Below are 57,671 nucleotides of genomic sequence, written 5' to 3'. Positions count from 1 at the left end.
AAGTGATAGAGGGAACTTACCATACTTTTTACTGTGAGCATATGGAAGGTATGGGAAGCACTTTTTTTAAACGGGCTATAGATGCCGGCATGGAAGGCGTGATAGCAAAAAAAGCAGATTCTACGTATTCTCCGGGTTACCGTAGTGAGAAATGGCTGAAGATAAAGGCTATAGAAAGTACCGAGGCTATTATTTGTGGTTATACAGATTCTGAAAGTGGTAGTTTTGGATCCCTAATCCTGGGCATGTTTAAAGATGAAAAGCTTACCTACATTGGAAACTGTGGCTCGGGTTTTTCAGCTGCAAAGCAGAGAGAGCTGCTTAAAATGTTTAAAGAGCGGGAAACAGACAAAAATCCCTTCGGAAAAAATCCGAATTTAAAAGGACGGAAACCAAACTGGATAAAACCGGAATTAATCTGTGAAGTGCAATTCACCGAATGGACTAAAAGCGGAAACATGCGTCACCCGGTTTTTAAAGGGCTGCGCAGTGATAAAAATGTTCCGGAGATCACCGGCGAAAAAGTGGTGGATAATCCAGCACCAACCGAAAATAATTCGGGTACATCTGCTACTTCCGGGTCTGGCTCTTCCAAAGCGGGACACCTGGAAATTGGCGGGATAGAAGTGCCATTTACCAACCTGGAAAAAATCTACTGGCCGGAATCTGGCTTTACAAAATATGATCTAATCGATTACTATTTAAATATTTCCGAAGTTATTCTTCCGTATTTAATCGACCGTCCGCAAAATCTTCACCGGCATCCCAACGGAATAAAAAAAGAAGGATTCTATCAGAAAGACAACGAAGGTATTTTGCCCGACTGGATCGAGACCACCAAAATCCATTCAAAATCTTCAGAAAAAGATATTGAGTATATGCTTTGCCAAAAAGAAGCGACTTTGCTTTATATGGCGAACCTGGGCTGTATCGAAATTAATCCGTGGAGTTCACGGGTTCAGAATCTCGAAAATCCAGATTTTACGGTGATTGATATAGACCCTTCAGAAAAAAATACTTTTGAAGAAGTTATTGAGGTGGCGCAGGCAGCAAAAGTGGTGCTGGAAAAAGCAGGAATTGAAGGTTATTGTAAAACTTCGGGCTCCAGTGGAATTCATGTGTATATTCCGCTGGGTGCGCTTTATACTTATGAAGAAGGTCGCGATTTCACGAAGTTGCTCTGCTATTTCATCAACGAAATGTTACCGGAAATCACCACAATGGAGCGGAATGTAAGAAAACGGAAGGGTAAAATTTACCTGGATTATCTTCAGAACAGAAGAGGGCAAACGCTGGCCGCTCCTTATTGCGCAAGACCCAAACCCGGTGCAACAGTTTCTGCACCGCTTCTGTGGAAAGAAGTGAAGTCCGGATTGCAGTTAGCTGATTTCAACATAAAAAGTATGCCTGAAAGAATAGAGCGGGAGGGGGATTTATTCGCGGGTGTGCTAAAATCTGGAATAGATATGGGGGAAGCCCTGGAACGCCTGAATACATGAAGCACGAAAATTGGCAATTTTCGGCATCGGCTGTTATTTGTCGTATTATTAATAAAAATAGAATCGCTTAAAAATGTTTAAACGTCTAAAGAAATTTATAGGAAGATATCGTAATCTTGAGCAGGTACTTTTAATACCTTACCGTAGCTATGGTACGTATTCCCGGCTTTATGTTTTTGGACGCGCGCTGGACAATGAGCCGCTAAAAATCGTTCAGGATCAGTCTTTTTGGAAAACCACAAAGAATACCTGGAAACAATTCGACAGTTTTGAAATTCCAGATGCTGAAATAGAACTTGTCATCCCGGGAAAAATAAAACTCAGTCATAAAACCAATGGGGAAGGATATTTTCTTTTCGATAAAACTTTAGAGGAAAACGTAGCTGAAAATGCCGATGAGGAAGGTTGGATCGATTACCAACTGCATTACAAAGGTGAGGTTTCTCCAAAGACAAAGATGCTGGAGGACTATTTTGAAGGTGAATTTCTCGTGCCGCCTGCCGATGCTGAATATGGGGTGATTAGCGACATTGATGATACCATTTTGCACACCGGTGTGACTTCTTTTTTGAAGTGGCGTTTACTTAAAAACTCTTTGCTTACCAATGCCTACAGCCGGATTCCGTTAAAGGGTGCGCCGGAACTTTACCAGAAACTGCATCATGGCAAATCCGGAAAAAATCAGAATCCGATGTTTTACCTGAGTAACAGTCCGTGGAACATGTATGAGTATCTGAAGCTATTTCTCGATCATAACGAATTTCCGAAAGGGCCAATTTTACTCCGGAATTTCCGGACTCCTTTCGATCGCACCACAAAACCTGAAAAACCTCATAAGCAAAAAGAAATAGCAAATATCCTGAAAACTTATCCCGATTTAAAATTTATCCTCATTGGTGACAGCGGGGAACATGACGCTTCAATCTACACCGAAATCGCCGCTCAATATTCCGACAGGATTCTGGCGATTTATTTGCGGAGTGTAAAGCATAAACGGCAAATGGAAAGGGTGCAAAGTGTAATTGATAAATTCGATTCCACACCTTTGTTGATGGTCCATACGTCTGAAGAAGCTGTTGAGCATGCCAGGGAGAACGGGTTTATAAAGTGATTGCCACATCGACAAGCTCAGTGTGACACTCGAAATGTGACAATACCAAATCACAGTCCGGCTGAGCCTGTCGAAGCCCCGTATCTGTTTTTCGTCATCCACACTTCGACAAGCTCAGTGTGACACTCTAAGGATGATACGCAAAATGAAAGTCCGGCTGAGCCTGTCGAAGCCTCATTGTTGAAGCCATCGTTAAATCAGGATCACTCTGTCGAAGCCCTTCCCTGCTTCATTCCTCCACTTCGACAAGCTCAGTGTGACATCAGAGTTACTGTCAGGCTGAGCTTGTCGAAGCCTTATCATTGGAATTATGACTCTTCAGTTGAAGAACCATTTTCAGTATAATTCTTAGAATACTGAACCAGTTTTTCCCAGTTTCCTTCAATCAGCGCAATCTTTTTCCTCCTGCTCCATCCTTTCAATTGCTTTTCAACCTTAAAGGCCTGGTGCGGATCTGTAAATTGCTCGACCCACTTTAGAGCTACTGGTCTTCTTTTATAAGTGAAAGCTTCTGGATAAACCCCTGAATTATGTTCGGTCAATCTCTTTGTGAGGTTTGAAGTCACTCCTATGTAGAAGGACCTGTCTGAACAATCCACAATATAAACCAAGAAAAGCTTCATTTCTGTAAGTTGAATTACTATGCTTCCAATCCCCACTTCGAGAGGCTCAGTGTGACACCCGAGTTACTACAGTCAGGCTGAGCCTGTCGAAGCCCATTCCTGCTAACGTCGTCCACACTTCGACAAGCTCAGTGTGACAAGCGGAGTGTGAGAAGCCCGGGACTGGCATTAAAGTCCGGCTGAGCCTGTCGAAGTCCGTATCTGTTTTTCCTCACCTACACTTCGGCAATCTCCACTTCGACAATCTCAGTGTGACACTCGAGTTGTAGTCCGGCTGAGCCTGTCGAAGCCCACTTTCCACTCTTTCAATTTCTAAAACAACCCATGCAATTCCGCGTCGATCCGGTTGATGATATCACCTAAATCTTCCGGATTCTCCACAAAATTGATGTTGTCCACATCAATAATGAGCAAATTGCTTTTATCATAATCGTGGACCCAGGCTTCGTATCGTTCGTTAAGTCGGCTGAGGTAATCTATGGAAATGGAATTTTCATACTCCCGGCCGCGTTTCTGGATTTGTGCTACCAGGTTTGGGATACTGCTCCTAAGGTAAATAAGTAAGTCCGGACCCTGTACCACACTTTCCATAAGTTCAAAAAGTGATTTGTAGTTTTCGAAATCACGGTTGGGCATGAGGCCCATTGCATGCAGGTTAGGCGCAAAGATATGCGCATCTTCATAAATCGTACGATCCTGAATAATATCTTTTCCGCTTTCTCTAATCTGAAGGATTTGCCGGAACCTGCTGTTCAGGAAGTAAATCTGAAGGTTAAAAGACCATCGCTCCATTTTATTATAAAAATCTTCGAGGTATGGATTTTCCAGAACATCTTCAAAGTGGGCCTCCCATTTATAATGTTTGGCGAGCAATCTGGTAAGTGTGGTTTTTCCCGCTCCAATGTTTCCGGCGATGGCTATGTGCATAAGTGTAGTTTTTCGGGTGATTTGTTGTTGCTATTCAAATTGAAACAGCGGGGGTAAAGATACAAGTTTTAGGTCGAAAATATATTTTTACAGCTATTTTGAAGGCGCTGTTTTACCTTTTTCTGAGAAAAAATAAGCTGAAATTTCGATTAAAAGCGGCAAAGATTTCTTCTGTTTCCTGAGATGCTTTAAATTGAGCTTTTTAAGACGGTTCTATGGAAAAAATTGCTTTTTTGTTTGGTCTTTGCTTGTTGCTAATGGGCTGTGAAAATGATGATCCCGGCGATGTTTTGTTCTCTTCAGATGTTATGAGGGTTACCGGCACCCGCTATTCTGCAAGTAATAATGAATTTGATGAAACCTATACAGGCTTTAAAAATGCAGTAAACCAAAATATCAATATTAATATTCTTACTGAAGTAGATCATGCTGCAAATGCCATTGCTACAGGTCGGGTTTTAAATCCTGTTAGCACAGTCTTTTTCGAATATTCACAGTTTGAAGCACTATTGCTTGTTGAAAATCCGCTGGTGGGTCTGGACTTACCTATTAAAATGATGTTTTATCAGAATGAAAATTCTGAAGTTTTTGCCGTTTATAATTCTGTTCCGTATTTGACTTCCCGATACGGGCTCGAAGGATCAGATCACTATAACGAACTTGCTACAAGTCTCAGGGATCTCGCAAATGCAGCCACTAATGCCGAAGTTAAATTTTCGGCAAATGCGACAGTAGATTTTGAAGAAGGAATTACCTCTTTAGAAAGTGCCCAGAACTTTAGTGAAACTTTTGGGGCCCTTAGAAGTGCGATTTCTGTAAATGAAAATTTAGATATTATCGCACAGGTAAATCATCAGGCTACTGCTGCGGCCGAAAATGTGGAAATTCCCCCTTCAACTTTAATTATATTTTCTTATCCCGAACTGGAAGCGCAACTCATGCAGGAGTCGCAAACTGTAGCATTGGACCTGCCGCAAAAAATATTGGTTTGGCAGGACGAAGAGGAGGTGGTGCATATTTCGTACAACGATCCCGATTATCTTATTCAGCGGCATGTTTTAACAGGAAATTCCGAAGAGCTTCAGCAAATTGTGCAAATCCTGGAAGATCTGGCTTCTGTTGCTTCAGGAAATTAGTTGGTCCAGAATTCCTTCAGCTTATAAATTTCCGAAGAATAATAGCATTCACTGCATTTCGAGAAGGACCAGAGGCAATCGATGAAATCGGTTAGCATATGGAAAAGTAGTCCTATAAAAATCAGTCTTAGAATACGGTGTTTTACGATAATACTTCCGAAGAGATACACGATAATTGCCATTTCTGAATGCAGGGGATGATAACCTATTCCGCAGCGATCGGGATCAAAAATTGGCGTGGCAACAAGATGATCAAGATCCACCAGCATCGTCGCCAGCAGGATAAGGTAAGCCTGTTTCCAGTTCCTGCGATCCACCAGCCATGCGATATACACAATGGCTACAAAATGAAGAAAATAATGTACCAGAGTTTGGAGCATAGGCGCCGGAAGATAATTTAATTCTTATCAGTTTTTTCCTCTTCCTCTGGTTCGTCTGGCTGGAGCAACTTGTTAAGTTTTCTGTTTAATGCTATATATCTCCAGATACCAACCGTTATAAAAAGTACACATATAAAAAGGGATAAATAGCCAAGCCACTTTACGTGGTCATATTCTTTAATCTGCAGGAGTGCCAGTCCACCAATAAGTAAATAAAGGGAAGCTCTTATATAAGAAAGAACGGTACGTTCGTTGGCTAATTTGGTGCGTTCCAGGGCCAGGTGTTCTCGAATGAGTTTTTCGTCAATGATCCTGGTTTTAAACGGGTTATGTAGTTTTACTTTTCTCATTTCAAAAAGGAAAAAAAATGGGTATTATAAAAGACGCAGCGATCCAGATTATAAAATTTAAAGGTGTTCCAAATTTAAGAAAATCATTAAACTTATAATTTCCGGGAGCATAAACCATCGTGTTTACCGGATAACTCACGGGAGTCATAAAAGTTAACGAACAGGCGAACATCACCCCAATTAAAAACGGCTTTTCACTTACCGTCATGGCCGAGGCAAGGCTAATTACAATTGGTGACATTAAAGCCGCCGCAGCTTTGCTGGACAGAACGTTTGTTGAGAGAAAGGTAACAAGAAAAATAAGACTTAGCGTGATCCTGGGATCCAGACCGCCCATATTTTCAAAAACAAAGTCTGAAATAATCTCTGAGCCGCCGGTTTTCTCCAGCGCATTACCCATAGAAAGTACCCCGGCCATCATAAATATCACTTTCCATTCTATGGCCTCATAAGCTTCTGAAGGTTTTAAAACCGCCAGGATCACCAAAAGCAGACTTCCCACCATGGCACTCATAAGAATAGAAGTGAGGTTAAACGCTGCAACCGTAACCACACCAATAATGATAAGTAGCGCCGGGATCGCCTTGCGGTAATTAATGTTCCGGTTTTGATATTCTGAAAGCGTTACCACCAGTTTTCTGGCAGATAAGGTGTTGATATTTTTTTCTGAAGCAAATAGAAGCATCATATCGCCTTCCTTCAGTTCTACGTGGGCCACATCCTGGGTAATCGTTTCTTTTCTATGCCTTATCGCCAGGACAGAAGCATAGTAAGTATTCCGGAAGTTTATTTCTGTAAGGGATTTTCCGGCAAGATCAGATCCATAAGGGATCATCACTTCATAAACTTTCTTCTCTTCTTTAGATTCTTCAGCAGGCTTAATTTCAGAAATATCTTTTTTGTCACCAATTACCGCATAATGCCGGTTTGTTTTGAGTTTGGAGAGACATTCTGGATCTGTAAGCACCTTTATTAAATCACCCTCTCGCAACATTGTATCGGCATTAATTTCATAAACGTGGTGATGTTTGCGCTTAATGGTCAAAATCTGTGCTTTGTAATCACGTACCAGTGCGGATTTTCCTATTGAATGATCTATATCTGGATTGCCTTCAGAAAGTTCAATTTCAGACATATATTTTTCCGCTTGTTTCTTTAAACCGGACTCTTCTGCACTCTCTCTCTGCGGAAGTAAAATTGGAGCTACAATAAAAATATAGGTAAGACCTACGGCGAGCAGGCACAGCGCCGGAAGTGCAAATTCAAACATGTCGAAAGCTTCAAGTCCGCTCTCCTGTGCAATTCCGCTAACCAGGATGTTTGTGGAAGTACCAATTAATGTACAGGTTCCGCCGAAGAGTGCCGAAAAAGATATTGGAATCAGCAATCGCGACGGACTTATTCCTGTCTCGCGGCAAACCAATAAAGCCATCGGGATCATAATCGCGACTACTGCAGAATCGTTTATAAATGCAGAAAAAACTGCCGCTGTGGCACAAAAAGTAATAAGCGCCAGCAGGTAGTTAATTTTGGCAATTCTGATGATTTTACTGCTGAGACCGTCAATTATCCCCGATTTAAAAACCGCTGCGCTAATTACAAACATACAGGCGAGGGTAATCGTGGCGGGATGATTAAAGCCCGAAAATCCCTCCTCCGGACTCAGCACCCCCGAAACTATAAACAGCGCCATAATGAGAATAGAAGTAGTGTCTATCGTAAAGTAATCCTTTACAAATAGAATAATCCCAATGAAAATAATAGCAACCGTTAGGTAAAGTTCCATGGGATGAAAATAAGCTTTTTAGATTGTTACATCTAAAATTATTTTTAATGGAATTTGCACATCTTTTCCAGAATATGAGCGCAGCGAACCACGAGCAAAACTCCACAACCGACAACAGACAACTCACAACTTTTTTCCAACTCCAAACTAAGAGCGCAGCGACTCAAAAAACTACCGTCTACGAACTACCGTTTAAGAACTTAATGCGCCATACACCCGTGTCCCTGTTCATGCCAGTCAAACGCCGGACTGTAACGATTATTTTCCCAATAGAAATTTCCTCTCTCTTTCGGATTATTGCCAATCTCGTTCATCGTTTCGGCGTCATAAAGTCGGCCGTTTATCATCGTATAGATTATTGTGTTGGAATTCTGAATATCTTCTAACGGATTCTCTTCCATTACCAGCAAATCGGCTAGTTTTCCTTCTTTCAGGGAGCCTATTTCACTGTCCATTCCAATGTATTCGGCAGAATTAATAGTAGCAGTTTTTAAAGCTTCCAGATTGCTCATGCCGCCCATCTGGATGAGCCAGAGTTCCCAGTGTGCGCCTAATCCCTGCAATTGTCCGTGAGCACCCATGTTCACTTTTACGCCTTCGTCAGAAAGTTCTTTAGCCGTTTCTGAAACCAGGATCGGTCCGTTTTCGTATTCTTCCTGTGGCACCATCGTGCGGTGGCGCGAGCGGGAATCTACTATCTGACGCGGAGTGAAATTCAGCAGTTTTTCATTTTCCCATACATTCGTCTTTTCATACCAGTAATATTCCCCGTTTATTCCGCCATAATTCACGATAAGCGTAGGAGTGTAGCCGGTTTTGCTTTCGCCCCACAGCGTTTTTACATCCTTGTAAACCGGCGCAATAGGGATGTTGTGTTCAATCCCGGTATGGCCGTCCACGATCATGTTCATATTGTGTAAAAATGTACTTCCACCTTCCGGAACCACGTTCATGTTCAGTTCTTTTGCGGCAAGTAAAATTTGCTGACGTTGCTCCCTTCGCGGCTGATTATAACTTTTTACTGAAGTCGCTCCAAAAGCTTTTGTTCTTCGCAAGGCAGATCTCGCGTCGTCCAGGCTGTTGATCACCGCTTTAAAATCCCCTTCGGCGCCATAAAGGATAATTCCGGTGGAATATAATCTCGGTCCTACCATATCTCCGCTTTTTATTAATTCCGAAATTCCAAAAACCGTCTCACTCAAAGCGGAAGGATCGTGCGCGGTGGTCACACCAAAAGCAAGATTAGCATAACTTGGCCAGTGTTGTTTCGGCGTAAGTCCGTATCGAAAAGCACCAATATGAGCATGTGCATCTACCATTCCCGGCATAATCGTCTTTCCGGATGCATCGTAAATTTTGGCAGTTTTCGGCACATTAATTTCTTCAGAAGGTCCAATCGCAACAATTTTATTGCCTTTTATCACAATCGTGCCGTTTTCGATCACTATATCGCCTTCCATAGTGATAATCCGGGCGTTGGTAAAGGCAATTTGCCCTTCCGGAACGTCTGTTTTTACTTCCAGGCCTATTTTTTGGCCATTTTCGGTAATTGGAGCAATAGAATCGGGCGAATTTTTCAGAAAAGTGAAGCGTTCCGAAACTTTATTGGTGAAATATTCGTCGCCCAAAGTCCAGTGTATATTTTGGCTATTATTGGACCAGTGCAAATTAATGCCCGCGTCTTTAGTAATTTGCGTTACGGGAACAGACTTCGTATTCTCGTTCAATTCGATCGTTTGGCCGGTCATCACCAGCGGCGCGATATAAACCTTGTGCAGGTTCGAAAATGCGATCCATTTATTATCGGGGCTGGGTAAAAGTCGGTTAGCGTATTTGGATTTTACGTGAGTACGCTCGTCTTCGCCGTTAAGGTTTACACTTCTCAGGTTTTTCTCGAGGTCACCAAAAAAGTAGCCGCCGGTCTGAAAGAAAACCCTGCTGTCGTCCACATTAAAAACCGGAAAATCGCCCTCTTTACTAATCTTTCTAATGTTTTCTCTGGAAGCGCTCATCAAGTAGATTCCCGGTTCTTTGCTAAAAACCTGACCCTGGTCGCTGTTCCCGCCTTCCCTCGCAAAAGCGATCATTTTTCCATTATTTGAAAACGACGGATTCCGATAAATACCTTTTTTAGACGTAAGCGTAGTTTCGTTTCCACCGGAAACGGAAATCTTTTTAATGCTTCCCATTCGCTCGTCGTCCCAGGTCACATAGACGATTTCTTTCCCATCAGCAGAAAAATCGGGTTCAAATTCAAAGTCTTCAGAATTAGTAAGACGCTGAGGTTTTCCGTTGGGCAGTTGTTTCTTCCACAGGTAACCCACTGCGTTAAAAACCAAAGTTTTTCCGTCGGGAGAAGTTACCGCATGGCGAATCACCTTCGGATTAAAAGTTTCAGAAAAAACCTCGTGATCTGTATGTAAAGCATCGGCAATCTGGATAGTGGTATTCACCTCAAACGGAATATCTTCCACCTCGTAAGTATCGATATTTGCCTTTTTGATGCCGCCTTCACTCCAAAAAACAAGTTCCTTATTATTTGGCATCCAGCTAAAACCGGGATAAACGCCAAAAATCGCCCAGGCTTCCTGCTGGTCTTTGCTTAGCTGATCGTATACCGGCCATTCCTGGCCAGTTTCCAGATCGTGAATATAAAGCACAGATTTGGTGCGGACTCGTTTTACAAAAGCCAGTTTGGAACCGTCTGGTGAAACCTGTGGCCGCGCAGCACCGCCGGGACCGCCTGTAATCGTGGTATTTTCTCCCGTTTCAAAATCGTATCTTTTGATCACGTAGATCTGTTTATTGGGATCTTTGTTATACTGAAAATTGCCGCCGGGATACATATCTTCGCTGTAATAAAGGTAGCGGCCATCGGGCGAAATGCTCGGCTCGTTTACGTCCTGCTGATCGTTTTTGCGCTCGGTAAGCTGAATTCCGCCTTTGCCTGCCAAATGATATTGCCACATTTCGCCGGCGCCCAGGGAACGTCCCGAGGTAAAGTGTTTACGGGCGATAATGGAATTTCCGTCTGCAGTCCAGACGGCATTATTTAGTAGTCGGAAATCTTCTTCAGTGATTTGTTGGGCATCGCTTCCGTTCTTTTGCATTACCCAGATATTGTCGCCACCGCCGGCATCGCTGGTAAAGGAAATCCTGGAGCCATCAGGGCTAAACCGCGGCTGCACCTCGTAGGCCATTCCGGTTCTTAGCGCTGTGGCTTTCCCGCCGGTAATTGGCATACTGTAAATATCGCCCAGCAGGTCAAAAACTATGGTTTTCCCGTCGGGGCTTACGTCCAGGTTCATCCAGGTACCTTCGCTGGTTTGCAACGGCACTTCCTTAATATTCCAGTCGGCAGGATAAGGATTAGAAACATCCCATTTGGTATCGTCTTTCTTTTCTTCTTCCTGTGCAAATACTGCTGAAGAAGATAGCAACAGTAGTAGCGCAGGCAATAATTTGTTAAGCATTATGAGTGGTTTTTAAGAGGGCTAAATATAGCGAATGTTTTGAAGTTTTGCAGAGCGAAGTGAGGGGAGGAGGAAGCTGAAGAATCTAAAAATTTAAAGTTGTTTAAGATTAGGTTGAAAAGTTTTTCGTACAAACTTTTCAGGTTTAATAATTTAGCTTAGTTTTAACAAAATTCCCTACGATTTTTTAGATTGCGATGTGCTGGTGCTAAAAGAGAAATTTTGGCGCTGGTGCGTTTATTAAGTTGTTGTGGACAATGCAAAAAAGAAAATAGGATGATTACAAAATTCAAATCCATAAATAATCTTGCTGTTTTTAAAAATTTCAGTTGGGACGCAAATATTAGAGATAAAGGGAATAACGTTGTACCATTTAAAAAGATTAATATTTTCTATGGACGTAACTATTCGGGAAAAACTACTCTTTCAAGAATTATAAGAGCATTAGAGACAGGTTCCATTTCTGATAAATATGAAAATCCTCAATTTGAAGTAAGTATTCAGAGTATAGCAGATGCTAATCAAGATAATTTAGCCAACCATGGAAAAAAAATAAGAGTATTCAATGAGGATTTCATAAAAGATAATCTCCGTTTTATAGTCAATTCAGAGGAAAGCATTACACCTTTTGCTATAATTGGAGGTAATGCTACGATTGAAACTGAAATCCAGGCACTAAAGGATGAATTAGGAGTTGATGAAGAAGATGAGGAAAGTGGATTTTATCTTGAATTGAAGAACGCAACAACTATTGCAAATACCGCTTTACAAACTTATCAAAATAAAAATGATAGCTTAAATAGCCAATTGAGTTTTAAAGCTACCAACAATCCAAATGGAATTAAGTACAAATCTGAAAAGTTTGGTGACCAAAATTACAACATCAATAAATTACAAGCAGATATTGATGTTGTCTTGAATTCAAGGTTCAAACCTTCTACAGATGAGGAAATAGAACAAAAACTTTCTTTATTAAAGGAAAGTGTAAATTCAGACATTCAAGCAATAGCAAAACCGAAGATTGACTTTGACATTCTCAATTCAAAAGCTAAAGAACTTGTAACTAAATCAATAAGTAGTTCGGATAAAATAGAACAACTTTTAAAAGATGCTATTATTAATCGATGGGTTAAAGAAGGAAGACAAATCCATAAAGATAAACTTCAAAATTGTTCATTTTGTGGTAATCAAATATCTCAAGAACGTTGGGAAGAACTTGAAAGTCATTTTGACGAAGAATCAGAGAAATTAGAAAAAGATATTGACCATTTAATTTCTGAATTGGATATTCAAATTAATCGTATAGGTCTACTAATACCTATAAACAAGAACATTTTTTATTCAAAGTTTCACTCGGTTTTAGATAATCTGATTTTGAAAAGGCAACAATTAATTGACGGTATAAAAGCTGAATTAATTAGGACTAAAAAATATCTTCAAATACGAAAAGATGACTTATTGAATCCAAAAGAATTTGTTGAAATCAGTGATAAGAGTATTGAGCTCGAAGAATGTTGGACAACATTTGAAAACTTTCGAAATCAAGCAAATGATTACAGCAATTCTTTAGGAAGTGAGCAAGCAGAAGCAAAAAAAATGCTTCGTTTAAGGGAAATAAGTGATTTTGTAGAAACTATTCAGTACGTTAAAGAAATTGCAGAAATCCAAGTCTTAAAAGATTCTTCAGATATAGAAACAAAAAAGAAAAAAGAGATAGAGAATAAAATTCAACAGCAAAAATTACAGATTGAAGACAAGGAAAGGTTGATGAAAGATGAAGAAAAAGGTGCTTTAAAGGTTAACGAATATTTGAATAATTTTTTCGGGCATGATTTCCTAACATTGCAGGCATTAGAAGAAACAGATAAAAAAGTTAGGTTTGAAATTGTTAGGAATGGAAATAAAGCTCATCATTTGAGCGAAGGCGAATGTAGCTTAATTGCATTCTGCTATTTTATGGCCAAACTCGAAGACATAGAAACCAAAGGTAGCAAACCTGTTATTTGGATAGATGACCCAATTTCGAGTTTAGATAGTAATCATATATTTTTCGTTTATAGCCTGATCAATGCAGAGATATTTGCTAAACAAGAATTCGAACAAATTTTCCTATCCACACATAATCTTGATTTTCTAAAATATTTAAAACGGCTACCAAGTGCTTTAAATAAAAATGAATGCGGTTATTTTCTAATATCAAGAGATAAAGAAAATAGTAAGATCAGAATAATGCCAAGATATCTGAAAGACTATGTAACAGAGTTCAATTTTCTATTTCACCAAATTTATAAATGTTCAACTGCAGATGAAGATGATGAAGACCAACATAATTTGTTCTATAATTTTGGAAATAATACCCGTAAATTTTTAGAAGCATTTCTTTATTATAAATACCCAAATGCTAACGACCAACTTGAAAAGCTAACAAAGTTTTTCGGAGATAATAGACAAGCTTCTACTATGACTGACCGAATTAATAATGAATTTTCGCATTTAGAAGGATTGTTTGAAAGAAGTATGACGCCAATCGACATTCCTGAAATGAAAAAAACAGCTACATTTATTTTGGACAAAATTAATGAAAAAGATAGTGAGCAGTATGATGCATTACTTATGAGTATAAGGATTGAATAGAGGGGAAAAAGCACCGCCAACAACAATGAATAACTCAAATTGAGGAATTCTCTCTCAAAAATGCAGGAAAAGAACCAGAGGAAGAAAAAGATTTAATCCTAATCTTTGTAAATCGCGTTAATTGTAAAAATACCTTTGAAGATACAGAATAAACTGCTTCCATAGCTCCTTTAGTCTCCCTTTTTAAGCACAAAAAATGCATGAGAATCCTTCGAAGCCGACAATTCCACACCCCAACCGTAACATCTCAACTATAATCGTGACAAACATGTAAAGTGATAAATATGAAAGCATGGAATTTTCAGGTAAAAAGCAGCCCTAAAGAGATTGGCAAAAGACTAGAATCCTCCCTGGGATCTGCTGGAAAATTTGTATTTAATATAAATGATGATAAGATAAATTCAGTCAGGTTTAAATTACGAAAACGAATGCTCCTTGGCTTTGAACTGAATTCCCAGAATCATCTTATTGTTAACGGAAAAATACTAAAAGCAGGTACCGGCAATAAGGCTGATGTAAAAATTTACTTTACGCCACACATCTTGTCGAAATTGGTGATTTTTGCAAATATTATTCTGGGGCTGGGCTTTTTAGCTGCGGTAATTTTAGAAGTAAATAGCCATTCCTATATGTTTATAATCGGAGCGATATTCTTGGTAACAGGAATTTTATTATGGCTTCATTTACAGAAAACATTTGAGGAGCATGTTCAGGAATATAAGACGTTGCTTTCGGACGTATTAAAATCATAATAATTAAAGATCAAACATTTTACTTACACAGAACAATCAAGGTATCTAACAGAACATTACACATGACAAAAAAATTACATTCCGTAAGCTTAAACCCTTTTCTCAAACTCATTCTATTGCTAATTGCCGTTAATCTTTCAAGTTGTAGCGGTGATGAAGATCCTATAGAAGTTGATAATGAAGCAACGCTATCCTTAGCAGTTAAAAGCGAAGATACTTTGTGGAATCAGGTATCACTTGATTATACTGTTGAAGCTACAAATTTTGAGCCTGTGATAAATTTACTTGTCGACGGCGAGTTTATAAGCGCACATGAGAATGGTGATCCTATAACCTTAAATACAAAGAACTTTACAGATGGAACACACGACATAACTCTGGACGTTCTGGATGGTGAAACTTCGGTTAAATCAACATCAGTTGAAGTTAACTTTTTAAATACATTGGCTGTTGTTGATTATGGTGAATATTTGAATGAAAATACTACTGGATATATATTAGTGGATTTTAATGGAGAAACAATTGCTTATGAAGAGATAACTAATAACGCTACCATCACAATCTCAAGACCAGATGATTTTAATGAAGATTATTTTAATGTAAATTATATCACTTTCACTCCGTGGTATTATAGTATTCGTGCCATTAAAAATGTGCACTATTTGGAAGAAGAATATGGCAATTATGTAAGTAGTAATGGTACAGAATATGACTTTCAGATAATAAATCTTCCTACAGAATATGATTATTATAACGTGGCTGGTCCCTATGGTATGGGTGCTGGGCCAATTGAATATGCGGGTATAAGCTTAGAATCAGAATATACTCAATACGCCACAACATCTAATGAGGATTTCTATTTATACGTTAGAGAACCAGATAAAAATAGCTATTTGTATATAGAAGATTTAAATACAATGGGAAACAATGCGGTATATGACTTTGCAGAAGCAAGTACAGAAATGGACTCCTATTCTCTAAATTTTGCAAATCCTCTTGTAAGTTTGGGTGTTGGAATGGCTGGGCCATCCGATAAATATAAAACTGTTTACCTGAAGCTCACGGGTTTGGATCCTGTAACCTCTTTAACCTTTAGTTTACCTCGCCTTGAAGATTTCGAAAAATATAATAGCTATAACATAAATCAGACGCTTCGGATCAATGATAAGTATTTGTCAATCAACGATGAAAATGATCAATTTAGAATCAAAGAACCAATTGACTTAGATTTTACTTACACCAGTCCTGCTTTAGGACAAATGGACCTGGATATAACGGGTGATTATGATGAGGTAAGATATAATGTAGAATATCAAAAATCAGATTTCACAAGTTTAAGTTGGAGGGTAAGCTATAAAAATTACAATGGCGATCATACTTTTCCATCGATTCCCGAAGAGATCATTCCTGATTTTGAAAATTTTATAAGCGAATTCAATTATGATTTTACTGTCGTGAGAGTTTCAAAAACAGATGAAGAAGGAACTAAATATCAACTTTATAACTAAAAATTTAACTGTTGTTGAGCTAAACAGACTTCTGGAAAGCCAATATACAAACCTGGAATTCTCTGTCGATTTTTCAGAAATGACAAAAAAAATTAAAACAAGAAGCTCAACTTAAGAATAAAAATGAATAACATTAAATCCTTTCAGGAAATTCAGGGCTTCTTGTCTGTTGGATATATTTATTTAATTGTATTAGGGATTTTAAACGAGACGCTTTACTATAACCAAATTGGGATTAATATTTTAAATTATTCCAGCATATTAGATGTTCTAATAAGTCCAATTGCTAATTTAACCTCAAGCATTTTGAGCTTATGCATTTTCATTGTCTTAATCTTTCTTGTTATAAAGTTGCCTGGATTTTTAGCAAAAAATAAAGACAGGAACTGGTCTAAAAAAGTATTGAAAATAGATCCAGATTTATCAGCAAATGAAATAGAATCTTCTTTTTTTAAAGTTTTTCTAATCATGATTTCAGTGGGGCTACTTGGTTTTTTCGTAGGTACCGGAATCACAAAAGGAATTTACACATCAAAAAGAATTAATGAAGGAGAAATAGAATATAATGATAAATTGAATTTAATAAATGGAGAAAATGCTGATATTAAAATTCTTGGAACAAATAGCTCCTTCATCTTTTATTTAACACCCGAAATTAAAACAGTAAGCATAACACCAATTGAAGGAATAGTAGAAAGTATCGTAGATAGTAAATAAAACGTTCTTTAGTAATATATAAAAAGAAGATTTTTAACCTGTCTCGAATCGAAACTTCCTGCTCACTCCCAGCGCCTGGTTGCCTTTCGCTGTTCCTTTTGATCGGAAACCTGCGGGAAAAATCATTCCTGAAATCTGGCACTGCTTACCCATAATTGGCAAATCCAGACGCAACCTTTAAGTCCTTAGAGCATCTAAATAGATATGAATAAAAAAATATTCCCAATCCTCTTCTTCCTATTGGCAACTTTTATAAGTTGTGATCCTGAGGACGAGGAAGCTGAACCTTATTATTTCATGTCCGCAACGATCGATGGTGCTTCCTGGGAAACATCAGGCGTTGGGCATGCCCGGTTTTCAACCGAATATTGGTATCCAGAGGAGAGTTACAGGATCGATATTCATGCGGAAAATATGTACGTTAATCCCCAACCTTTGGATCGTGGAAAAGAGATTCGCTTTAATTTTGGATTTGTACCAGAGCCGGGCAAGTATTATTTTGATAATGAGGGAAGTGTTCAGGCAGAGTCGGGAGTTATTGGCGTTTTTACACATTGGAATCAAAATCACTATGCTTATAAATGGAGCGAAAGTGGATTTATTGAAATTGAATCAATTTCCAGAGATTTAATTTCCGGAAATTTCTCATTGACGGTTAAAGGTGATGCAGCAAACCCAGGAATTACTACTATTACTGAAGGGAAATTTAATGTGCTTTACAGGGGCGGGACTGGAAAAGCTTGGGAAGGCCCGGAATAGTGAATGCACAGGCTGTTTTTATACACTCATTAGAACACATTTTTTGAAATAATTAATAGATAATTACCAACTATGAAATTCAACTACATCATTTTTACCTTTCTTTTTTTATTTATTACAAATACATCTAAAGCTCAGGATTTAAACAAAATCTTCTTAGAAGCTGAAGCTGTAACGAAATATTCTGTTGGGGAAACAAAAAGGGATGTGATTTATTATGAGCCAAGTTTCACCATTGATGTTCCACAGATCTCCACTCACAAAAATCCCATCTATGGCCTGAATATTAGTCTTAACTACCAATTAAATTCAAATTTTTCCGCAGGCTTTGGATCTGGGTTGAACTTTGTTTTCGAACAACGGCCGGATTTCGCAAATGAATATCATACTAAGATTATGGCTCCGTTTTTTGCCCGCTTTAGATACCAGACAGATTTAAGCACCAATCTGATTTTTATATCAGATATAAACGCCGGATATCAATACGTGGATTTTAAACACGGCAATACAGAAAATGGATTTCTTTTTCAGGAAAGCGGAGGGTTACTTTTAAATCTTGATCTTGGATTGGGCTTGAAAATTGCCAAATTTACACCACTTTTAAAAGCAGGATATGAACTAAATCAATCAAATCACGAGAACAGTTTAGGATGGATTGCAGGTTATAACTATGAAGATAAGATAGAATACAGAACTTACTATCACCTCCTCAAGCTGTCCTTAAGTTTAAGGTTATAAATTAAAAGCTTTGGAAAACCCGAAAGAAAAAATGGGTATGTTTACTAAGTTGTTGTGCGTAAGTCTTGAAAAAATTAGAACTAATGAAAAACATTGGACTTTTATTTATAATCTTTAATGGTATACTTATTCTGAACTCGTGTTCAGAAGATGATGCTCAACCCTGTCCGCAAACTGAAGTCATTTCTATGCAAATCAACGGCCAAGTAAAGCAATTTCATATTGATGGAAATGGAATTGATCTGGATCGCGACGGTTCAGGCCATACTTTAAGTTTATGGTTGTCTACTGGAGTTTTCCAACCGCAGCAGGACTCCTATGCTATAACTATAAAACTTCCGTATAAAAAAACAGGCACTAACATTATTGAGAAATTTAATTATTTTCGGGTTCAAAATGGTAGTTCCGCAGAAAGTGATTTTGTTGAAGGAGAATTACAAAGTGAAGTAATAATTAATACAAATTCTTGTTTTAGCGCTACGTTTTCTGGACGTACCATAGTCGATGGCAATGAGATTGTTATAACTGAAGGAACAATTACTCATATTTATAATGAACCGTTTGAGTGACAAGCACTGTTGCCAACATTATGAAAAACAATTTAGTAAATAATAAACCAATGAAAATGCTAAAGAAGCAAATCCTAGTAATTCTCTTTTTCGTTCCTTTGATATTCTCTTGCAGTGAAGACGACGATAATGTAATTGATGAATTACCGGCTAAAACACAAACAGGTGAACAAACATTGGGATTTTCCATAGATGGTGAAAATTTTATATCTAGTGGTACAGGAAATTCAGGTCCAAGAGGATTTTACCAGGAGGTTAGTAATAAGAATTTTCTGCATATTGTTTCTGAATTTGAAAAAAATAATGAATGGACCTCAATTTCAATTTATGGAGCGGACATTAGTGCATTAGAAGAAACTGATTACAAAATAGGAGAGAGAGTAGATACTAAAATTTGGGGAGGTATTACTATAAATTTTGGTGATACAGATGCTTACTTTACAACAGATGAAATTACCGGAACTTTAATTATTACTAAGTTCGACAAGGAAAATCATATTCTAAGTGGTGAATTTGAATTTGATGCTGTAAATGAAGATGGAAGTCAGATTAAAGTAAAAAACGGACGGTTTGATTTAAATTATATTGCAGAAACCACCACTGTAAGTAACAACTTGTAAAAACATGGCTATAACCTTTTACAGTCGAAATTCTCGTTTGCTTGCGACGCCTGGCTGAGTTCGCTGTTCCCTGGGTTAATCAGACTTGCCAGTCGTCACAGTAAATAACGATTGTAAAACATTATGAATTGTAAAAATTGCAATAAAAAAGTACATCTCAACTACTGTGACAACTGCGGACATCCTGTTCATGTAAAACGGATTAACGGACAATACGTTCTCAAGGAGATTCAACAAGTACTAAACTTTGAGAAAGGTATTTTTTACACCATCTGGGAATTATTGATACGGCCTGGAGAGAATGTAAGGCATTTTATTACCGAAAATAGGAGCCGGCTGGTAAAACCAGTTATATTCATCATCGCAACTTCTTTAATATATTCACTTGTGAACGACTTTTTTCTTATTGAAGATGGTTATGTAAGATATGATGGAGTTGAAGAATCTACCACAGTGAGCATACTTCAATGGATTCAGGGCCACTATGGATATGCCAACCTTATAATGGCAATATTTATTGCCTTTTCAACAAAATTATTTTTCAGGAAGTATGGCTATAATTTTTACGAGATCCTAATTTTGCTATGTTTTGTGATGGGAATGGGAATGTTGTTTTTGGCCATTTTTGGAATTCTAGAGGGACTCACAAATTTTGGCCTGATGCAAATAGGAGGTATTTTATTTATCATTTATTTTACCTGGGCTATAGGACAGTTTTTTGAAAGGAAAAAACCGTTAAACTATTTTAAAGCATTTGCTTCTTATATGTTGGGGATGATTACGTTTATGCTTTGCGCAATTCTTTTGGGAGCATTAATTGATCTAATAATAAAACTTTAAATATGGAAAATAAAAAAGCACCGGTATTTGCTGTTGCAGTTTCAGCCGTCATTATTGGGGTGGCGCTATTTGAAGATTTCGACTTTCAGAACCTCAGTTTTGAAAAACCAGCATTAGCAGTTGTTTATGCTCTTACGCTGGGTTTCTGTATCTATGTTTTAATCAGGCACGTGGTTAAGAAATGAATTTCCCGGAAGGTCGATAATTGCCGTTTTTGAGCACTCATTAAAATCCATTCGGCCGGCAGAATCTTTTATGAAGATAATTAAATACACACATTTCATTTTTAATGAAATTTCAACGCAACCTATTAGCCTTTGCTGCATCTGGTAGTATATAGTTATGGAAAATAATGGGTGCTGATGTTTACGACTTCTCTCCCGGGATAGGTTTAGGTAGCAAATGGGTTACTAACAGCGGACTTATTTTTAAGATTCATGCTGGCTGGGGAAAACAATATGTCTCAACTAAAATTGAAAAGAATGAAATTTACTAATATATTCTTGGGATTGTTTTTATTCCTTGGTTTTGTGTCGTGCAGTAACGACGATGATTTTATAGAAGAAGAACAAAGATCAAAATCTTACGAATTGATCTCAGTACAATGGAAGCTAGACGAAAACGATGGACAAAGTATAGTAGAGAAAAAGCTTCCTGAGTATTATTTTCGGAACGATTCCGATACTATTATGGAGGTGGTTATTGAGCCTCTTAAGGATTTACAAGGCAGCTCGATATTTAAATTTAATGATTCGCTCACCTTTGCAGAACTACATTATCCGGAAGTTGAGGTGTCCGTTCCAGGAGAGCTAAGTTTATTATCTGAAAATTACGTTTACCTGGGCGGAGGTGTCAGAGTACCTTTAACACAAGAAGAGTCATTTTTCCCTTTTTTCAGGTCTTTCACGAGTACCTTCACCCTCACAGAAAGAACTCAGCTGACATCAAATTGCACTGTTTTTCTCAGAAAAAATAAAGCCACTTTTTTAGCGACGTTCAGGGAAACAACTACCGGGGAAACCTTAGAACTTGACGGTACCTGGACAGGTTTGTTTTTTAATAATTTAGAAGAGCATTCTGTATTAGAGGAGATTGATTAATCAGATTCCTAATTGAATCAGTCTTCATGAAAACGGATTTTTTTTAAAATTGTCGCTAGGCGTTTTAAAGATATATATGACAGTGAACTTGCGAAGTGGATTGTTACCGCAACCAAGACTGAAGAGCGGAACGGATAAAAATTCCGGTAGAATGTAAAGCAGCATGGGAAATGGAGGATGGCAGGTGGACCTGGTTAAAACTGAAAGTAACAAACATACAATACTCCCAAAATGCGCTGTTTCAGAATTAGAATACAAACGTCTGTATTTTTCTTAAGGTCGATAATTGCCAAATTTTAAGGTCGTCTTTATTCCACCAATTAGATACTTAGGAGTGTTGATTATTTCCTTATGCGCAACCAATAAAAGCCTTGTGTAAGATTCTGATTTACAGTGAAATATTCTATCTTTATGATGTCTCTGTGCTGAAAAGCAATTAGTATTGCCTTTGTTGGCGGTTCTGCAAGAATGAGATGAGTATTTATAGTGGAATAATTAAAAATAAATGAAAGCCTTTACAAAAACAAAATATGGCGGTCCGGAAATTCTTCAATTGGAAGAAGTGGAAAAACCATCTTTAAAAGAAGGTCACATTCTCGTAAAAGTAATGGCGAATTCGGCCAACCCCGCTGACTGGCATATTATTCGGGGAAAGCCTTTTCTTGCACGTTTCGCTTTTGGTCTGTTTAAGCCGAAGAATAAAATTCCGGGGATTGATTTTGCCGGTATTGTGGAAGAGGTAGGAAAAGATGTAGAGCATTTTAAAACAGGAGACCGGGTTTTTGGAGAGATAATTAAAGGTGGGGCTTTTGCTGAATATATTTGTGTGCCGTCAAAGGTATGTGGTATCATGCCGGAAAGATCAGATTTCCCTGAAATGGCCGGTGTGCCTGTGGCTGGATTGACGGCCCTGCAGGCGCTTATCACTCACGGGAACATTAAAGAAGGAGATTCTGTTTTGATAAATGGTGCTTCGGGAGGTGTTGGTCATTTTGCTGTTCAAATTGCAAAAGCCTTTGGCGCTAGAGTAACCGCTGTCTGTTCAGCTAAAAAAGTTGATTTTGTAAAAAACTTAGGTGCAGATCAGGTAATCGCCTATGACAAAGAAAATATTCATCAACACAATACAAAATACGACCTCGTTCTTGATGCCCATGGTAATCTCTTCTTTGGCGATTTTAAACGAATGGGACAACAGGGTGTTATGATAGGTTTCACCACCATGGGGCATATGATGTCAGTACTTATACGAAGTAAGCTGAAAAAATTCCATTTGGTCCAGTTTACAGCTGAAGCAAACATGAAAGATTTAGAGACATTGGCAAATATGATTCGGGACGGAAAAATTAAAGTGCATTTAGAAAAAGTCTACTCGTATAAAGAAATTCCGGAAGCCGTAAGGTACGTCGAAGCAATGCATACTAAGGGAAAAGTGGCAATGGTTTGGAAAAGCAATGACAGCTTTTAATTCCTTAAGTTATTTTTTAGCAGATTATGGCAACCATAAATGTATACCTCCAATTCAACGGAAATTGTGAAAGAGCATTTGATTTTTATAAATCTGTTTTTGGTGGCGAATATCAGTTTAAAGGACGATATAAAGAGCTTTCAGAAACAGCCAGGCAGAATATTCCGCATGCTACTGATGAACAAATTATGCACATTGCCTTACCAATCAGTAAAGAAACTATACTAATGGGAGCTGATGTTGTTGATCCCGAAAAAGATTCAACGCATTCGCATAGTGGCTTTTCTCTGTTTGTAAATGCTGATGATAAAAAGGAAGCCGACCGGCTTTTTGCAGCTTTATCTGATGAAGGTAAAGTGATCGTTTCTATCACCGATCAGTTTTGGGGTTCTTACTATGGTTTATGTACAGATAAATTCGGAATTAGCTGGAAGATTAGTTTTACGAATGAGAATTAGACAACGCGGCATGCAATTTTAATAACTCCTGAACCATGAAAACAATTTTTGACGAACAAATAAGAGCAGAATTGATTGAGAGAGTCGGGCAAATTAACGAAGCCAATACGGCGGAATGGGGAAAAATGAACGTTTACCAAATGCTAAGGCACAACATTTATTGGAATGGCTGGGTGTTGGGAAAAGATAATCCGGTTTATAAACAGGCTTTTTCCGGTAAAATCTTCGGAAAGATTGCTTTAAAGAGAATGATCAGGGACGAAAAACCTCTGGCGAAAAAGATTCCGACTTCTCCCCAATTCCAGGTGAAGGAAACTAAGGGCGACGTGAAATCTGAAAAAGCTGACTGGGTTTTGCTGATAAAAGAATACGCGAATTATAACAATCCGGATTTTATTCACGATTTCTTCGGAAAAATGACAAAGGAGCAGATTGGGCAGTTAGTCTATAAACACACCGACCATCATCTGAGACAATTCGGAGTTTGAAATGATAACAAAGGAGGATTCCGCTGCGGCCATTTATCTAAAAGTCTAAGGTTAAAAAGTCGATAATTGGCAATTTTCGGCATCCGTTAAAGAAGATTGTCAGAAATATTTCTGCATTTCCCTGAAGTCATGGAATCGGCGTTATCTTTTCGTAAATTCCTTCTTTGCACACTGATTTTTAATTAATTATTCTATTTTTAGATTCTTTTATTTTGGACCGGTTTAAGAACAGTGATGCCGGTCTTAAAATTCACTATTATCGGAAGCAATCCATCATGCGAAAAATAATCCTGAAAACAAGTCCGAAAGTTAGTGGGAAATTTGGCAATTATCCTGATGACGTTCGTGAGAAACTCCAGTTTTTGAGGGAACTGATTATTGAAACTGCAGAAGAAACCGAAGGTGTCACTGAACTGGAAGAGACCTTAAAATGGGGCGAACCCGCTTTTGTGACTAAGAACGGAAGTACCTTAAGAGTTGATTGGAAGGAAAAAACACCAAATCAATATGCCATGTACTTCCAGTGTAAGAGTCGGTTAGTGGATTCTTTCAGAATGGTATTTGATCAAAAACTGCAATTTCAAGGAAGTCGGGCAATCGTGTTTCAGATAAACCAAGAAATTCCTGTTTCGGAATTGAAAGAATGTATAAAAGCCTCTTTAACCTACCATAAGGTAAAACATCTGGAAACCCTGGGGATTCAGCAAACTATCTAAAGTTCGGGTAATAAAAAATAAAACTTAATGAATTCGAAAATTGCCATTTTAAGAGGTATAAACGTAGGAGGGAAGCGGAAAATTCTCATGGCAGATTTAAAAAACCTGTGTGGAGAATTAGGAATTACAAACGTACAAACTTATATCCAAAGCGGTAATATAATTTTTAGGGCTACAGATCCCAGTGTAGATTTGGAAAATAAACTGGAAACTGCAATCAGTGAAAAATTTGGATTCGAAGTGCCGGTGATCGTAAGGACTTCAGAAGAACTTCAGGAATTAGTAGATCAAAATCCGTTCTACAGTTTAACTACAGATATTAATAAGTTGCACCTGACTTTCTTAAAAGAGAAACCTGCTCAAGAAAATATTCAGCAAACAGAGTCTTTCGATTATAAACCTGACAGGTTCAAAATTCAGAATAAAGATGTTTTCATATACTGCGAAGGTAAATACCACCAGTCTAAATTGACCAATAACTTTTTTGAAAAAAAGTTAAAAACCGGCGCGACAACCAGGAACTGGAAAACAGTTTTAAAGCTGCTGGAGTTGAGTAAAGGATGATAAAAACAAAGGCAAATAGGAAAAATCGTCATCGCCCTCAACCTGAATAAAATATGGACAAATTACTTATACTCTTCTTCTTATTTTTGGGAATTACCCTCTCTGGACAGCAAATTGAATTAGATATCCATAATACCTCACTTGAAGAATATCTCCAAATGGAAGAGAAATTGGATAGCTATAGAATACCGGCAACTTCAAATCTTATTCTTCTTACCGGAGAGGCACTACCAATCGAATTCATCCGGGAAGAAAAGATGATTCCGAACCTTTATAAAAGTTATATTTTCAAAGCAAAAGACTCAATGATGATGGGCATGCATTATCGATGGGATGAAAGACGTCCTGGAAGAGTTGAGTTCAATTTTCCGAAGAACGGAAAATTTACAAGAGCTATGGTAGAACGGTTTCATCATTTAAAAAAAATGATTATTCAGAAATATGGAGAACCTACGGCAGAAGAAAATGTTGGTAATTCTATATTCGTTGGTCCGAATGATGTTTTAAGTAAAACAGAAAAGTGGCATCCAAATGATAGTACAGAAATTGAACTATCGACCAGTATTTATCAATTCAAAGTAGGTACGGATACCACCAGACAGTACCATAAAATACATCTATATATAAGGAACAGTAAAATAGAGAAAAGGGAAAGCAGGTTTAGTAAATTGATTATGTTGTCCAACGAATTTCTAAAAAGCTTAGATGAAAGAGATATTGCTAAATCCAGGGAATTCTTTTCAGATTCAATTCACAATACTTTTAGTAATAAACAATTAGTGGCATTAATGGATAACATAGATTTTAATCGTGAACCTAGATTATCTATTGCCGATCATTTTGGACACGCTGGAAATGAGGTTGCAGTACTACAATTCACTTATAAAGACGAAAATTCATATCCACCGGATGAGCCATTTAAAATTATTTTTGATATTGAAAATAAGATTATCGGAATAGTGCAAATTAGTGGCAAGGTGGAATCGCCCAATTAAGATTAAGATACTGTGGGGCTAAAAATGCTTTAGAATTAAAATTATAAATAAATTCCACGGAAAAATATAACAGCTCACGAGGGAGGGTTTCGCTCTGGATACGAAGACAGAAGTCGAGCAGGATTTTTATAAGAAAAGACTGAAAACCTCCAGTACCTACCTCAGTTCAATTTCCTGCTTTACAGTTTCTCCATTTTTAACTTCAAACTTCGCGTCTTTCCATTTTGGAGGGCCAAAGTTTGCGGGTGCATTATTGGAAACGCCATAATTTTCTTTTGGCATACCAATAAAATTTGTGTTCATTTCACCATCTGCATCTTCATCATGAAATAGCGAAATGGCATAAGTACCGTCGGGAACATCATCAAATTCCACTACTACTTTATCCTCTTTAATTTCTGATTTTCTGCCTAGAAATTCTTCTTTTAAAAAGGAATCTTCAGTGTTATGCAGTGCCACAAGAACATAGCCTTTATTAGATTCGAAATTGGTGATTTCCACTTCAATAGTATTTTGCGCATTCAGAAAAAAAGTTCCGAAAAGGAAAAAAATGAGCGCCGGGATTATTTTATTCATAACTTTCATATCATATTTGACCAAAGGAATTTACAATAATAGTTCCAAATATTTTGCGAGAGATTTGGTTAAAGTTTTAAATGAATTATGTAAACCTAAAAATCCGATATGAAAACAACCATTCAATTTTTGCTGCTGCTTCTAATTTCAGCTTCCGCGGGAGCCCAGACTTTAGAAAAAGATAATGAAAAGCTTATTAAAGAGCTAATCAGTGATTCTTTTGATGATATATTCTCAAACCTGGACCCGGAAAAGCTCAGCGATTATTATACAGAAGATTTTTTGTTGCTGGAGAATGGCGAGGTGTGGAATAATGAGATTATAATCAGCTATATGGAGAAAGCGCAGGGACAAAGACAGCCGCAGCGAATAAACTCTTTTAATTTTATCGAGATAAAGATCCAGGATAAAATGGCGTGGGTGGCGTATCACAATAATGCGCGATTTATGATGGGCGAAAAATTGGCCGGGGAAATGAACTGGCTGGAAAGCGCCACCGCGATTCTAACTGAAGATGGTTGGAAATTGCAGATGTTGCATTCCACTCTTATTGAAGAGGAACACGATTAACAGGAACCTGAAGTCCGGTAAAATAATAGATGCCAAAAATTGGCAATTTTCGACCCCTACTTGTAAGCGTATAACTATAATAGACTAATAAGCTCCGGATTAAAATAATGACTGAAAAATTCCGAAACAAATACCGAATCCTCTCTGCACGAATGCAAAGCTGGGATTATTCATGGAACGCTGCGTATTTTATAACGATTTGCACCCATAATCGCTAAAATTACCATTTCCGATTACATAAAAAATAACCCTGCAAAATGGGCGGCAGATAAATTTCACCAACAGAATAAAACCTAATACTGATTGTTCTATTTCAATAAACCGACTAAATTTGAAATGTTCTCCTTAAAGACAAAAACTGGAAAATATATGGACGCATCAAAAAAACCTGAAGTCTGGCTCCGTGGCCCCGTTTCTGGTATTCCGGTCTTGTTACAACCTGCGGCCCACGCCTTGTTACAATCCAGAGAAGAGGTTTTTAATTATACTGAAGCTTTTCCTGAAGTTTTGCTATGGGATAAACCTGCCGGCCGTGCTTCTGTTGGTTTTCATTTGCAACACATCACCGGAGTTCTGGATCGGATGCTTACATATGCTGAAGGAAAACCACTTTCTGAAGAACAATTTGAATTTTTACGCAGGGAAGGCAAACCGACTGAAGATCGAAAATTGGCAAATTTGACCACTGACTTTTCTAAAAAGGTAGACGAAGCTTTGGAGATTTTCAAAGCCATTCAGGATGAAATTTTAACCCAAAAGCGGACTGTAGGCAGGAAGAAATTGCCTTCCACCGTGCTGGGATTATATTTTCACGCCGCAGAACATAGTCAGCGGCATATCGGCCAAATGCTGGTAACAATAAGTGTGCTGAAAACTGACTAAAACAGCAACTGACTCAAATCCACATTTCCGCCGGAAATAATAATTCCCACTTTTTTATTTTGAAATTTCTCTTTCTCACGTAAAACTGCTGCCAGAGCTGTTGCGCTGGAAGGTTCCACCACAATTTTCATCCGCTCCCATATAATTCTGAGCGCTTCGATAATTTCATTTTCTTCCACTCGGATAATTTCCGAAACATACTGCTGAATTACAGGGAAATTTTTGTCCCCGAGCTGAGTTCTCAGTCCGTCGCCAACAGTATTGGTGGTTTCGTTAGTTTCAATATTTCCACTTTTTAAAGAGCGGTAGGCATCATCTGCTTCAAAAGGTTCGGCACCAATAGTTCTGCATTCTTTTCCGAAGAAATGTGCAGCGAGGGAAGTTCCGGCTACGAGTCCGCCGCCGCCAACTGGCGTAACGATCAGGTCCAAATCGGGATGTTCCTGTAGAAGTTCTATTGCCGCAGTTCCCTGACCTAAAATCACATTAGTGTCGTTCGAAGGATGTAAAAAACTAGCTCCTGTTTCCTTCATAATCCGTTGTGCCGTCTCCTCGCGATCTTTTAAAGTAGGAGGACATTCGGTAATTATTCCGCCATACGTTTTCACCGCATTTTTCTTCACTTGCGGGGCAGATGAGGGCATCACGATATAAGCAGGAACTCCTATGCTTTTAGCGGCAAGGGAAAGCGCCTGTGCAAAATTCCCCGAAGAGTGGGTGACCACGCCTTTTTTTTGCTGTTCTTCAGAAAGCTGAAGGATGGCATTGGTAGCTCCGCGCATCTTAAACGCACCCATCCGCTGAAAGTTCTCACACTTAAAAAATAAATCGGTTCCCGAAATTTCATTTACGAGGGACGAGTATAAAACCGGGGTTTTATGGATGTAAGGGAGAATGCGTTGGTGAACTTCTTCAAGTTCCTGCTTGGAATACATAGCTGAATCTTTTCCTGTAAAGTTAAAATTTTAGAGCGACATTTTCCGTGGAATTTTGGCTATAAGATAAGTAATACCGGTTACAGGTTTGCAAAATTGGAAACTATTCGCGGAGAGAATTTTCTAAGTTCGAAAATTGTTATTTTGGAGCATCGCCTGGAATGAGAAAAGCGCAGCTAAGTCACGAATAATTAAACGAAGCTGTCTGGTTGAAATAATTTAGTAATTGAGGCAAACAGAAATCTTTATAAAGGAAGATAGATGTAGCGCCTTCAGAATAAAGATCTGACAGGTTTCAAAAACCTGTCAGATCTGGACTTTTGCCGTGATGATGAAATATAAGAAGGTCAAAAATTGCCATTTTTGAAGTATGCCTTAAATCCGTAATATTACTCCTTTTCCTCAACAGGAATGGTTAGTAAAGGAATATTTGATTTCTTAAACAATTCCAAAGATACACTTTCCGAAAAAAGATTAAAGAAAAATCCGTGTTTGTGGGTGTTTACAATCATGAGGTCAGCCTGCAAATCTTCAGCTTCTTTCAGGATCATTTCTACCGTAGAACCTTGAATAAGCAATGCTTCAGCATTAATATTCTTCTGAATAAAACCGTCACATAAGGCTTGTAAATTCCGATGCTCGTCCCTATACTCTTCAGCTTTTAAATCCCTAATATACTGAGGCCCCGGCTCATAACCTACAAAATCCGGCTCCGGATCTGCAACATGGAGGAGCCAGATTTTAGCAGTAAATTTTTCAGCAAGACTTTCAGCATAATTCAGCAAATCCTTAACCGAATCCTCAAAATCTACTGCTACAAGAATGTTCTTCAATCCTACCATTTTTCTTCCATTTTAATAACCTTTGTCCCTTTCTACCACGTTGTTTAGTGGCTCATCTTCCTGAAGGTGTTCATAATTTTCGATAATTTGCGGCACAACAGAAGAGGCTTTGGTAACACTGGCGATATGCGGAGTGATATGAATTTTTGGCTCGGTCCAAAAAGGATGCTCTTCCGGCAAAGGTTCTTCCCTGAAAACATCCAGCGCAGCTCCCGAAAGATGTCCGCTGCCAATCATCCTTAGCAAATCCTGCTCTACAAGATGTTCTCCGCGAGCAACATTAATTACGTAGGCACCTTCGGGCAATTGTTCAAAAAGTTCTCTGTTCAGTATATTTTCTGTTTCCGTGGTAAGTGGTAACAGGCAAACAAGAATTTCAGCCTGTGGTAGAAATTCCTCAAAACCTTCTTCCCCGTAATACGTATTAATGTCTTCTTTATCTTTCGAGCTTTTTGACCATCCAAGAACCTTAAAGCCGTTTTTCGCCAGTTTTTCACCCACGGCAGTTCCTAAAACACCTATACCCATTATACCTACTATAGTATTTTTAGGTCTTTTATAAGGTTTTCTAATCCATGTTTTCTCAGTTTGTTGACTTTTATAATAAGAAAGCCGTCTCACGTGGTCCATAACCTGGGCCAGAACAAAATCACTCATATCTGTAGTGAGCTGCTCATCAATAACTCTGGTAATAGTAATATTTTCTGGTAGTTCTTTATCACTGGTGATATGATCTACACCGGCTCCCATAGAGGCAACAACTTTTAAATTCGGATAGTTTTTGAACAAGCCCCGTGGATGATTCCAGGCAAGGGCAAATTCCACTTCCTCCTTATCGTGGTCTTCGGGATATACATAAATATTTAATCCCGGATGTTGATTTCTTAAAGCTTCTACCCAGGGTTGCGGGTCTCTGCCCGGACTTACAATTAAAAATGACATTTTTCTTTTCCTTTTTTATTAGTATTAGCTCACAAATGCACTGAAGCCTGTAATGGCTCTTCCTACAATTAGAGAGTTTATTTCTTTTGTTCCTTCATAGCTGTAAATAGCTTCGGCGTCGGCCACAAAACGGGCGACATCGTATTCCAGTAAAATTCCATTTCCACCTAAAACTTCACGGGCCCGGCTTACCACATCCCTTGTACGCATACTACAGTACACTTTGGCCAGTGAGGCATGTTCATCTGTTAACATATCCTGGTCCTGCATTTCGCTAAGCCTAAAAACGAGGGTTTGCATGGCCGTAAGATTGGAAAGCATCTCTACAAGGTGGTTCTGAATTAGCTGATAAGAAGCAATAGGCCGGCCAAATTGTTCCCTTTTCTTGGTGTATGCCAGTGCACTTTCATAAGCTCCACGGGCACAGCCCACAGCTTGCCATGCAACTCCTGCACGAGTCATCCTTAGCACATTTGCAGTGTCTTTAAAAGAATTGGCATTCTGAAGCCTGTCGCTTTCCGGTACTTTACAATCGGTAAGAGTGATAAGGGCATTCTGAACAATTCTCAACGCCATTTTATCTTCCATTTTTTCAGCTTTAAAGCCCGGATTTTCTTTACGAACTAAAAAACCCTTTACCTGGTTACTCTCAATATCTCTTGCCCAGATAATTATGACATCAGCAAATGTGGCGTTTCCAATCCATTTCTTTTGTCCGTTGATCACCCAGTTTTCACCATCGAATTTACAGGTAGTTTCGAGTCCGCCGGCAGCTCCAGATCCTACATTGGGTTCAGTTAAACCAAACGCTCCTATCTTCTCCAGTTTCTGCATTTGTGGCAGCCATTCCTGCTTTTGTTCCTCACTTCCGCACAGGTAAATAGAACCCATTGCCAGCCCGCTGTGTACTCCGAAAAAAGTAGAAATTGATACGTCTACCCTCGCGATTTCCTGGGCAATAATACCTTCCATTAAAAATGGCAAATTTGGACATCCGTATCCTTCATAAGGAACTCCGGCAATATTCAGTTCTTTAAATTTATCTATAATTTCAAAAGGAAATTTTGCCCGGTTCCAGTAATCATTCGCTATTGGGCGCACTTCTTTTTCCATAAAATTGCGCACTTTCATCTGGAGTTCACGTTGCTCGTCTGTTAATTTAAGTTCCAGATTATAGAAATCGGCATCTGTAGGGGGGAGTTGTCGCTCTCCTTTTTGCTGCTTTGTTTTTAACATTTTCATCAACCCCTTCAGCTGTCTGTCATCCAGAGTGCCCAATGCTTTCATTGCTTCAGAAAGATCTATCTGGTTGTTTATTTTTTGTAATTGGTCGAGATCGACCTGTTTTAAAAGGTTGATGGTGTTTCTTACTTTTCCGAAGAATGACATAGTAGAGGTATTGGTTCTTTTTAAAATTAGACAAATTAAACAGGTGGAGTTGTTAAACCTTTCCGAAGAAAAAGTCAAAATATTTTGAGAATATACCTGTGAAATAATGAAAAGTTTTTGCTGAAGCCCACAAAGGATTGTTGATAAAACTTTATGAAAGTTTTAGCGGACAGACTTTTACGTACTATGTCGATATTGGTAATTTTAGAAGGTCACCTTCTTTTCTGTTTCTGAAATTTATCCTGTAAATGCGGAAGATTTAAACCTTCCGAAATATTAGAAGAGAAAGACTGGCAGTATTGTCTAATTATTAACCATTCAAATTATGAAAGATCCACAAGAAAAACATGTAAAACCACCTTATCCTGCAGATAGGCAAGATGAACCGGGCCGTGAAGCAGAAATGCAGCCGCAAGTTGATCATGGAGAGGATTCCTATAAAGGTTCTGGAAAACTTGAAGGCAAAAATGCCATTATTACCGGTGGCGACTCCGGTATAGGTAGAGCAGTGGCGATAGCTTATGCCCGCGAGGGTGCAAATGTGCTTATTTCTTACCTCGAAGAAAAAGAAGATGCCGAAGAAACCGCTAAATATGTAGAGGAAGCAGGAAGAAAGGCAATTCTTGTTGAAGGGGATATTAGTGAACAGGAACATTGCGAGAAAATTGTACGTAAGGCAGTAGAGGAATTTGGGAAAATTGATATCCTGGTAAATAATGCTGCTTTTCAAATGGCACGTGATTCTTTGCAGGACGTTTCCAGCGAGGAGTGGGATTATACTTTTAAGACAAACATTTACTCGATGTTCTATTTGTGCAAGGCGGCAGAACCACACATGAAGCCGGGAAGTACTATTATTAATACTACTTCAATAAATGCTTATAAGCCTAAGCCTGTTTTATTGGCTTATGCAGCTACTAAAGGAGCAATTCAAAATTTTACTGCCAATCTTGCCCAACTTCTGGCCGATAAGGGCATACGTGTAAATTGTGTAGCGCCTGGGCCTATCTGGACACCGCTTATTCCTGCTACAATGCCTATGGAAGAAGTGAAGCAATTCGGAAAAAATACCCCGATGAAACGTGCCGGCCAACCTGCAGAACTCGCCGCGGCTTATGTTTTACTGGCTTCAGAAGGCTCAAGTTATATGACAGGTTCTACGGTGCAGATTACAGGAGGTACACCAACTATTTAGTTATTAGAGACGAAATAAAAATTTGGATAAAATGGAGGAAAATTCACAGAAGCACCTGGCAGGGAGAAGGAATTTTATTAAAGGAGTTGGTTTAACAGTAGGAGGTACTATGCTGAGCTCTCCATTATTTGGTTTTATTCCGGGAGACATGGGATGGGGAGAAGGCAACAGCAAACAAAAGAAGCTTGGCATTGCGCTGGTAGGCTTAGGCCGATACAGTACAAATCAATTAGCTCCCGCGCTACAGGAAACCAAAAACTGTTATTTGGCTGGAATTGTAACCGGAAGCCCATCAAAAGCTGAAGCCTGGAAGAAGAAATACGATATTCCCGAAAAGAATATTTACAACTACGAGAATTTTGATAAAATAGCGGAAAATCAAGATATAGATATTGTCTATGTTGTTCTGCCAATAAGTATGCATGCAGAATTTACCATAAGGGCGGCAAAGGCAAAAAAGCATGTGATATGCGAAAAACCAATGGCCATAAATGAAGAGGAAGCTCAACGTATGGTAGATGCCTGTAATGCAAATGGAGTGCAGTTAGCAATTGGATACCGGTTGCATTTTGAACCTTTTAATAAGCGGGTTATGGAGCTGGGACAAAATGAGGTATTTGGTAAGGTACAAAGCATTGAGGCAATTAATACCAGCGATATGACCGGCGGCAGCCTTGATGTTTGGAGATTGGATAAGGAGAGAGCAGGAGGAGGGCCGTTAATGGACCTGGGTATTTATTGTGTTCAGGGTGCTATTTATACTATGGGGAAACCGCCGGTTGCAGTAACTGCTCAATTTGGGGAAGTGACTCATCCCGCCTATTTCCGTGAAGTTGAACAGTCGATTTCCTGGAAAATGGAATTTGAAGAAGGTGTAATTGCCGACTGTAAAACCAGCTATGCCGACGAAAACGGAAAGAGTACTTTAGAGGGGCAGGCTGAAAATGGCTGGTGGCGGCTTGATCCTGCTTATGTATATGAAGGTAAAAAAGGGCAAACCAGCAAAGGCAAAATGGATCTTCCGAATATTTATGAGCAGGTAAGGCAAATGGATGGCCAGGCAGAAAGTTTCCGGAATAACGAAAAATCCATTGTTCCCGGGGAAATGGGAGTGCGGGATATGAAGATTCTAATGGCTATTTATGAATCTGCAAAAAATAGAGGAGAAAGAATAGAAATTCAGTATTAGTAAACTACAGGCCGGTTGCAGGATAAATTAACAAACCCCACAAATTTTAAAAAATTGTGGGGTTTATTTTGTTTTGATAGTATAATAAGATTACAAACCAAAAGCTTCCTTTACCTTATCTACATAATCCAGTTTCTCCCATGTAAAAAGTTCAACTTCTTTTTTAACTTCTCCCGAATATGAACTTTTAAATATCTTGGTGATCTTTCTTGGTTCTTTTCCCATATGACCATAAGCTGCGGTTTCCCTGTAAATAGGATTTCTCAATTTCAGGCGATTTTCTATTGCTGAAGGTCTCATATCGAAAATTTCGGCTACTTTTTTCGCAATTTGGCCATTGGTCAAATCTACATTGGATTTGCCATAAGTATCTACAAAAATTGAAGTTGGTTCTACCACACCAATGGCATAAGAAACCTGAACAAGAACCTCGTCTGCAAGTCCTGCTGCAACAAGATTTTTGGCAATATGTCTGGAAGCATAAGCGGCAGACCGGTCGACTTTGCTTGGATCTTTCCCTGAAAATGCACCGCCACCATGAGCTCCTTTTCCTCCGTAGGTATCCACTATAATTTTTCTTCCGGTTAATCCTGCGTCTCCATGAGGTCCGCCAATAACAAATTTTCCGGTTGGATTTATGTGGTATTTTATATCGTCTGTAAATAATTTCTGGACATAATCGGGTAAGCGTTTTATTACCCTTGGAATAAGGATCTCTTTAATATCCTTATTGATCCTGTCCAGCATTTTCTGGTCTTCTTCATCAAACTCATCGTGCTGGGTAGAAACTACAATAGCCTCAATGCGTTGAGGGACATTATCGTCGCTATACTCTATAGTTACCTGGCTCTTGGAATCTGGTCGCAGATATTTTATTTCTTCACCTTCTCTTCTTAATTTCGCTAGTTCAACCAGGATTTTGTGAGAAATATCGAGGGCAAGCGGCATATAATTTTCGGTTTCATTAGTAGCATAACCAAACATCATTCCCTGGTCCCCGGCACCTTGTTCCTCCTTTTTTCCTCTATCCACACCTTGGTAGATATCTTGGGATTGTTCATGGATAAGGGAAATAACGCCACAAGAATCACCGCTAAATTTGTATTCTCCTTTAGTATAACCAATATCATTAATTACACCGCGGGCAATATCTTGTAAGTCAAGATAAGTATTGCTTCGCACTTCGCCAGCTAAAACAACCTGTCCTGTTGTAACGAGAGTCTCGCAAGCAACTTTTGATTCTTCGTCAAATGCAAGGAAATTATCCAAAAGAGTATCACTAATCTGATCTGCAATTTTATCGGGATGACCTTCAGATACACTTTCAGAAGTAAATAAATACGCCATGTTTTCTTTTTTAGTTTAAGATAAACAGAGTAGAGATGGTGTGTGCAGAAGCTAGAGGAGTTTTCACTGCTTTAGCATTTTATAAGGGTTGCAATCAGTCAAATCATTCCCTGTAATCAATCAGTAGCAAATGTATAAAAATAAGATTAAAAGTCTGTTCTGCTTTAACTTCTTTTTGAGGTGAAGAAAGAAGCCTGAAAAAAAAATTGGGATGTAGAAACAATAACATTTGTTTCTAAAAAAAAAAGGCTCTTCCAATGTGAATCGGAAAAGCCTCTGATTATTTTATAAGAAATATTTTTAATCAAAATCTTCAATTGTGTCCTCTGCGTCAGATCTTGATAAGAAGATTTGAATTCCCAGATTTATACCTAAAGAATTCTGGTAATCCACACTACCGGCACCAACAAGACCGTTATATTTTACACTTGCATCAAGGGCAATACTTTCGTTAAGGAACAGAGAATAACCCGGGCCAAATCCAAAAGCAAATCCGTTAGTTGTGGCGTCTCCGGATTGGTTCACTCCTGAAAGACCAGCATTTGTTTCAAGAAAAAATTGTCCTGCGGGAACGGCATCTCCAAGGTCGGCATCTGTGGGGCTAACATAAAACCTACTCAGTGCCTGTGCACCATAGACAAAAACTTCATCTGAATCCTGGCTTTCTTTCGAAAAACCAAGGTTTACGATTGCTCCCAGCATGAAATTATCGTTGATCATGTAACCGGCTTTAGGACTAAGACCAATATTAAAGCCTGCACCATCATTTAATCCCACATTTATACCAAATAATCCATTAGTTGCTGGATTCACAAGACCACTTCCAAGATCTGCTCCCAACATGAAGTTTCCTTCCTCGAGCTGTGCGTTTGAAGTGCCTATAACACCTAAAAGTAAGAATGTCGTTAAGAATAAAATTTTTTTCATAATTTTTATTTTTTTATTTCTTATCCCGAAATTTAGCGGGAGTATTAATTTTTGGTAAAGGTACTTACTGGGTTTTCTTCGCCAATTTTTTTAAGAATTTTTAATATCAATTTCAGGAATTGTGTTAAAAAAAAGAACTGGAGAGCCTGTGCTTTTTGTGTGAATACTTCGGTATAATAAACCAAACGGTGCTTAAAAAGCATCACTTTAAGAATTTTATATTATTAAATTTTGAAAAAGGGGAAATAAATTTGGAAAATAGAATTGGCTGTGGTTATATTTGTTGCAGATTAAATGGAATGATGAAACAGTTTATTTGCAATATAATGATGTGTATGATGTGGAAACCTTCCGCAGCGCCTCTTATTGCATAAACTTAAAGATAGTTTGCAAAAGCCGCTGCCAACCGCAGCGGCTTTTTTATTGCGAACATTCAAAATGGTTGCAGGATAAAAGTTGAAGAATAGTAAAGACATAGGAAATGAAATTTAAGGCGGTACAGAGTAATATGAAGTTTGAAGTGATGGTGATGCGAATGTGTCACATGGAAAGCTATTGCCAAAACTCGGAAATATAATTTAGTTTATATAGTTCAATTCGGAGTCCCCCTGGTAATAGCTAACCTGGGGGACTTTTTTTTAAATTTTACAACAAAATAAATTAAATATTAAAGATCATGAGTAAACAAAAATTTTCCACAAACGCACTCCACGCAGGACACGATGTAACCACTAACGGGGGGACCAGAGCGGTACCTATCTATCAATCTACCTCTTATGTTTTTAAGAACTCCAAGCATGCTGCCGATTTGTTTTCGCTGGCAGAACCGGGTTATATTTATACACGGATCAACAATCCTACAAACGATATTTTAGAACAACGACTTGCTGCCCTGGATGGTGGAATTGCAGGAGTTGTGACAGCATCGGGAACAGCCGCTATTAATACAACAATACTTACCCTTTTAAAAACGGGGGATCATATTGTCGCTTCCAATAGTCTTTATGGCGGAACGTACAATTTGTTGAGTGTGACTTTACCAAGATTTGGCATTAATACAACATTTGTAGACCCTGGAAATCCTGATAATTTTAAAAAAGCGGCAAAAGAAAACACGCGTGCAATTTTCGTGGAATCCCTTGGAAATCCGAAACTCGATGTTTTAGACCTTAAGGCTATTTCTACGGAAGCTAAAGCGCTCGGGGTGCCTTTTATCGTAGACAATACTGTGGCTACTTCTTATTTGGTAAAGCCTATCGAACATGGAGCCGACATTGTAATTCATTCGCTAACAAAATATATTAACGGAAACGGAACTGCGCTGGGAGGTGTAATTATCGACGCTGGAAAATTCAACTGGGCCAACGGAAAATTCCCTGAATTTACAGAACCTTCACCGGGTTATCATGGGCTGGTTTATCACGAGGCTTTGCAAGAAGCTGCCTTTATTGCCAAGGTAAGGATCGAAGGTTTACGCGATCACGGCGCAGCATTAAGTCCTTTTAATGCTTTCCAAATCCTACAGGGGCTGGAAACTTTAAAAGTAAGGATAAAGCAGCATAGTGAAAGTGCACTGGAACTGGCAAAATGGTTGCAACAGCAGGAAGAAGTCACATGGGTAAATTATCCGGGTCTGGAGGAAAGCAAATATTATAAACTCGCACAAAAATATCTTCCGGAAGGACAAAGTGGGTTGATTACTTTTGGTGTAAAAGGAGGATTCGATTCGGCACAGAAAGTAGCAGATGAAACAAAACTGTTTTCTCTACTGGCCAATATTGGTGATACAAAATCCCTTATTATCCATCCTGCGAGTACCACACATCAGCAGTTAGACGAAAAACAACAGGCTTCTACGGGTGTAACGCAGGATTTAATCCGCTTATCTGTTGGATTGGAAGATATAGAAGATCTTAAAGCAGATTTAAAAGAGGCTTTTTCAAAAATTTAGTAAGTAAGAAACATTGCGTTAATCAATTTGTTGGTTGGAAGTAAAGGGAGGGAGTAAGGATTACTTTTTCCCTCATTCTTTCAAAAATTATAAAAAATGCTTGAGAAAATTCGCATAGCAAACTTTAAGAATTCAGGCGGGACGATTCAGGATATTCAACTTTCCTATGAAATCTTTGGCCAGCCTTTAAATACTGCACCAGTTGTGATGATTAACCATGCACTTACTGGAAATTCTAATGTAGCGGGAGATGATGGTTGGTGGAAAGATATTGTTGGTGAAGATAAATGCATTGATACCAATAAATATACAGTCCTGGCTTTTAACATACCAGGGAATGGCTATGACGGGTTTATTGTTGAAAATTATAAAGATTTTGTTGCCCGGGATATTGCACATATTTTCCTTCTTGGTCTGGAAAAACTGAAAATTCCACAATTATTTGCCTTAATTGGTGGTTCACTGGGAGGCGGCATTTTATGGGAAATGGCTGCGATTAATCCTTCGGTCACTCAAAATTTAATACCTATTGCTACCGACTGGAAATCTACCGACTGGCTTATTGCCAATTGCCAGGTGCAGGAATTATTTCTCAATAATTCTAAAAACCCGGTACATGATGCCAGAATGCACGCGATGTTGTGTTACCGCACACCCGAATCCTTCAAAACCCGTTTTAAACGTAGTACCAATGAAGAACTGCAGGTCTTTAACGTAGAAAGTTGGTTGCTACATCATGGGAATAAGCTTCAGGAACGTTTTCAGATTGGTGCTTATAAATTGATGAATCAGCTGTTAAAAACTATTGATGTGTCCCGTGGCAGGCCAGAATTAGATAAAATCCTGGAACGAATCGAAGGGAATATTTGCATTGTTGGGGTGGATTCAGATTTGTTTTTTACGGCGGAGGAGAACAGGGAAACTCATCGCCAGCTCGCACAAAGCAGCAACAAAGTTACTTACAGTGAAATTCATTCTGTCCATGGTCATGATGCTTTTTTAATAGAAGCCAAGCAAGTGGAGCAATTTATTTCGGGAATTTTTCAGCAGGGGAATAAGCTGAAAATTGTCAAATTTGGAGGTAAATCTTTATCCAATGGAAATGGAATTAATGCGGTTCTCAATATAATTGAAGAAAAAATTGAAAAACAGGAGCGAATAGGGGTGGTAGTTTCCGCCAGGGGAAAAACAACTAGTCAACTTGAAGACTTGTTGGAAATGGCTGCTTCAAATCAGGATTATAACAATGCCTTTAAAAAGTTTAAAAAATATCAGATTGGCGGTTATGATGCTTTAGATTTCCCCGAAGAATTTAAACTTGTTGAAAACCTTCTGGAAGGGGTTCGCCTGTTGGGCGACTACAGTCTCAAGGTGAAAGACCAGCTGCTTGCCCAGGGAGAAATTATATCGGCCAAATTTATAGCTGCGGTCCTTCAGCAACGTGGCCATAAGGCGCATTTTACAGATTCCCGTAAACTTTTAAAAACCGATAACAAATTTGGCAGTGCCCAGGCCCTCGAGGCGATTTCAAAAGAACATTTTCTAAAACATTTTGAACAGTATAGCGGGCAGACGGTAAATATCATTACCGGTTACATAGGCTCCACTTTAGATGGCCAGACTACCACTTTAGGTAAAAACGGAAGTAATTATTCCGCGTCGCTTATCGCTAATTTTTTGGATGCGGAAGAATTGCAGAATTACACCCACGTAGACGGTATATTTACTGCAAATCCAGATTTGGTTCGCAATGCGCAGCGCATCGAGGAACTTTCTTATAACGAAGCTAACGAACTGGCCAATTTTGGAGCAACCATTTTGCATGCTAAAACAATTGTTCCTTTAATTGAAAAGAATATTCCGCTGCGGATATTAAATACCTTTAATCATGATAATCAGGGAACTTTAATCACCGCCAAACCTACAAAAGGAGGAATTAAGTCGCTGTCGGTTCTTGAAAATAATTCATTGCTAAACCTGGAAGGCCGCGGACTTTTAGGAAAATCTGGTATAGACGCCAGAATATTCCGTGCACTTGGGGATAGCGATATAAGTGTCAGCATAATTTCCCAGGGCTCTTCAGAAAGGGGTATTGGTCTTGTGGTAGACGCACAAAATGCGAATCGCGCGGTGAAGGCTCTGGAAAGAGAGTTTGAAAGTGACTTTTATTCTAAGGATGTTAATAAAATTTCTGTTGTAAATGATGTTTCAGTAATATCCATAGTAGGACAGGATTTAAGCACTTTTCACAAACCTTATAACGCTCTCATAAGGAACCAGATTGTTCCATTGCTCTTTAATAACACCGTCACCGGAAAAAACGTGAGCCTGGTCGTGAAAAAATCACAGCTTCATAAAGCACTGAATGTGATTCACGGGGAGATTTTTGAAGTTTATAAAAAAATCAATATTGCTATTTTTGGACATGGAAATGTAGGTGGAACTTTAATTGATCAGATTTTGCATTCGGCAACTTCAATTGAAGAACGGAAAAAAATTAAATTGAATGTTTTTGCAGTTGCCAATTCCAGAAAGCTTCTGTTAGATTCAGAAGGTATTTCCGACAATTGGAAGGAAAAGTTGCAATCATCAGAAAGAGAATCTTCGGTTTTAGAAGTTATAGATTATGCGCGGCTGCATCATTTGGAAAATCTTATCGCGATAGACAATACAGCCAGCAAGGAATTTGTTCAGCACTATCCGAAATTGGTCAAAAGTGGATTTGATTTGATCTCCTCCAATAAAATTGCAAACACATTAGATATGAAGTTCTATAAAGATTTGCGGGAAGATTTGGAAAACAATCAGAAACGTTATTTCTATGAAACTAACGTAGGAGCCGGACTACCGCTTATTGACACCATTAGGATTCTGCATCTTTCAGGAGAAAATATTACAAGGATCAGAGGTGTGTTTTCTGGAACTCTGAGCTATCTTTTTAATACATTTTCTTCAGAAGACAGGACTTTTAGCAGCGTAGTAAAAGACACGGTAGATAAAGGTTTTACGGAACCTGATCCCAGGGAGGATTTAAATGGAAATGATGTAGGAAGGAAACTGCTTATTTTAGCAAGGGAACTTGATTTGCAGAACGAATTTGAAGATGTAAAAATTAAGAATCTGGTTCCGGAGGACTTAAGAGGAGGAGATGCCGAAAGTTTCATTTCAAATTTAGACAAACTGGACGAAACGTATCAAAAAATAAAAGATCAACAAAAACCAAATCATGTTTTGCGATTTATTGGAGACCTTTCCGGAGATTTACAACAGGACAAAGGCGAGCTGGAAGTTAGCTTGGTTTCCGTTCCTGCAGATAGTAGTCTTGGTCAGGTAAAGGAAGCAGACTCGATTTTCGAAATTTATACCGAATCTTACGGTGATCGTCCCATTGTAATACAGGGCGCCGGTGCCGGTGCTGCCGTTACTGCAAGAGGTGTATTTGGAGACATTTTAAAATTATCAGAAAAAATAGCTTAATGGAAAACTTTGAAACAATTGCCATAAGAACCCAAATGGAACGTTCACAATACTTAGAACATTCCACTCCTTTATATTTAACATCCAGTTATATATTTGAGGATGCCGAAGATATGAGGGCTTCATTTTCAGAAGAAAAAGAAAGAAATATTTATAGCAGGTTTACTAATCCCAACACTTCAGAGTTTGTCGATAAAATCGCCAAAATGGAAGGTGCGGAAACAGGATATGCATTTGCAACAGGGATGGCCGCTGTATTTTCAACGCTTGCTGCATTGCTGAATAGTGGTGATCATGTTGTTTCAGCAAGATCGGTTTTTGGTTCTACACATGGTTTGTTTACAAAATATTTTCCGAAATGGAATATTTCACACAGCTACTTTAATGTAAATGAAGTTGACAAAATTGAAGGCCTGGTAAAACCGGAAACAAAGATTCTTTTTGCTGAAACTCCTACAAATCCTGGTGTCGATATTTTGGATTTAGAGCGGTTGGGTGAAATTGCCAAAAAGCATAGCCTAATTTTGATCATTGATAACTGCTTTGCGACTCCTTACTTGCAAAACCCGATAAAATTTGGTGCCGATCTGGTAATCCATTCTGCTACAAAGTTAATTGACGGGCAGGGGCGTGTTTTAGGTGGAGTTACGGTGGGTAATCCTGAATTAATCAGGGAAATTTATCTTTTTTCCCGAAATACAGGGCCGGCATTGTCTCCTTTTAATGCATGGGTGCTTTCAAAAAGCCTCGAGACACTTGCGGTAAGGCTGGATAAGCATTGTGAGAACGCATTAAAAGTTGCAGAATTTCTGGAAAATGAGCCTAATGCCGAAAATGTCAAATATCCGTTCCTTAAGTCACATCCTCAGTACGAAATTGCCAAAAAGCAAATGAAACTCGGCGGAAATATAATTTCATTTGAAATAAAAGGAGGAATTGAAGCCGGAAGGAAATTTATTGACAGCGTGAAATTATGTTCCAGAAGTGCCAATTTAGGGGATACACGAAGTATAGTAACGCATCCGGCATCCACGACTCACAGTAAATTAAGTCCCGAAGATCAACTTGAGGCGGGAATTACTCCTGGTCTTGTAAGGGTTTCAGTAGGACTTGAACATGTGGACGATATCATAGCAGATTTAAAACAGGCGCTTGGTTAGTAAATAATGAAATTTGGTTATAGTTACTTCTAACGCAGAACGTCGAACTATAAAACAGTTTGGAAAGAGCTTTCTAAATTTGCCTATCTTTACATTATGCTTTCAAAAAAGACAAAATACGGTATAAAAGCATTGGCATTTATGGCTAAACAACCGGAAAGGAATCCGGTGCAGACCGCAGAAATTGCGCGTAGTCAGAATATTTCTCAGAAATTTTTGGAAAGTATTCTGCTTGAATTGCGAAAATCAGGCTTTCTGGGAGCTAAGAAAGGTAAAGGTGGTGGCTATTATCTTATAAAAGAGCCGGAAGAAATTAAAATGACTTCTGTTATAAGGGTTCTGGAAGGGCCAATAGCAATGGTTCCCTGCGTAAGCCTAAATTACTATGAGAAGTGTTCAGATTGTCCCAGCGAGGAAACCTGTTCTGTTCATTCCCTTATGATCCAGGTTAGGGACAGTACATTGAAAGTGCTGGGGGATAATACTTTGGCAGATTTAGCTGTAAAGGAGTAGGAGGAACCAAAATATAATGTTAAATACTGTAAATTAGATGCCTATTTAATTGGAGCAATAGAAAATGAAGTTTACATTTGCAGTATAACCTAGTAACCCGATAGGGTAATAGAGAATAAAAAGAATACTATGCTTATGTTTCTTGATCAGACCAAGACGAAAACAACTTTTAAAAAAGACAGGACTGCAGAAAAGCCACTCCGTAGTATTGCAAAAACCGTCAGCTGGAGAATCGTGGGGACAATGGATACTATAGCAATATCGTGGATATTAACCGGTGAGATAGAAACCGCCATGGCTATTGGGTCTGTAGAATTGGTAACAAAAATGATACTTTATTTTGGTCATGAAAGGATCTGGAATAAGATAAACTTTGGAAAGGAATAGTTATGAAAAAGTATAGCGAACAAGAACTAAAAGTGCTTAATCAGCAATTAAAAGGAATTACTCCGGCTGAAATTGTTCAATGGGTTATTTCAAATGCTGAAAAACCTGTGGTAACCACTAATTTTCGACCTTACGAGGCAGCTATTCTTCATGTATGTTCAAAAATAGATCCTGCTGTAAAAGTAATTTGGTGTGATACCGGATATAATACTCCGCAGACGTATAAACATGCAAGAGAAGTAATAGATACACTTCAGCTTAATGTGAAACTTTATACGCCTAAGGAAACGGCTGCCTACAGGGATGCGTTTTTTGGTGGAATTCCTGATGTTAACTCTCCTCAGCATGAAGAGTTTACAAAGCAGGTAAAACTTGAACCTTTCCAGAGGGCTATGAAACAACAACAACCAGACGTGTGGTTTACTAACCTGCGAAAAGGGCAGACTTCCTTTAGAGATAGTATAGATATTCTTAGTTACAGCAAAGACGGAATGTTAAAAGTTAGTCCGTTTTATCATTGGAGCGACGAGAAGCTGGATGCTTATCTTGAGGAGCATGGCCTTTCAAATGAATTTAAATATTTTGATCCTACAAAAGTTTTAGCGAACAGAGAGTGTGGTTTGCACGCTTAAAAAAATTATACATGAATTCGATATTAAATCAAAATACCTTAGAAAGCGAAGCCATCTACATTTTTAGAGAGGTGGTGGCACAGTTCGAAAATCCGGTATTGCTCTTTTCCGGCGGGAAAGACTCCATTACTTTGGTTCGGCTCGCTCAAAAGGCGTTTCATCCTGCAAAAATTCCATTTCCATTAATGCATATAGATACCGGTCACAACTTTCCCGAAACTATAGAATTTAGGGATAGGCTGGTAAAGGAATTAGGGCTTCAGCTCATTGTTCGTCATGTACAGGATGATATAGATAATGGAAAATCCATAGAGGAAAAAGGTAAGTATTCAAGCCGAAATGGATTGCAAACCAATACATTATTAGATGCTATAGAAGAATTTAAATTTGATGCTTGTATTGGCGGGGCGAGAAGAGATGAAGAGAAAGCCAGGGCGAAAGAGAGAATTTTCTCGGTAAGAAATGATTTTGGTGAGTGGGATGAAAAAAATCAGCGTCCTGAAGTATTTGATATGCTAAACGGAAGGATTGAAATTGGACAGAATGTAAGGGTTTTTCCGATTTCTAACTGGACAGAGCTTGATGTATGGAATTATATCGATCATGAAAAAATTGAAATTCCGTCAATATATTTTGCGCATGAGCGTGAGATTTTTGAAAGGGATGGACTTATCTGGACTGCTTCAGAATTTGTTTATAAAGATGAAGATGAGGTTACCGAAAAGCGCAGTGTTAGATTTAGAACTGTGGGAGATATCACGTGTACAGCAGCTGTGGAATCTAAAGCTGATACAATTCAGAAAATAATTCAGGAAATCAGAGAGTCTTCTATTTCTGAACGCGGTGCAAGAATAGACGACAAACGTTCTGAAGCCGCGATGGAAACTAGGAAGCAGCAGGGTTATTTTTAATAACCATATTCCGAAGAAAGCCTTGCCTGATTAAACAACAGAATTAAACGATTTTAAAAAAATGGAAGTTTTAAAAATAGCAACAGCGGGTAGTGTAGACGATGGAAAAAGTACTCTTATTGGGAGATTACTTTACGATACACAATCCCTTACCTCAGATAAAATTGAGGCAATCGATAAGAGTAGTCGTAAAAAAGGGCTGGATTACCTGGATTTCTCTTTAGCTACAGATGGATTGGTGGCAGAGCGCGAGCAGGGGATCACTATAGATGTTGCGCATATTTATTTTTCTACAAAGAAGAAAAGTTACATTATCGCCGATACTCCCGGCCATGTTGAGTATACCCGTAATATGGTCACAGGAGCTTCAACTTCCCAAGCTTCAATAATTCTAATTGATGCAAGAAAAGGAGTGATCGAGCAGACGTATCGCCACTTTTTCATCAATAATTTACTTCGGGTAAAAGAGGTTGTGGTGGCAGTAAATAAGATGGACCTTGTAAATTATTCTGAAGAAGTTTTTAATGATATCGTTGAAGATTTCAGGAAACTTCAGGAAGAGAGTGATTTTAAAGAACAAAAATTGACTTTTATTCCGGTGAGTGCTCTTTGGGGAGAGAATATAGCTGAAAAATCTACGGCCATGCCCTGGTATGATGGTGAAACCGTTCTTGAGCACCTGGAGAATGTAAAAGCTGAAGATTTTCAGGAGACTTCGCAGGCACGTTTTGCTGTACAAACAGTAATCCGTCCTAAAACCGATGATCATCATGATTTCAGAGGCTATGCAGGAAAAATTACCGGAAACAGTCTTAAAGTGGGAGATGAGGTAACTGTACTTCCTTCTTTAACAACTTCAACTATAAAGGAAATTTTCTTTTTTGATGAGAAGTTTGAAGAAGCACCGGCAGGAAGCTCTGTGACCATAACTTTGGCAGATGATATTAACGTGGCGCGCGGAAATACCCTGGTTAAATCCTCAGAAGTTCCGGAGGAGTCAAAACAGTTGAATGCCACTATTTGCTGGATGGACGGGAAACCCCTTACACCGGGAAGTAAATATGTACTTCAGCATAACACCAATGGAATATTAGCGAAAATTGACAAAATTGAAGGTCATATTTCTACCAATTTTGGTGGGATGAGGGAAGCTTCATCGCTTCAATTAAATGAGATTGGCGAAGTTTCTATTAAATTAAGTAAGTCAATTTTTGCAGATAATTTCGAAAAAAATAAAGCAAACGGACGTTTTATTCTTGTGGATACACAAACAAATACCACTTCTGGAGTTGGCTTTATAAAGTAAGATAATGAAAACTAAAAAACCATCGTCCTCTATGTATATGTGCATGCGTTGTACAGCAAACACTTAGAAGTCTATTTTATAACATTCAATTATAAATGGTTCTTTTAAGCGTAAAAACTAAGAAGAGCCTTTTTTATTAAGCAGCTGTTTTTCAGGTGTTAAATTAAATTTCAATATTATGCAAAGTTTTAGAACCGAAATAGAGAATCCTGTTGTTGAGAACGACATTATTGATTTGGAAAAAAGAATCAGGTTGTTCCGTGAAGGGAAAGCCGATGAAGAAAAATTCAGGAGTTTGCGTCTGGCTCGTGGTGTTTATGGCCAAAGACAGGCAGGCGTGCAAATGGTTCGTATAAAACTTCCGTTTGGAAGAGTTACTTCAGAGCAATTACACAGGATTGCAGATGTTTCTGATGAGTATTCCAGAGGTAGATTGCATATAACTACCCGCCAGGATATTCAGATTCACTACGTAAGCCTTGATCGTACGCCGGAACTTTGGGCGCAATTGGAAAAAGATGATATTACTTTGCGTGAAGCCTGTGGGAATACCGTAAGAAATGTAACAGCTTCTCCAACTGCAGGGATAGATCCAAAGGAACCTTTTGATGTTTCTCCTTATGCTCATGCTACTTTTCAGTTCTTTCTACGGAATCCTATCTGCCAGGAAATGGGAAGGAAATTTAAAATGTCTTTCTCTTCTTCAGACGAGGATACTGCATTAAGTTACCTGCATGATTTAGGCTTTATCGCCAAAATGAAAGATGGAAAACGCGGATTTAAAGTGATGCTTGGTGGTGGTTTAGGTTCTCAGCCAAGACATGCAGATGTGCTTTATGAATTTATAGAAGCAGATAAGATCATTTCCCTTACAGAAGGCGTATTGCGTGTTTTTGATCGTTATGGTGAACGGGCAAAGAGAATGAAGGCAAGAATGAAATATCTTGTGAAGGATTTAGGGAAAGATGCTTTTATGGAATTGGTGGCAGAACAGACTACTGCGCTATCTAAAAAAGAACCGGCTATTCAAATTGAAAAATTCGAAGCAGCACCGCCTTTACAGGATGTAGAGGTTCCTTTAGTAGAAATTGAAGATCAGAAAAATTTTGAAGTTTGGAAAAGTACGAATGTACTTCCGCAGAAACAGGAGGGATTATTTGCTGTAGGTATTCGTGTACCGCTGGGGGATTTTTATACCGGCGGAGCAAGGATATTGGCAGATTTAGTGAAGAAATATGCCGGAAATGAAATTCGATTAACACTGAGGCAGGATATTCTAATCCGTCACGTGCGTGAGGAGTTTCTTCCGTTCTTTTATTCAGAATTAAAGCAACTGGGATATGCTGAAACCGGTTACGACAAAACAGTAGATATTACGGCCTGTCCGGGAACAGATACCTGTAATCTTGGGATCGCAAGTAGTACAGGAATTGCAGATGTGCTGGAAGATGTTTTAAAAGAAGAATATCCGCAGTTTATTAATGGACGGGATATTACCATTAAAATAAGTGGTTGTATGAATGCTTGTGGCCAGCATAATATGGCTGAAATTGGCTTTCAGGGAATGTCGATCAAAATTGGAAAAACGGTAGCACCGGCACTTCAGATTTTACTTGGTGGAGGAACTTTAGGAGATGGAAACGGACGTTTTGCAGACAAGGTGGTTAAAGTGCCAAGTAAGCGTGGACCTGCAGCTTTCCGACTTATTTTGGATGATTACGAAGCAAACTCAACTCCAGAAGAACGATTTATAGAGTATTATGATCGCCAGGGTAAAACGTATTTCTACGATTTATTAAAAGATATTGCGGATACGTCTAATTTTTCTGAAGATGAGTATGTAGATTGGGGGCATGAAAAACCTTATATTAAAGCAGTTGGAGTTGGTGAGTGTGCCGGTGTGGTAATCGATCTTATTGCAACGCTTCTATTTGAAAGTGAAGAGAAAATTGATAATGCAAAAAGTGCACTGGAAAGAGGAGATTGGGCAGATAGTATTTACCATGCCTATACGTCTATTGTAAATTCGGCTAAAGCTTTATTAATTGCTGAAGACGTAAAGACAAATACCCAGGCAGGAATCATTTCACAATTCGATGAGCTTTTTGTGGAAACAGGAAAAATAGAGCTTTCCACTTCTTTTAAAGAATTTGCTTATCAAATGAACGAAAATGAACCTTCGGAAGCTTTTGCCATCAAATATTTAGAAGATGCATCTTTATTCCTGAAGAGGGTAGATGCATATAGAACAAGGGAGGTACAACATGCATAAATCACCCAAATTAACAGTAGTAGGAGCGGGGCCGGGAGATCCGGAACTAATCACGATCAAAGCAGTTAAAGCGCTTGAGTCGGCCAATGTTGTTTTATACGATGCGCTGATTAATCGTGAGCTACTGGAATATGCTCCACATGCAGAGCATATATTTGTGGGGAAACGCAAAGATAAACATCGTTACTCCCAAGATGAAATAAACGAGCTGATTGTAAAATATGCATTGGAGCGTGGTCATGTAGTGAGGCTTAAAGGAGGGGATCCTTTTGTCTTTGGAAGAGGTTCTGAAGAGATTAATTATGCGAAAAGCAAAGGCCTGGAGACTGGAATGGTTTCCGGAATTACTTCAGCGATATCTGTTCCGGCAGGCGTAGGTATACCGCTTACACAACGTGGAACTTCAGAAAGTTTTTGGGTGATAACCGGTACCACCACGCAAAAGAAGTTGTCTGATGATGTACGCCTGGCGGCACAATCTACGGCAACTGTTGTAATCTTAATGGGAATGAGCAAACTGGCTGAAATTGTTGAGATTTTCAGTCACTTCGGGAAAAGCGATATGCCGGTAGGAGTAATTCAAAACGGGACGACAGTAAATGAAAAGTCAGGTTTCGGAACTATTACGACTATAGAAAAAGTAGTTTCTGAAAAGGGATTAACTGCCCCGTCGATAATTGTGATTGGAGAAGTGGTAAAGGAGAGAAACAAATTACAATCAGTTTTTCAAAACCTCGAGACTATTCCCGGACATAATAGTTCAAAATAATATTATGGAAGAACGAAACGAATTATATCCTGTTTTTTTAAAGGTCAATCAACTAAATATTCTGGTTGTTGGAGGAGGAAATGTAGGTCATGAAAAACTATATTTTTTACTAAAATCCAGTCCGAATGCAAATGTTGAAGTTGTCGCGAAAAAGTTTCTGCCGGAGACAGCAGAACTAGCAAAGAAATTTGGTGTGAAAATGACCAAAGGCAGGTACAGGAGAAAGTATTTAAAAAAGCGACATGTGGTAATCGCAGCAACTAATGATGCGAAGCTTAATAAGCGGGTTCATAGAGATGCAAAGAAGCGTTATTTGCTTGCTAACATTGCAGATACACCCGATCTTTGCGATTTTTATATGGGAGGAATTGTAAATAAAGGTCATGTGAAAATTGCCATTTCCACCAATGGAAAATCACCTACTACCGCAAAGCGTCTCAGAGAATTTTTTGAAGAAGTGATTCCAGAGAATGTGAATCAGATGGTGGAAAATTTAAATGAGTACAGAAAATCCATTAAAGGTGATTTTGAAGCCAAGGTGGAACAGATGAATACAATAACCGAATCATTAAAAGTAAAAAAAAATAAAAATGATTAAGACAGATATCCTGATTATAGGAGCCGGCCCAACCGGATTGTTTACCGTTTTTGAGGCGGGACTATTAAAGCTAAAAACACACCTTATAGATGCCCTGCCACAGCCGGGCGGGCAATGTTCTGAAATATATCCTAAAAAACCTATCTATGATATTCCTGCATTTCCGGAAATCTTAGCCGGGGATTTAGTAGGAAATCTTATGGAGCAGATAAAACCTTTCGAACCTGGATTTACACTGGGTGAGCGTGCAGAAACTCTGGAGAAACTGGATGACGGGACTTTTATTGTAACTACTAACAAAGGTACAAAGCACCATGCCCCTGTAGTGGCAATAGCAGGTGGTTTAGGTTCTTTTGAGCCAAGAAAACCGCCTATTGAAAATATCGCCGATTACGAGGATAAAGGTGTTTCTTATTTTATTAAAGACCCGGAAGTTTACCGCGATAAAAAGGTTGTTATTGCAGGTGGAGGAGATTCTGCCTTAGACTGGGCAATTTATCTTGCAGATGTTGCGGCCGAAGTTTCACTGGTTCACAGGAGACGTGAATTCCGTGGAGCATTGGATAGTGTAGAGCGTGTTTCTGAACTTGCAAAACTTGGAAAAATCGAGATGATCACTAATGCTGAAGTTGTTGGACTAAGAGGGGAAGGCAAACTGGAGAAAGTAGTGATACGCCATAAAGATACCGCAAGGGGAGAGGAATTTAAAGAAGTGGATGAGTTTATTCCGCTATTCGGATTGTCACCAAAACTTGGTCCTATCGGAGACTGGGGGCTGGAAATCGAGAAGAATGCGATTAAAGTTGACAACTCTTATGATTATCAAACCAATATTCCCGGAGTTTACGCAATTGGAGATGTGAATACTTATAAAGGAAAATTAAAGCTGATTCTTTCCGGTTTTCACGAAGCTGCGATCATGTGTCAGAGTGCTTACGCAAGAATTTTTCCGGATAAGAAATATATCCTGAAATATACAACCGTTGGTGGGGTTCAAGGCTTCGACGGAAGTAAAAAAGAAGCTAAAAAAGAAGTAGTACAAAGTATAGGTTAAATTATACCCTGAAGTATTTTTTTGAACCTGTGAGATATAAAAGTCTCACAGGTTTTTGCTTCTCCTGCTTTGCTGAATTCTGAAAAATTCCGCAGGATCTGAAAGAAAACAGCAGGTCGATAATTGGCATTTTTAGGGGGGCTTTAAATTGGCTTGAATGCAGAGAAATTATAACTTTGGGTGAAATTCCGGTTTTATGAAAATCAATTTAAAAAGGCTTAACAACAATTACCACTTCGAAACAAAGAACGAACGTGGTGACATTGTTCATTTAGACAATAAATCTGAAGAAAATCCACAAGGTTCAAGCCCTATGGACCTCTTATTAAGGGGTATTGCCGGTTGCAGTAGCATAGATGTGGTGATGATTCTGAAAAAACAACATTTAGAACTGGATGACCTTCAGGTGGAAGTTGAAGGATTCCGGGAAGATGGAGCAATTCCGAATGTTTTCAAGAAAATCCATCTTAATTTTATGCTGAAGGGAGACATTCCGGAAGCAAAGGCAAAAAGGGCAGTGAGTCTCTCTATGGAGAAGTATTGTTCAGTATCAAAAATGCTTGAAAAAGCTGCAGAAATAAGTTATGAAGTTAATTTAAACGAAAAGCTCATTTCTTAATAAAATAAAAATGGAAAAGAGTTAAATAGGTAAGGGAATGGAGAGATATTCAACCAGGTTTTGGCTCTTTTATTATTTTCTTCTTTACCTTTTAACTTTTTGTTCAAATCTCTTGTAAATTCAGGCCTTAGCCTTATATTTGCTACATAAGTTCATAAATGTAAACATCGTTATCAAGAAAGGTTGAGGGATTAGACCCGCTGAAGCCTTGGCAACCCTCCTGTAATGGGAGAAGGTGCTACGTTCTACCACTCCGGAAACGGCTTGGATAGATAACAAAAGAACACTTTCCTTCTTCTTTTTTGATAATATTTTGAAATAAAATAGAATGTCAAGAATAGAAGATCTCATTTCTCAAAAAATTCTGGTTTTAGATGGCGCCATGGGTACCATGCTTCAGGAATATAAATTTTCTGAAGAAGATTTCCGTGGAGACCGTTTTAAGGACTGGCCTGTTTCCTTACAGGGGAATAATGATTTACTTTCTTTAACGCAACCGGAGGCAATTGCCGAAATCCACCGCAAGTATTTCCTTGCGGGGGCCGATATTGTGGAAACCAATACCTTCTCAGGTACCACCATTGCTATGGCAGATTATCAGATGGAAGAACTGGTGTATGAGATGAACTATGAGTCTGCCCGTATTGCCAAAGAAGTTGCTACAGCACTTACTGCAGAAAATCCTGAAAAGCCACGCTTTGTGGCCGGGGCGATTGGTCCTACAAATAAAACCGCAAGTATGTCTCCGGATGTGAATGACCCCGGATACAGGGCTATTTCCTTTGAAGAGCTAAAAGTGGCTTACCGGCAACAGGCACAGGCATTAATAGATGGCGGAGTGGACATTCTGCTTGTGGAAACGGTATTTGATACTCTTAACGCAAAGGCAGCCTTGTTTGCCATAGATGAACTTAAGGAGGAATTAAACGTAGATGTTCCGGTAATGATTAGCGGAACTATTACAGATGCCTCGGGGAGAACCCTTTCCGGACAAACTGCTGAAGCTTTTCTTATTTCGGTTTCCCATATTCCACTTTTAAGTATCGGCTTTAACTGTGCTCTTGGCGCCAAACAGCTTACTCCGCATCTTGAAGTTCTAAACAGGTATGCAAGTTCCGGAGTGTCGGCTTATCCCAATGCCGGATTACCTAATGCATTTGGCGAATACGATCAGGATGCTGAAGAAATGGCAAATCAGATAAATGAATACCTGGAAAAGCGGCTGGTGAACATCATTGGCGGTTGCTGTGGTACTACTCCAAAACATATTAGAGCTATTGCTGAAATTGTTAAAAATTACCAGCCGAGGGAAATTCCAACCAAGATTCAATATACAGAAAGCATATAATCTCCATGTCAGAAATTAGACCTTTAAAACTCTCTGGCCTTGAGCCTTTAGTGATTACTCCCGACAGCAATTTTGTGAATGTTGGAGAGCGTACTAATGTTGCAGGTTCAAAGAAGTTCCTGCGGCTTATTAAAGAAGAAAAGTTTGATGAAGCCCTGGAAGTTGCAAGAGATCAGGTAGACGGCGGTGCACAGATCATAGATATCAACATGGATGATGGTCTTATTGATGGAAAAGAAGCCATGGTGAAATTCCTGAACCTGGTAGTTGCAGAGCCCGATATTGCCCGTGTTCCTATCATGATAGACAGTTCAAAATGGGAAATTATAGAGGCGGGACTTCAGGTGGTGCAGGGAAAATGTGTAGTGAATTCCATTAGCTTAAAAGAAGGCGAGGAGGAGTTCGTAACCCACGCCAGAAAGATAAAACGTTACGGTGCTGCGGTAATCGTCATGGCTTTTGATGAAGTAGGACAGGCCGATAATTATGAACGCCGGGTGGAGATTGCCAAAAGATCCTATGATATTCTGGTTAATAAAGTAAAGTTTCCTCCGGAAGATATCATCTTCGATTTAAATATTTTTCCTGTTGGAACGGGAATGGACGAGCACAAGCGTAACGCAATAGATTTTATTGAGGGAACACGCTGGGTTAGAGAAAACCTTCCGCACTGCAGTGTTAGTGGTGGGGTAAGTAATGTTTCTTTCTCCTTCCGGGGAAATGATCCTGTAAGGGAGGCGATGCATTCTGTTTTCTTATATCACGCCATAAAGGCAGGAATGAACATGGGAATTGTAAACCCTGCACTTCTGGATGTTTACGACAATATTCCGAAAGATTTACTGGAGCATGTAGAAGACGTAATTCTGGACAGAAGAGAAGATGCAACCGAGCGCATGCTGGATTTTGCAGAAAATGTTGTAGGTACAAAACGTGAAAGCAAGGTAGATCTTTCCTGGAGGGAAAAGCCGTTGCAGGACAGGATTACCCATGCCCTGGTAAAAGGAATAGATGCTTATATTCTCGATGATATCGAAGAAGCCCGGCAGGAAGCAGATAAACCTATAGAAGTTATTGAAGGTCATTTGATGATTGGGATGAATGTGGTTGGAGATTTGTTCGGAAGCGGAAAAATGTTCCTGCCGCAAGTGGTAAAATCTGCCCGGGTAATGAAAAAAGCGGTTGCTTATCTGCTCCCTTATATTGAAGCTGATAAATCGCAGAAACGGCAATCGGCAGGGAAGGTGCTTATGGCAACTGTAAAGGGGGACGTACACGATATTGGTAAAAATATCGTAAGCGTTGTTTTGGGGTGTAATAACTACGAAATTATAGATTTGGGGGTGATGGTACCTTCAGAAAAGATTATTGAAACTGCTAAGGCTGAAAATGTGGATGCGATTGGGCTTAGTGGTTTAATCACACCTTCGCTGGATGAAATGGTTTTCCTTGCGAAAGAAATGCAGCGTCAGAACTTTGAAGTGCCTTTATTGATTGGTGGTGCCACTACTTCTAAGGCGCATACCGCCGTGAAAATAGATCCTCAATATAATTATGCAGTAGCGCATGTAAATGATGCTTCGCGGGCTGTAACGGTGGTAGGTGACTTGTTGAAGGAAAGTACGCGGGAAAAATATAAGAGCGATCTTAAAGAAGAGTATGATAAATTCCGGGCTAACTTCAAAAAGCGAGGTAAGGTAAAGAGCTTTCTGAACCTGCCGCAGGCCCGCCGGAATAAATATAAAATTGAATGGAAAAATACTTCCATTAAAAAACCGAATAAACCAGGGATCCAGGTTATTGACGGTTTCGACATAAGGAAACTTGTTAAATATATCGACTGGAGTCCGTTTTTTAGAAGCTGGGATTTGCACGGCCGATATCCGGATATTCTGAAAGATGAAAAAGTAGGGGAGCAGGCGAGTATTCTATTTGAAGATGCAAAACACATGCTAAACAGGATCCTTGATGAAAAACTGCTGAAAGCCAAAGCAGTATTCGGACTTTTTGAAGCAAATACAGTCAATAGCGATGATATTGAAGTCATATTTCAGGAAGATTCCGAAGAGAAAACGATGCTTTTTCGCACTTTAAGGCAACAACTTAAGAAGCATGGGGAAAAGCCAAATTTCGCCCTTGCAGATTTTATCGCGCCAAAGGAAAGCGGGGTTCAGGATTATCTGGGATTCTTTTGCGTAAGCACAGGGTTTGGAACCAGTGATTTGGCGGCACAATTTGAAAAGGATCATGATGACTACAATTCTATCATGATCAAAGCCCTTGCCGACCGTCTGGCTGAAGCTTTTGCAGAATATCTTCATAAGCAGGTTCGAACTGAAGATTGGGGTTATGCTCCAGATGAAAATCTTTCTAATGAAGAATTAATAAAAGAAACGTATAAAGGAATAAGACCGGCACCGGGATACCCGGCCTGTCCCGATCACCTGGAAAAGCTGAGTATTTGGGAGCTGTTAAAAGTTGAAGAAAGAATAGGCGTGAAATTAACCGAAAGTCTTGCCATGTGGCCGGCCGCGAGTGTAAGTGGTTATTACTTTGCAAATCCGGAAGCCCGTTATTTCGGACTCGGAAAAATAAAAGAAGACCAGGTAAAAGATTTTGCGGAAAGAAAAGGAATATCATTCGAAAAAGCAGAGAAATGGCTTAATCCGAATATTGCAGATTAGGTTTGAGAAGTTAGAGTGAAGTATTAAGAAATAAAGACCTCACAGGTTTTAAAAACCTGTGAGGTCTGGAAGAAAACTCGGTAGACCTGCAAGGTTTTTAGAACCTTAGAGGTCTGGAAAGAATCATCGGTCTTAGAGTCGCGGAAAAGTGTAGACAAGCATCAAGCTACATTTAATTTAGCTGCTCAAGATTTGGTTACGAATTCTTGAATAAAAGAATAAGAAATTAGATTGAAATAAATGCGTTAGGGATTGCAGCGGCATCCTTTTTTAACGGCACGTAGCGAAGCGAAGTTCGGTGAAAAAGATATAGCGAAAAGCCCGGCCTGTAAGGCAACGCCCATATATAAAGAAATTTTAGGTTTACATGAAAGTTACAGAACACATTAAAAATGCAAAGGGTAAAACATTGTTTTCTTTTGAAATCGTGCCGCCCAAAAAGGGAAAAAATATTCAGGAGCTGTATGATAATATAGATCCTTTAATGGAATTTCAACCGCCTTTTATAGATGTGACAACTTCCCGGGAAGAATATGTATATGTGGAAAGGGATGGGCTCCTGGATAGGCAAATTACCCGTATGCGCCCTGGAACGGTGGGTATTTGTGCCGCGATCAAACATAAATACAACGTAGATACTGTCCCTCATGTGCTTTGCGGTGGCTTTACCAAGCAGGAAACTGAGTATCTGCTGGTGGATTGTCATTATTTGGGTATTGAAAATGTAATGGCGCTGCGTGGAGATGCGATGAGCCATCAAAAATACTTTGAACCTTCAGAAGGTGGTAATAATTACGCCTGTGAGTTGGTGGAGCAAATTCAGGGTTTAAATCAGGGAAAATATTTGCACGATGTTATCGAGGCAGATCATAAATCTGATTTTTGTATTGGAGTCGCGGGCTATCCTGAAAAACATTTGGAAGCCCCTTCGTTAAAATCAGATCTCCGGCGGTTGAAAGAAAAAGTAGATAAAGGGGCAGATTAT

54 protein-coding genes and 1 riboswitch (2 of these 55 cut by a window edge) are annotated in these 57,671 nt (G+C 38.9%); of the genes, 41 read left to right on the top strand and 13 right to left on the bottom strand.

What is annotated here, in order from left to right; all coding sequences use genetic code 11:
* A protein-coding gene (gene ligD / locus RM549_RS05220) for a DNA ligase D (RefSeq protein ID WP_311682517.1) crosses the window boundary here: on the top strand, positions 1–1,499 show its 3' portion. 961 nt of this gene lie to the left of the window's left edge; the window shows 1,499 of its 2,460 coding nt (coding positions 962–2,460); its start codon lies off the left edge, out of view; it ends in the stop codon at positions 1,497–1,499.
* A 73-nt stretch (positions 1,500–1,572) separates the two neighbouring features.
* Entirely contained in the window at positions 1,573–2,610 is a 1,038-nt protein-coding gene (locus tag RM549_RS05215) for an App1 family protein phosphatidate phosphatase (protein ID WP_311682515.1), read from the top strand.
* 308 nt (positions 2,611–2,918) lie between these two features.
* On the opposite strand, the gene RM549_RS05210 is transcribed toward RM549_RS05215, so the two are convergent.
* Entirely contained in the window at positions 2,919–3,233 is a 315-nt protein-coding gene (locus RM549_RS05210; protein ID WP_311682514.1) for a GIY-YIG nuclease family protein, read from the bottom strand.
* A gap of 312 nt (positions 3,234–3,545) precedes the next feature.
* On the bottom strand, positions 3,546–4,160 hold the full coding sequence (locus RM549_RS05205) for a deoxynucleoside kinase (protein ID WP_311682512.1): 615 nt from the start codon (positions 4,158–4,160) through the stop codon (positions 3,546–3,548).
* Between the two features lie 215 nt (positions 4,161–4,375).
* On the opposite strand from RM549_RS05205, the gene RM549_RS05200 reads away from it, so the two are divergent.
* On the top strand, positions 4,376–5,296 hold the full coding sequence (locus tag RM549_RS05200; protein ID WP_311682510.1) for a DUF302 domain-containing protein: 921 nt from the start codon (positions 4,376–4,378) through the stop codon (positions 5,294–5,296).
* Here the strand turns inward: RM549_RS05200 and RM549_RS05195 are convergent.
* The 4 genes from RM549_RS05195 to RM549_RS05180 form a co-directional block, all read right to left on the bottom strand.
* Entirely contained in the window at positions 5,293–5,676 is a 384-nt protein-coding gene (locus tag RM549_RS05195; protein WP_311682508.1) for a DUF6122 family protein, read from the bottom strand. The two genes, RM549_RS05200 and RM549_RS05195, sit on opposite strands and share 4 nt — an antisense overlap.
* A gap of 17 nt (positions 5,677–5,693) precedes the next feature.
* Positions 5,694–6,026: a DUF202 domain-containing protein gene (locus RM549_RS05190; RefSeq protein ID WP_311682506.1), complete on the bottom strand. Its 333-nt coding sequence runs from the start codon at positions 6,024–6,026 to the stop codon at positions 5,694–5,696.
* A gap of 1 nt (position 6,027) precedes the next feature.
* Positions 6,028–7,812 carry an SLC13 family permease gene (locus tag RM549_RS05185; RefSeq protein WP_311682504.1) on the bottom strand — a complete coding sequence of 595 codons (1,785 nt, stop codon included), beginning with the start codon at positions 7,810–7,812 and terminating at the stop codon, positions 6,028–6,030.
* A 200-nt stretch (positions 7,813–8,012) separates the two neighbouring features.
* Entirely contained in the window at positions 8,013–11,285 is a 3,273-nt protein-coding gene (locus tag RM549_RS05180; RefSeq protein ID WP_311682502.1) for an amidohydrolase family protein, read from the bottom strand.
* Positions 11,286–11,516: 231 nt separating this feature from the next.
* On the opposite strand from RM549_RS05180, the gene RM549_RS05175 reads away from it, so the two are divergent.
* The 18 genes from RM549_RS05175 to RM549_RS05095 all read left to right on the top strand — a co-directional run bounded on the left by RM549_RS05175 (position 11,517) and on the right by RM549_RS05095 (position 26,211).
* Positions 11,517–13,919: an AAA family ATPase gene (locus RM549_RS05175; protein ID WP_311682644.1), complete on the top strand. Its 2,403-nt coding sequence runs from the start codon at positions 11,517–11,519 to the stop codon at positions 13,917–13,919.
* 284 nt (positions 13,920–14,203) lie between these two features.
* Positions 14,204–14,671, top strand: coding sequence for a DUF423 domain-containing protein (locus tag RM549_RS05170; RefSeq protein WP_311682500.1), 468 nt, complete (start codon positions 14,204–14,206; stop codon positions 14,669–14,671).
* Positions 14,672–14,787: 116 nt separating this feature from the next.
* Positions 14,788–16,179 carry a hypothetical protein gene (locus tag RM549_RS05165; RefSeq protein WP_311682498.1) on the top strand — a complete coding sequence of 464 codons (1,392 nt, stop codon included), beginning with the start codon at positions 14,788–14,790 and terminating at the stop codon, positions 16,177–16,179.
* A 123-nt stretch (positions 16,180–16,302) separates the two neighbouring features.
* Positions 16,303–16,896 carry a hypothetical protein gene (locus tag RM549_RS05160; RefSeq protein ID WP_311682495.1) on the top strand — a complete coding sequence of 198 codons (594 nt, stop codon included), beginning with the start codon at positions 16,303–16,305 and terminating at the stop codon, positions 16,894–16,896.
* Positions 16,897–17,100: 204 nt separating this feature from the next.
* Positions 17,101–17,655, top strand: coding sequence for a hypothetical protein (locus RM549_RS05155; protein ID WP_311682494.1), 555 nt, complete (start codon positions 17,101–17,103; stop codon positions 17,653–17,655).
* A 72-nt stretch (positions 17,656–17,727) separates the two neighbouring features.
* Entirely contained in the window at positions 17,728–18,393 is a 666-nt protein-coding gene (locus RM549_RS05150) for a hypothetical protein (RefSeq protein ID WP_311682492.1), read from the top strand.
* An 83-nt stretch (positions 18,394–18,476) separates the two neighbouring features.
* Positions 18,477–18,962: a hypothetical protein gene (locus RM549_RS05145; protein WP_311682491.1), complete on the top strand. Its 486-nt coding sequence runs from the start codon at positions 18,477–18,479 to the stop codon at positions 18,960–18,962.
* Positions 18,963–18,982: 20 nt separating this feature from the next.
* Complete coding sequence (locus tag RM549_RS05140) at positions 18,983–19,582, top strand: Riean_0653 family protein (RefSeq protein ID WP_311682489.1); 600 nt, start codon at positions 18,983–18,985, stop codon at positions 19,580–19,582.
* 123 nt (positions 19,583–19,705) lie between these two features.
* Entirely contained in the window at positions 19,706–20,422 is a 717-nt protein-coding gene (locus RM549_RS05135; RefSeq protein ID WP_311682486.1) for a DUF3667 domain-containing protein, read from the top strand.
* A gap of 2 nt (positions 20,423–20,424) precedes the next feature.
* Positions 20,425–20,607 carry a hypothetical protein gene (locus tag RM549_RS05130; protein ID WP_311682484.1) on the top strand — a complete coding sequence of 61 codons (183 nt, stop codon included), beginning with the start codon at positions 20,425–20,427 and terminating at the stop codon, positions 20,605–20,607.
* A gap of 297 nt (positions 20,608–20,904) precedes the next feature.
* Entirely contained in the window at positions 20,905–21,522 is a 618-nt protein-coding gene (locus RM549_RS05125) for a hypothetical protein (RefSeq protein ID WP_311682481.1), read from the top strand.
* Between the two features lie 134 nt (positions 21,523–21,656).
* Positions 21,657–21,773: a DUF6920 family protein gene (locus RM549_RS19520; protein ID WP_432264699.1), complete on the top strand. Its 117-nt coding sequence runs from the start codon at positions 21,657–21,659 to the stop codon at positions 21,771–21,773.
* A gap of 254 nt (positions 21,774–22,027) precedes the next feature.
* The gene (locus RM549_RS05120) at positions 22,028–22,990 is read left to right on the top strand and encodes an NAD(P)-dependent alcohol dehydrogenase (RefSeq protein ID WP_311682479.1); all 963 of its coding nucleotides are present in this window, start codon (positions 22,028–22,030) and stop codon (positions 22,988–22,990) included.
* Between the two features lie 26 nt (positions 22,991–23,016).
* Positions 23,017–23,448, top strand: coding sequence for a VOC family protein (locus RM549_RS05115; RefSeq protein WP_311682476.1), 432 nt, complete (start codon positions 23,017–23,019; stop codon positions 23,446–23,448).
* Positions 23,449–23,483: 35 nt separating this feature from the next.
* Complete coding sequence (locus tag RM549_RS05110) at positions 23,484–23,936, top strand: DUF1569 domain-containing protein (RefSeq protein ID WP_311682474.1); 453 nt, start codon at positions 23,484–23,486, stop codon at positions 23,934–23,936.
* A 275-nt stretch (positions 23,937–24,211) separates the two neighbouring features.
* Positions 24,212–24,652: a DUF1801 domain-containing protein gene (locus RM549_RS05105; RefSeq protein ID WP_311682471.1), complete on the top strand. Its 441-nt coding sequence runs from the start codon at positions 24,212–24,214 to the stop codon at positions 24,650–24,652.
* Positions 24,653–24,679: 27 nt separating this feature from the next.
* Positions 24,680–25,216, top strand: a complete 537-nt coding sequence (locus tag RM549_RS05100; protein ID WP_311682469.1) for a DUF1697 domain-containing protein — start codon at positions 24,680–24,682, stop codon at positions 25,214–25,216.
* 53 nt (positions 25,217–25,269) lie between these two features.
* Positions 25,270–26,211, top strand: coding sequence for a hypothetical protein (locus RM549_RS05095; RefSeq protein ID WP_311682467.1), 942 nt, complete (start codon positions 25,270–25,272; stop codon positions 26,209–26,211).
* 156 nt (positions 26,212–26,367) lie between these two features.
* Here the strand turns inward: RM549_RS05095 and RM549_RS05090 are convergent, their stop codons facing one another.
* Complete coding sequence (locus RM549_RS05090; protein ID WP_311682466.1) at positions 26,368–26,787, bottom strand: DUF2141 domain-containing protein; 420 nt, start codon at positions 26,785–26,787, stop codon at positions 26,368–26,370.
* Between the two features lie 108 nt (positions 26,788–26,895).
* On the opposite strand from RM549_RS05090, the gene RM549_RS05085 reads away from it, so the two are divergent.
* Entirely contained in the window at positions 26,896–27,357 is a 462-nt protein-coding gene (locus tag RM549_RS05085; protein WP_311682464.1) for a DUF4440 domain-containing protein, read from the top strand.
* 369 nt (positions 27,358–27,726) lie between these two features.
* The gene (locus RM549_RS05080) at positions 27,727–28,239 is read left to right on the top strand and encodes a DinB family protein (protein ID WP_311682463.1); all 513 of its coding nucleotides are present in this window, start codon (positions 27,727–27,729) and stop codon (positions 28,237–28,239) included.
* On the opposite strand, the gene RM549_RS05075 is transcribed toward RM549_RS05080, so the two are convergent.
* The 4 genes from RM549_RS05075 to RM549_RS05060 all read right to left on the bottom strand — a co-directional run bounded on the left by RM549_RS05075 (position 28,236) and on the right by RM549_RS05060 (position 32,347).
* Complete coding sequence (locus RM549_RS05075; protein ID WP_311682461.1) at positions 28,236–29,174, bottom strand: pyridoxal-phosphate dependent enzyme; 939 nt, start codon at positions 29,172–29,174, stop codon at positions 28,236–28,238. The genes RM549_RS05080 and RM549_RS05075 overlap by 4 nt on opposite strands.
* A gap of 389 nt (positions 29,175–29,563) precedes the next feature.
* Positions 29,564–30,016: a universal stress protein gene (locus RM549_RS05070; protein ID WP_311682459.1), complete on the bottom strand. Its 453-nt coding sequence runs from the start codon at positions 30,014–30,016 to the stop codon at positions 29,564–29,566.
* A gap of 12 nt (positions 30,017–30,028) precedes the next feature.
* Entirely contained in the window at positions 30,029–30,958 is a 930-nt protein-coding gene (locus RM549_RS05065) for a 2-hydroxyacid dehydrogenase (RefSeq protein WP_311682456.1), read from the bottom strand.
* A 24-nt stretch (positions 30,959–30,982) separates the two neighbouring features.
* Positions 30,983–32,347 carry an acyl-CoA dehydrogenase family protein gene (locus RM549_RS05060; protein WP_311682454.1) on the bottom strand — a complete coding sequence of 455 codons (1,365 nt, stop codon included), beginning with the start codon at positions 32,345–32,347 and terminating at the stop codon, positions 30,983–30,985.
* Between the two features lie 325 nt (positions 32,348–32,672).
* Here RM549_RS05060 and RM549_RS05055 point away from each other — a divergent pair, with 325 nt between their 5' ends.
* Both RM549_RS05055 and RM549_RS05050 read left to right on the top strand, forming a co-directional pair.
* Complete coding sequence (locus tag RM549_RS05055) at positions 32,673–33,542, top strand: SDR family oxidoreductase (protein WP_311682452.1); 870 nt, start codon at positions 32,673–32,675, stop codon at positions 33,540–33,542.
* Positions 33,543–33,573: 31 nt separating this feature from the next.
* Positions 33,574–34,731, top strand: a complete 1,158-nt coding sequence (locus RM549_RS05050; RefSeq protein ID WP_311682450.1) for a Gfo/Idh/MocA family protein — start codon at positions 33,574–33,576, stop codon at positions 34,729–34,731.
* Between the two features lie 90 nt (positions 34,732–34,821).
* Here the strand turns inward: RM549_RS05050 and metK are convergent, their stop codons facing one another.
* Entirely contained in the window at positions 34,822–36,078 is a 1,257-nt protein-coding gene (metK, locus tag RM549_RS05045) for a methionine adenosyltransferase (protein WP_311682448.1), read from the bottom strand.
* 300 nt (positions 36,079–36,378) lie between these two features.
* Positions 36,379–37,005 carry a hypothetical protein gene (locus RM549_RS05040; RefSeq protein ID WP_311682446.1) on the bottom strand — a complete coding sequence of 209 codons (627 nt, stop codon included), beginning with the start codon at positions 37,003–37,005 and terminating at the stop codon, positions 36,379–36,381.
* A 676-nt stretch (positions 37,006–37,681) separates the two neighbouring features.
* On the opposite strand from RM549_RS05040, the gene RM549_RS05035 reads away from it, so the two are divergent.
* The 16 genes from RM549_RS05035 to metF all read left to right on the top strand — a co-directional run.
* Positions 37,682–38,956: an O-acetylhomoserine aminocarboxypropyltransferase/cysteine synthase family protein gene (locus RM549_RS05035; protein WP_311682442.1), complete on the top strand. Its 1,275-nt coding sequence runs from the start codon at positions 37,682–37,684 to the stop codon at positions 38,954–38,956.
* Positions 38,957–39,052: 96 nt separating this feature from the next.
* Positions 39,053–42,433 (top strand): bifunctional aspartate kinase/homoserine dehydrogenase I, encoded by a 3,381-nt coding sequence (thrA, locus tag RM549_RS05030; RefSeq protein WP_311682439.1) that lies wholly within the window; start codon positions 39,053–39,055, stop codon positions 42,431–42,433.
* Complete coding sequence (locus tag RM549_RS05025; protein ID WP_311682437.1) at positions 42,433–43,593, top strand: trans-sulfuration enzyme family protein; 1,161 nt, start codon at positions 42,433–42,435, stop codon at positions 43,591–43,593. The genes thrA and RM549_RS05025 overlap by 1 nt, the downstream gene beginning before the upstream one ends.
* 96 nt (positions 43,594–43,689) lie before the next feature.
* Positions 43,690–44,106 carry an RrF2 family transcriptional regulator gene (locus tag RM549_RS05020; protein WP_311682433.1) on the top strand — a complete coding sequence of 139 codons (417 nt, stop codon included), beginning with the start codon at positions 43,690–43,692 and terminating at the stop codon, positions 44,104–44,106.
* Between the two features lie 129 nt (positions 44,107–44,235).
* Positions 44,236–44,493 (top strand): DUF2061 domain-containing protein, encoded by a 258-nt coding sequence (locus RM549_RS05015; protein WP_311682430.1) that lies wholly within the window; start codon positions 44,236–44,238, stop codon positions 44,491–44,493.
* 2 nt (positions 44,494–44,495) lie between these two features.
* Entirely contained in the window at positions 44,496–45,125 is a 630-nt protein-coding gene (locus tag RM549_RS05010) for a phosphoadenosine phosphosulfate reductase domain-containing protein (RefSeq protein WP_311682428.1), read from the top strand.
* An 11-nt stretch (positions 45,126–45,136) separates the two neighbouring features.
* A complete protein-coding gene (gene cysD / locus RM549_RS05005; RefSeq protein WP_311682425.1) occupies positions 45,137–46,036 on the top strand; it encodes a sulfate adenylyltransferase subunit CysD in 900 nt (299 codons plus the stop codon).
* A gap of 61 nt (positions 46,037–46,097) precedes the next feature.
* Entirely contained in the window at positions 46,098–47,342 is a 1,245-nt protein-coding gene (locus RM549_RS05000) for a sulfate adenylyltransferase subunit 1 (protein ID WP_311682423.1), read from the top strand.
* Positions 47,343–47,520: 178 nt separating this feature from the next.
* Positions 47,521–49,614 carry a HEPN domain-containing protein gene (locus tag RM549_RS04995; protein ID WP_311682420.1) on the top strand — a complete coding sequence of 698 codons (2,094 nt, stop codon included), beginning with the start codon at positions 47,521–47,523 and terminating at the stop codon, positions 49,612–49,614.
* Positions 49,607–50,383 carry a uroporphyrinogen-III C-methyltransferase gene (gene cobA, locus RM549_RS04990; protein WP_311682419.1) on the top strand — a complete coding sequence of 259 codons (777 nt, stop codon included), beginning with the start codon at positions 49,607–49,609 and terminating at the stop codon, positions 50,381–50,383. Before RM549_RS04995 ends, cobA begins: the two co-directional genes overlap by 8 nt.
* Before the next feature lie 4 nt (positions 50,384–50,387).
* Complete coding sequence (locus tag RM549_RS04985) at positions 50,388–50,981, top strand: precorrin-2 dehydrogenase/sirohydrochlorin ferrochelatase family protein (RefSeq protein WP_311682417.1); 594 nt, start codon at positions 50,388–50,390, stop codon at positions 50,979–50,981.
* The gene (locus RM549_RS04980) at positions 50,974–52,035 is read left to right on the top strand and encodes an NAD(P)/FAD-dependent oxidoreductase (RefSeq protein ID WP_311682415.1); all 1,062 of its coding nucleotides are present in this window, start codon (positions 50,974–50,976) and stop codon (positions 52,033–52,035) included. The genes RM549_RS04985 and RM549_RS04980 overlap by 8 nt, the downstream gene beginning before the upstream one ends.
* 196 nt (positions 52,036–52,231) lie before the next feature.
* Positions 52,232–52,654, top strand: a complete 423-nt coding sequence (locus tag RM549_RS04975; protein WP_311682413.1) for an OsmC family protein — start codon at positions 52,232–52,234, stop codon at positions 52,652–52,654.
* A 167-nt stretch (positions 52,655–52,821) separates the two neighbouring features.
* A riboswitch (SAM riboswitch) is annotated at positions 52,822–52,933 on the top strand.
* Between the two features lie 49 nt (positions 52,934–52,982).
* A complete protein-coding gene (locus RM549_RS04970; RefSeq protein ID WP_311682410.1) occupies positions 52,983–54,002 on the top strand; it encodes a homocysteine S-methyltransferase family protein in 1,020 nt (339 codons plus the stop codon).
* Positions 54,003–54,007: 5 nt separating this feature from the next.
* The gene (metH, locus tag RM549_RS04965) at positions 54,008–56,686 is read left to right on the top strand and encodes a methionine synthase (RefSeq protein WP_311682393.1); all 2,679 of its coding nucleotides are present in this window, start codon (positions 54,008–54,010) and stop codon (positions 56,684–56,686) included.
* Positions 56,687–57,053: 367 nt separating this feature from the next.
* A protein-coding gene (gene metF, locus RM549_RS04960) for a methylenetetrahydrofolate reductase [NAD(P)H] (protein WP_311682389.1) crosses the window boundary here: on the top strand, positions 57,054–57,671 show its 5' portion. Its footprint extends 336 nt past the window's final position; 618 of the gene's 954 nt are visible here — the first part of the coding sequence; its start codon is at positions 57,054–57,056; its stop codon lies off the right edge, out of view.

This window comes from Autumnicola patrickiae (assembly GCF_031846525.1).
GTDB lineage: Bacteria > Bacteroidota > Bacteroidia > Flavobacteriales > Flavobacteriaceae > Autumnicola > Autumnicola patrickiae.
This window is presented reverse-complemented; position numbering and strand designations above follow the sequence as displayed.

What these genes read in the sequence shown, in the direction of transcription:
- RM549_RS05215 (WP_311682515.1), top strand. Translation starts at nt 1,573, where the DNA reads ATGTTTAAACGTCTAAAGAAATTTATAGGAAGATATCGTAATCTTGAG.
- RM549_RS05210 (WP_311682514.1), bottom strand. Translation starts at nt 3,233, where the DNA reads ATGAAGCTTTTCTTGGTTTATATTGTGGATTGTTCAGACAGGTCCTTC.
- RM549_RS05205 (WP_311682512.1), bottom strand. Translation starts at nt 4,160, where the DNA reads ATGCACATAGCCATCGCCGGAAACATTGGAGCGGGAAAAACCACACTT.
- RM549_RS05200 (WP_311682510.1), top strand. Translation starts at nt 4,376, where the DNA reads ATGGAAAAAATTGCTTTTTTGTTTGGTCTTTGCTTGTTGCTAATGGGC.
- RM549_RS05195 (WP_311682508.1), bottom strand. Translation starts at nt 5,676, where the DNA reads ATGCTCCAAACTCTGGTACATTATTTTCTTCATTTTGTAGCCATTGTG.
- RM549_RS05190 (WP_311682506.1), bottom strand. Translation starts at nt 6,026, where the DNA reads ATGAGAAAAGTAAAACTACATAACCCGTTTAAAACCAGGATCATTGAC.
- RM549_RS05185 (WP_311682504.1), bottom strand. Translation starts at nt 7,812, where the DNA reads ATGGAACTTTACCTAACGGTTGCTATTATTTTCATTGGGATTATTCTA.
- RM549_RS05180 (WP_311682502.1), bottom strand. Translation starts at nt 11,285, where the DNA reads ATGCTTAACAAATTATTGCCTGCGCTACTACTGTTGCTATCTTCTTCA.
- RM549_RS05170 (WP_311682500.1), top strand. Translation starts at nt 14,204, where the DNA reads ATGAAAGCATGGAATTTTCAGGTAAAAAGCAGCCCTAAAGAGATTGGC.
- RM549_RS05160 (WP_311682495.1), top strand. Translation starts at nt 16,303, where the DNA reads ATGAATAACATTAAATCCTTTCAGGAAATTCAGGGCTTCTTGTCTGTT.
- RM549_RS05155 (WP_311682494.1), top strand. Translation starts at nt 17,101, where the DNA reads ATGAATAAAAAAATATTCCCAATCCTCTTCTTCCTATTGGCAACTTTT.
- RM549_RS05150 (WP_311682492.1), top strand. Translation starts at nt 17,728, where the DNA reads ATGAAATTCAACTACATCATTTTTACCTTTCTTTTTTTATTTATTACA.
- RM549_RS05145 (WP_311682491.1), top strand. Translation starts at nt 18,477, where the DNA reads ATGAAAAACATTGGACTTTTATTTATAATCTTTAATGGTATACTTATT.
- RM549_RS05140 (WP_311682489.1), top strand. Translation starts at nt 18,983, where the DNA reads ATGAAAAACAATTTAGTAAATAATAAACCAATGAAAATGCTAAAGAAG.
- RM549_RS05135 (WP_311682486.1), top strand. Translation starts at nt 19,706, where the DNA reads ATGAATTGTAAAAATTGCAATAAAAAAGTACATCTCAACTACTGTGAC.
- RM549_RS05130 (WP_311682484.1), top strand. Translation starts at nt 20,425, where the DNA reads ATGGAAAATAAAAAAGCACCGGTATTTGCTGTTGCAGTTTCAGCCGTC.
- RM549_RS05125 (WP_311682481.1), top strand. Translation starts at nt 20,905, where the DNA reads ATGAAATTTACTAATATATTCTTGGGATTGTTTTTATTCCTTGGTTTT.
- RM549_RS05120 (WP_311682479.1), top strand. Translation starts at nt 22,028, where the DNA reads ATGAAAGCCTTTACAAAAACAAAATATGGCGGTCCGGAAATTCTTCAA.
- RM549_RS05115 (WP_311682476.1), top strand. Translation starts at nt 23,017, where the DNA reads ATGGCAACCATAAATGTATACCTCCAATTCAACGGAAATTGTGAAAGA.
- RM549_RS05110 (WP_311682474.1), top strand. Translation starts at nt 23,484, where the DNA reads ATGAAAACAATTTTTGACGAACAAATAAGAGCAGAATTGATTGAGAGA.
- RM549_RS05105 (WP_311682471.1), top strand. Translation starts at nt 24,212, where the DNA reads ATGCGAAAAATAATCCTGAAAACAAGTCCGAAAGTTAGTGGGAAATTT.
- RM549_RS05100 (WP_311682469.1), top strand. Translation starts at nt 24,680, where the DNA reads ATGAATTCGAAAATTGCCATTTTAAGAGGTATAAACGTAGGAGGGAAG.
- RM549_RS05095 (WP_311682467.1), top strand. Translation starts at nt 25,270, where the DNA reads ATGGACAAATTACTTATACTCTTCTTCTTATTTTTGGGAATTACCCTC.
- RM549_RS05090 (WP_311682466.1), bottom strand. Translation starts at nt 26,787, where the DNA reads ATGAATAAAATAATCCCGGCGCTCATTTTTTTCCTTTTCGGAACTTTT.
- RM549_RS05085 (WP_311682464.1), top strand. Translation starts at nt 26,896, where the DNA reads ATGAAAACAACCATTCAATTTTTGCTGCTGCTTCTAATTTCAGCTTCC.
- RM549_RS05080 (WP_311682463.1), top strand. Translation starts at nt 27,727, where the DNA reads ATGGACGCATCAAAAAAACCTGAAGTCTGGCTCCGTGGCCCCGTTTCT.
- RM549_RS05075 (WP_311682461.1), bottom strand. Translation starts at nt 29,174, where the DNA reads ATGTATTCCAAGCAGGAACTTGAAGAAGTTCACCAACGCATTCTCCCT.
- RM549_RS05070 (WP_311682459.1), bottom strand. Translation starts at nt 30,016, where the DNA reads ATGGTAGGATTGAAGAACATTCTTGTAGCAGTAGATTTTGAGGATTCG.
- RM549_RS05065 (WP_311682456.1), bottom strand. Translation starts at nt 30,958, where the DNA reads ATGTCATTTTTAATTGTAAGTCCGGGCAGAGACCCGCAACCCTGGGTA.
- RM549_RS05060 (WP_311682454.1), bottom strand. Translation starts at nt 32,347, where the DNA reads ATGTCATTCTTCGGAAAAGTAAGAAACACCATCAACCTTTTAAAACAG.
- RM549_RS05055 (WP_311682452.1), top strand. Translation starts at nt 32,673, where the DNA reads ATGAAAGATCCACAAGAAAAACATGTAAAACCACCTTATCCTGCAGAT.
- RM549_RS05050 (WP_311682450.1), top strand. Translation starts at nt 33,574, where the DNA reads ATGGAGGAAAATTCACAGAAGCACCTGGCAGGGAGAAGGAATTTTATT.
- metK (WP_311682448.1), bottom strand. Translation starts at nt 36,078, where the DNA reads ATGGCGTATTTATTTACTTCTGAAAGTGTATCTGAAGGTCATCCCGAT.
- RM549_RS05040 (WP_311682446.1), bottom strand. Translation starts at nt 37,005, where the DNA reads ATGAAAAAAATTTTATTCTTAACGACATTCTTACTTTTAGGTGTTATA.
- RM549_RS05035 (WP_311682442.1), top strand. Translation starts at nt 37,682, where the DNA reads ATGAGTAAACAAAAATTTTCCACAAACGCACTCCACGCAGGACACGAT.
- thrA (WP_311682439.1), top strand. Translation starts at nt 39,053, where the DNA reads ATGCTTGAGAAAATTCGCATAGCAAACTTTAAGAATTCAGGCGGGACG.
- RM549_RS05025 (WP_311682437.1), top strand. Translation starts at nt 42,433, where the DNA reads ATGGAAAACTTTGAAACAATTGCCATAAGAACCCAAATGGAACGTTCA.
- RM549_RS05020 (WP_311682433.1), top strand. Translation starts at nt 43,690, where the DNA reads ATGCTTTCAAAAAAGACAAAATACGGTATAAAAGCATTGGCATTTATG.
- RM549_RS05015 (WP_311682430.1), top strand. Translation starts at nt 44,236, where the DNA reads ATGCTTATGTTTCTTGATCAGACCAAGACGAAAACAACTTTTAAAAAA.
- RM549_RS05010 (WP_311682428.1), top strand. Translation starts at nt 44,496, where the DNA reads ATGAAAAAGTATAGCGAACAAGAACTAAAAGTGCTTAATCAGCAATTA.
- cysD (WP_311682425.1), top strand. Translation starts at nt 45,137, where the DNA reads ATGAATTCGATATTAAATCAAAATACCTTAGAAAGCGAAGCCATCTAC.
- RM549_RS05000 (WP_311682423.1), top strand. Translation starts at nt 46,098, where the DNA reads ATGGAAGTTTTAAAAATAGCAACAGCGGGTAGTGTAGACGATGGAAAA.
- RM549_RS04995 (WP_311682420.1), top strand. Translation starts at nt 47,521, where the DNA reads ATGCAAAGTTTTAGAACCGAAATAGAGAATCCTGTTGTTGAGAACGAC.
- cobA (WP_311682419.1), top strand. Translation starts at nt 49,607, where the DNA reads ATGCATAAATCACCCAAATTAACAGTAGTAGGAGCGGGGCCGGGAGAT.
- RM549_RS04985 (WP_311682417.1), top strand. Translation starts at nt 50,388, where the DNA reads ATGGAAGAACGAAACGAATTATATCCTGTTTTTTTAAAGGTCAATCAA.
- RM549_RS04980 (WP_311682415.1), top strand. Translation starts at nt 50,974, where the DNA reads ATGATTAAGACAGATATCCTGATTATAGGAGCCGGCCCAACCGGATTG.
- RM549_RS04975 (WP_311682413.1), top strand. Translation starts at nt 52,232, where the DNA reads ATGAAAATCAATTTAAAAAGGCTTAACAACAATTACCACTTCGAAACA.
- RM549_RS04970 (WP_311682410.1), top strand. Translation starts at nt 52,983, where the DNA reads ATGTCAAGAATAGAAGATCTCATTTCTCAAAAAATTCTGGTTTTAGAT.
- metH (WP_311682393.1), top strand. Translation starts at nt 54,008, where the DNA reads ATGTCAGAAATTAGACCTTTAAAACTCTCTGGCCTTGAGCCTTTAGTG.